Origin of the sequence: Kribbella sp. VKM Ac-2571 (assembly GCF_004362255.1) — a bacterium.
GTDB classification, from domain to species: domain Bacteria; phylum Actinomycetota; class Actinomycetes; order Propionibacteriales; family Kribbellaceae; genus Kribbella; species Kribbella pratensis.
Window position 1 is genome coordinate 228,855 of the sequence record NZ_SNWS01000011.1, and the last position, 56,978, is coordinate 285,832.

The 56,978-nt window shown below is 67.7% G+C and carries 54 protein-coding genes, 3 tRNA genes and 1 riboswitch (1 of these 58 only partly in view); of the genes, 33 read left to right on the top strand and 24 right to left on the bottom strand.

The window, feature by feature from the left end; all coding sequences use genetic code 11:
• The 7 genes in view from EV651_RS24620 to EV651_RS24650 are tightly spaced (at most 2 nt apart) and all read left to right on the top strand, a layout consistent with a single transcriptional unit that may run on beyond the window.
• Positions 1–418 carry the 3' end of a carbohydrate ABC transporter permease gene (locus EV651_RS24620; RefSeq protein ID WP_166658755.1) on the top strand. Its footprint begins 551 nt before the window's first position, so the window shows 418 of its 969 coding nt (coding positions 552–969); its start codon lies off the left edge, out of view; the stop codon is at positions 416–418.
• Positions 418–1,248, top strand: a complete 831-nt coding sequence (locus EV651_RS24625; protein WP_133787603.1) for a carbohydrate ABC transporter permease — start codon at positions 418–420, stop codon at positions 1,246–1,248. Before EV651_RS24620 ends, EV651_RS24625 begins: the two co-directional genes overlap by 1 nt.
• A 2-nt stretch (positions 1,249–1,250) precedes the next feature.
• Positions 1,251–2,210: an ROK family protein gene (locus EV651_RS24630; RefSeq protein WP_238157165.1), complete on the top strand. Its 960-nt coding sequence runs from the start codon at positions 1,251–1,253 to the stop codon at positions 2,208–2,210.
• The gene (locus tag EV651_RS24635) at positions 2,207–2,809 is read left to right on the top strand and encodes an SIS domain-containing protein (RefSeq protein ID WP_238157166.1); all 603 of its coding nucleotides are present in this window, start codon (positions 2,207–2,209) and stop codon (positions 2,807–2,809) included. The genes EV651_RS24630 and EV651_RS24635 overlap by 4 nt, the downstream gene beginning before the upstream one ends.
• Entirely contained in the window at positions 2,806–5,274 is a 2,469-nt protein-coding gene (locus EV651_RS24640) for an alpha-mannosidase (protein ID WP_133787604.1), read from the top strand. The genes EV651_RS24635 and EV651_RS24640 overlap by 4 nt, the downstream gene beginning before the upstream one ends.
• Before the next feature lies 1 nt (position 5,275).
• A complete protein-coding gene (locus tag EV651_RS24645) occupies positions 5,276–7,711 on the top strand; it encodes a glycoside hydrolase family 2 protein (RefSeq protein WP_133787605.1) in 2,436 nt (811 codons plus the stop codon).
• Positions 7,702–9,576, top strand: a complete 1,875-nt coding sequence (locus EV651_RS24650) for a hypothetical protein (protein WP_133787606.1) — start codon at positions 7,702–7,704, stop codon at positions 9,574–9,576. The genes EV651_RS24645 and EV651_RS24650 overlap by 10 nt, the downstream gene beginning before the upstream one ends.
• Here EV651_RS24650 and EV651_RS24655 read toward each other — a convergent pair whose 3' ends face one another.
• From EV651_RS24655 to EV651_RS24670, 4 genes are read right to left on the bottom strand one after another with little or no spacing between them, the layout of a single operon-like run.
• Entirely contained in the window at positions 9,577–10,248 is a 672-nt protein-coding gene (locus EV651_RS24655) for a DUF6308 family protein (protein WP_133787607.1), read from the bottom strand.
• Complete coding sequence (locus tag EV651_RS24660; protein ID WP_133787608.1) at positions 10,248–11,174, bottom strand: hypothetical protein; 927 nt, start codon at positions 11,172–11,174, stop codon at positions 10,248–10,250. Before EV651_RS24660 ends, EV651_RS24655 begins: the two co-directional genes overlap by 1 nt.
• 40 nt (positions 11,175–11,214) lie before the next feature.
• A complete protein-coding gene (locus EV651_RS24665) occupies positions 11,215–12,063 on the bottom strand; it encodes a hypothetical protein (protein WP_133787609.1) in 849 nt (282 codons plus the stop codon).
• Complete coding sequence (locus EV651_RS24670; protein ID WP_166658756.1) at positions 12,060–13,391, bottom strand: L-fuculokinase; 1,332 nt, start codon at positions 13,389–13,391, stop codon at positions 12,060–12,062. Before EV651_RS24670 ends, EV651_RS24665 begins: the two co-directional genes overlap by 4 nt.
• Positions 13,392–13,449: 58 nt before the next feature.
• Between EV651_RS24670 and EV651_RS24675 the strand changes: the two genes are divergently transcribed.
• Positions 13,450–14,178, top strand: a complete 729-nt coding sequence (locus EV651_RS24675; protein ID WP_133787611.1) for a polyprenol monophosphomannose synthase — start codon at positions 13,450–13,452, stop codon at positions 14,176–14,178.
• Here EV651_RS24675 and EV651_RS24680 read toward each other — a convergent pair.
• The 3 genes from EV651_RS24680 to EV651_RS24690 all read right to left on the bottom strand — a co-directional run bounded on the left by EV651_RS24680 (position 14,175) and on the right by EV651_RS24690 (position 16,339).
• Positions 14,175–14,861 (bottom strand): hypothetical protein, encoded by a 687-nt coding sequence (locus EV651_RS24680; RefSeq protein ID WP_133787612.1) that lies wholly within the window; start codon positions 14,859–14,861, stop codon positions 14,175–14,177. The genes EV651_RS24675 and EV651_RS24680 overlap by 4 nt on opposite strands.
• Positions 14,861–15,892 carry a hypothetical protein gene (locus EV651_RS24685; protein ID WP_166658757.1) on the bottom strand — a complete coding sequence of 344 codons (1,032 nt, stop codon included), beginning with the start codon at positions 15,890–15,892 and terminating at the stop codon, positions 14,861–14,863. Before EV651_RS24685 ends, EV651_RS24680 begins: the two co-directional genes overlap by 1 nt.
• Before the next feature lie 96 nt (positions 15,893–15,988).
• Positions 15,989–16,339: a metallopeptidase family protein gene (locus tag EV651_RS24690; RefSeq protein ID WP_202870493.1), complete on the bottom strand. Its 351-nt coding sequence runs from the start codon at positions 16,337–16,339 to the stop codon at positions 15,989–15,991.
• Positions 16,340–16,423: 84 nt separating this feature from the next.
• On the opposite strand from EV651_RS24690, the gene EV651_RS24695 reads away from it, so the two are divergent.
• The 4 genes from EV651_RS24695 (at position 16,424) to EV651_RS24710 (ending at position 17,664) form a co-directional block, all read left to right on the top strand.
• Positions 16,424–16,496: transfer RNA gene (locus EV651_RS24695), tRNA-Glu, on the top strand.
• A gap of 59 nt (positions 16,497–16,555) precedes the next feature.
• A tRNA-Asp gene (locus tag EV651_RS24700) sits at positions 16,556–16,632 on the top strand.
• 46 nt (positions 16,633–16,678) lie between these two features.
• Positions 16,679–16,754: transfer RNA gene (locus tag EV651_RS24705), tRNA-Phe, on the top strand.
• A 418-nt stretch (positions 16,755–17,172) separates the two neighbouring features.
• Positions 17,173–17,664: a hypothetical protein gene (locus EV651_RS24710; protein WP_133787614.1), complete on the top strand. Its 492-nt coding sequence runs from the start codon at positions 17,173–17,175 to the stop codon at positions 17,662–17,664.
• 203 nt (positions 17,665–17,867) lie between these two features.
• Here the strand turns inward: EV651_RS24710 and EV651_RS24715 are convergent, their stop codons facing one another.
• Positions 17,868–18,818, bottom strand: coding sequence for a DUF3455 domain-containing protein (locus tag EV651_RS24715; protein ID WP_133787615.1), 951 nt, complete (start codon positions 18,816–18,818; stop codon positions 17,868–17,870).
• A 655-nt stretch (positions 18,819–19,473) separates the two neighbouring features.
• Here EV651_RS24715 and EV651_RS24720 point away from each other — a divergent pair.
• From EV651_RS24720 to EV651_RS24735, 4 genes are all read left to right on the top strand, one after another.
• Positions 19,474–21,060, top strand: a complete 1,587-nt coding sequence (locus tag EV651_RS24720) for a M28 family peptidase (protein ID WP_166658758.1) — start codon at positions 19,474–19,476, stop codon at positions 21,058–21,060.
• A 166-nt stretch (positions 21,061–21,226) separates the two neighbouring features.
• Positions 21,227–22,207, top strand: a complete 981-nt coding sequence (locus EV651_RS24725; RefSeq protein WP_133787617.1) for a VOC family protein — start codon at positions 21,227–21,229, stop codon at positions 22,205–22,207.
• A gap of 80 nt (positions 22,208–22,287) precedes the next feature.
• Complete coding sequence (locus tag EV651_RS24730) at positions 22,288–22,719, top strand: hypothetical protein (RefSeq protein WP_133787618.1); 432 nt, start codon at positions 22,288–22,290, stop codon at positions 22,717–22,719.
• Between the two features lie 361 nt (positions 22,720–23,080).
• Positions 23,081–23,479 (top strand): hypothetical protein, encoded by a 399-nt coding sequence (locus EV651_RS24735; RefSeq protein WP_133787619.1) that lies wholly within the window; start codon positions 23,081–23,083, stop codon positions 23,477–23,479.
• A gap of 26 nt (positions 23,480–23,505) precedes the next feature.
• Here the strand turns inward: EV651_RS24735 and EV651_RS24740 are convergent, their stop codons facing one another.
• From EV651_RS24740 to EV651_RS41515, 3 genes are all read right to left on the bottom strand, one after another.
• Complete coding sequence (locus EV651_RS24740; protein WP_166658759.1) at positions 23,506–23,988, bottom strand: DinB family protein; 483 nt, start codon at positions 23,986–23,988, stop codon at positions 23,506–23,508.
• Between the two features lie 65 nt (positions 23,989–24,053).
• Positions 24,054–24,692, bottom strand: a complete 639-nt coding sequence (locus EV651_RS24745) for a hypothetical protein (protein WP_133787621.1) — start codon at positions 24,690–24,692, stop codon at positions 24,054–24,056.
• Positions 24,693–25,073: 381 nt separating this feature from the next.
• Positions 25,074–25,244: a hypothetical protein gene (locus EV651_RS41515; RefSeq protein ID WP_166658760.1), complete on the bottom strand. Its 171-nt coding sequence runs from the start codon at positions 25,242–25,244 to the stop codon at positions 25,074–25,076.
• A 296-nt stretch (positions 25,245–25,540) separates the two neighbouring features.
• On the opposite strand from EV651_RS41515, the gene EV651_RS24750 reads away from it, so the two are divergent.
• Complete coding sequence (locus EV651_RS24750; protein WP_133787622.1) at positions 25,541–26,671, top strand: XRE family transcriptional regulator; 1,131 nt, start codon at positions 25,541–25,543, stop codon at positions 26,669–26,671.
• Positions 26,668–27,870: a hypothetical protein gene (locus EV651_RS24755; protein WP_133787623.1), complete on the top strand. Its 1,203-nt coding sequence runs from the start codon at positions 26,668–26,670 to the stop codon at positions 27,868–27,870. Before EV651_RS24750 ends, EV651_RS24755 begins: the two co-directional genes overlap by 4 nt.
• On the opposite strand, the gene EV651_RS24760 is transcribed toward EV651_RS24755, so the two are convergent.
• From EV651_RS24760 to EV651_RS24770, 3 genes are all read right to left on the bottom strand, one after another.
• Complete coding sequence (locus EV651_RS24760; protein ID WP_133787624.1) at positions 27,820–28,293, bottom strand: GNAT family N-acetyltransferase; 474 nt, start codon at positions 28,291–28,293, stop codon at positions 27,820–27,822. The genes EV651_RS24755 and EV651_RS24760 overlap by 51 nt on opposite strands.
• Before the next feature lie 107 nt (positions 28,294–28,400).
• On the bottom strand, positions 28,401–29,453 hold the full coding sequence (locus EV651_RS24765) for a serine hydrolase (RefSeq protein ID WP_133787625.1): 1,053 nt from the start codon (positions 29,451–29,453) through the stop codon (positions 28,401–28,403).
• 159 nt (positions 29,454–29,612) lie between these two features.
• Positions 29,613–31,037 carry an MFS transporter gene (locus tag EV651_RS24770; protein WP_133787626.1) on the bottom strand — a complete coding sequence of 475 codons (1,425 nt, stop codon included), beginning with the start codon at positions 31,035–31,037 and terminating at the stop codon, positions 29,613–29,615.
• Positions 31,038–31,135: 98 nt separating this feature from the next.
• Between EV651_RS24770 and EV651_RS24775 the strand changes: the two genes are divergently transcribed.
• Positions 31,136–31,801 carry a TetR/AcrR family transcriptional regulator gene (locus EV651_RS24775; RefSeq protein ID WP_133787627.1) on the top strand — a complete coding sequence of 222 codons (666 nt, stop codon included), beginning with the start codon at positions 31,136–31,138 and terminating at the stop codon, positions 31,799–31,801.
• A gap of 575 nt (positions 31,802–32,376) precedes the next feature.
• Positions 32,377–32,562: a YegP family protein gene (locus EV651_RS24780; protein ID WP_133787628.1), complete on the top strand. Its 186-nt coding sequence runs from the start codon at positions 32,377–32,379 to the stop codon at positions 32,560–32,562.
• Positions 32,563–32,664: 102 nt separating this feature from the next.
• Here the strand turns inward: EV651_RS24780 and EV651_RS24785 are convergent, their stop codons facing one another.
• Positions 32,665–33,027 carry a YciI family protein gene (locus EV651_RS24785; RefSeq protein WP_133787629.1) on the bottom strand — a complete coding sequence of 121 codons (363 nt, stop codon included), beginning with the start codon at positions 33,025–33,027 and terminating at the stop codon, positions 32,665–32,667.
• A 96-nt stretch (positions 33,028–33,123) separates the two neighbouring features.
• Between EV651_RS24785 and EV651_RS24790 the strand changes: the two genes are divergently transcribed.
• Complete coding sequence (locus EV651_RS24790; protein ID WP_133787630.1) at positions 33,124–34,086, top strand: threo-3-hydroxy-L-aspartate ammonia-lyase; 963 nt, start codon at positions 33,124–33,126, stop codon at positions 34,084–34,086.
• A 271-nt stretch (positions 34,087–34,357) separates the two neighbouring features.
• A riboswitch (cyclic di-AMP (ydaO/yuaA leader) is annotated at positions 34,358–34,549 on the top strand.
• Entirely contained in the window at positions 34,549–35,409 is an 861-nt protein-coding gene (locus tag EV651_RS24795; RefSeq protein WP_133787631.1) for a C40 family peptidase, read from the top strand. Its footprint overlaps the riboswitch before it by 1 nt.
• A 153-nt stretch (positions 35,410–35,562) precedes the next feature.
• Here the strand turns inward: EV651_RS24795 and EV651_RS24800 are convergent, their stop codons facing one another.
• Positions 35,563–36,219, bottom strand: coding sequence for a response regulator transcription factor (locus EV651_RS24800; RefSeq protein ID WP_131345671.1), 657 nt, complete (start codon positions 36,217–36,219; stop codon positions 35,563–35,565).
• The gene (locus EV651_RS24805) at positions 36,216–37,436 is read right to left on the bottom strand and encodes a sensor histidine kinase (RefSeq protein WP_133787632.1); all 1,221 of its coding nucleotides are present in this window, start codon (positions 37,434–37,436) and stop codon (positions 36,216–36,218) included. Before EV651_RS24805 ends, EV651_RS24800 begins: the two co-directional genes overlap by 4 nt.
• Positions 37,437–37,578: 142 nt before the next feature.
• Here EV651_RS24805 and EV651_RS24810 point away from each other — a divergent pair, with 142 nt between their 5' ends.
• The 3 genes from EV651_RS24810 (at position 37,579) to EV651_RS24820 (ending at position 39,690) form a co-directional block, all read left to right on the top strand.
• Positions 37,579–38,466: an ABC transporter ATP-binding protein gene (locus tag EV651_RS24810; RefSeq protein ID WP_133787633.1), complete on the top strand. Its 888-nt coding sequence runs from the start codon at positions 37,579–37,581 to the stop codon at positions 38,464–38,466.
• Between the two features lie 27 nt (positions 38,467–38,493).
• Positions 38,494–39,300: an ABC transporter permease gene (locus EV651_RS24815; protein ID WP_133787634.1), complete on the top strand. Its 807-nt coding sequence runs from the start codon at positions 38,494–38,496 to the stop codon at positions 39,298–39,300.
• 204 nt (positions 39,301–39,504) lie between these two features.
• Positions 39,505–39,690: a DUF3073 domain-containing protein gene (locus EV651_RS24820; RefSeq protein ID WP_130387089.1), complete on the top strand. Its 186-nt coding sequence runs from the start codon at positions 39,505–39,507 to the stop codon at positions 39,688–39,690.
• A 206-nt stretch (positions 39,691–39,896) separates the two neighbouring features.
• On the opposite strand, the gene purM is transcribed toward EV651_RS24820, so the two are convergent.
• Together purM and purF are read right to left on the bottom strand one after the other, a co-directional pair.
• Positions 39,897–40,970 carry a phosphoribosylformylglycinamidine cyclo-ligase gene (gene purM, locus EV651_RS24825; protein WP_133787635.1) on the bottom strand — a complete coding sequence of 358 codons (1,074 nt, stop codon included), beginning with the start codon at positions 40,968–40,970 and terminating at the stop codon, positions 39,897–39,899.
• A gap of 21 nt (positions 40,971–40,991) precedes the next feature.
• Positions 40,992–42,554, bottom strand: a complete 1,563-nt coding sequence (purF, locus tag EV651_RS24830) for an amidophosphoribosyltransferase (protein WP_133787636.1) — start codon at positions 42,552–42,554, stop codon at positions 40,992–40,994.
• Between the two features lie 261 nt (positions 42,555–42,815).
• Here purF and EV651_RS24835 point away from each other — a divergent pair, with 261 nt between their 5' ends.
• A complete protein-coding gene (locus tag EV651_RS24835) occupies positions 42,816–43,799 on the top strand; it encodes a LuxR C-terminal-related transcriptional regulator (RefSeq protein WP_238157167.1) in 984 nt (327 codons plus the stop codon).
• Between the two features lie 300 nt (positions 43,800–44,099).
• Here the strand turns inward: EV651_RS24835 and EV651_RS24840 are convergent, their stop codons facing one another.
• From EV651_RS24840 to EV651_RS24855, 4 genes are all read right to left on the bottom strand, one after another.
• A complete protein-coding gene (locus EV651_RS24840) occupies positions 44,100–45,470 on the bottom strand; it encodes an NAD(P)(+) transhydrogenase (Re/Si-specific) subunit beta (RefSeq protein ID WP_133787637.1) in 1,371 nt (456 codons plus the stop codon).
• Positions 45,467–45,772, bottom strand: coding sequence for an NAD(P) transhydrogenase subunit alpha (locus EV651_RS24845; RefSeq protein ID WP_133787638.1), 306 nt, complete (start codon positions 45,770–45,772; stop codon positions 45,467–45,469). The genes EV651_RS24840 and EV651_RS24845 overlap by 4 nt, the downstream gene beginning before the upstream one ends.
• A 115-nt stretch (positions 45,773–45,887) precedes the next feature.
• Positions 45,888–47,009 carry an NAD(P) transhydrogenase subunit alpha gene (locus tag EV651_RS24850; RefSeq protein ID WP_133787639.1) on the bottom strand — a complete coding sequence of 374 codons (1,122 nt, stop codon included), beginning with the start codon at positions 47,007–47,009 and terminating at the stop codon, positions 45,888–45,890.
• 43 nt (positions 47,010–47,052) lie between these two features.
• The gene (locus EV651_RS24855; RefSeq protein ID WP_133787640.1) at positions 47,053–48,387 is read right to left on the bottom strand and encodes a dipeptidase; all 1,335 of its coding nucleotides are present in this window, start codon (positions 48,385–48,387) and stop codon (positions 47,053–47,055) included.
• Between the two features lie 119 nt (positions 48,388–48,506).
• Here EV651_RS24855 and EV651_RS24860 point away from each other — a divergent pair, with 119 nt between their 5' ends.
• Positions 48,507–49,442 carry a hypothetical protein gene (locus EV651_RS24860; RefSeq protein ID WP_133787641.1) on the top strand — a complete coding sequence of 312 codons (936 nt, stop codon included), beginning with the start codon at positions 48,507–48,509 and terminating at the stop codon, positions 49,440–49,442.
• Here the strand turns inward: EV651_RS24860 and EV651_RS24865 are convergent.
• The gene (locus EV651_RS24865; protein ID WP_133787642.1) at positions 49,439–50,857 is read right to left on the bottom strand and encodes a serine/threonine-protein kinase; all 1,419 of its coding nucleotides are present in this window, start codon (positions 50,855–50,857) and stop codon (positions 49,439–49,441) included. The genes EV651_RS24860 and EV651_RS24865 overlap by 4 nt on opposite strands.
• Before the next feature lie 165 nt (positions 50,858–51,022).
• Here EV651_RS24865 and EV651_RS24870 point away from each other — a divergent pair, with 165 nt between their 5' ends.
• The 6 genes from EV651_RS24870 to EV651_RS24895 are packed head-to-tail and all read left to right on the top strand — an operon-like array spanning position 51,023 to position 56,823.
• Complete coding sequence (locus tag EV651_RS24870; RefSeq protein WP_133787643.1) at positions 51,023–52,195, top strand: hypothetical protein; 1,173 nt, start codon at positions 51,023–51,025, stop codon at positions 52,193–52,195.
• A 55-nt stretch (positions 52,196–52,250) separates the two neighbouring features.
• Entirely contained in the window at positions 52,251–52,988 is a 738-nt protein-coding gene (locus tag EV651_RS24875) for a metallophosphoesterase (protein WP_133787644.1), read from the top strand.
• Positions 52,989–53,005: 17 nt separating this feature from the next.
• Positions 53,006–54,136, top strand: coding sequence for a histidine kinase (locus EV651_RS24880; protein ID WP_133787645.1), 1,131 nt, complete (start codon positions 53,006–53,008; stop codon positions 54,134–54,136).
• A gap of 10 nt (positions 54,137–54,146) precedes the next feature.
• Positions 54,147–54,890 carry a LytTR family DNA-binding domain-containing protein gene (locus tag EV651_RS24885; RefSeq protein WP_133787646.1) on the top strand — a complete coding sequence of 248 codons (744 nt, stop codon included), beginning with the start codon at positions 54,147–54,149 and terminating at the stop codon, positions 54,888–54,890.
• Positions 54,891–54,901: 11 nt separating this feature from the next.
• Positions 54,902–55,282 (top strand): hypothetical protein, encoded by a 381-nt coding sequence (locus tag EV651_RS24890; RefSeq protein WP_133787647.1) that lies wholly within the window; start codon positions 54,902–54,904, stop codon positions 55,280–55,282.
• Between the two features lie 2 nt (positions 55,283–55,284).
• Positions 55,285–56,823, top strand: a complete 1,539-nt coding sequence (locus EV651_RS24895; RefSeq protein ID WP_133787648.1) for a cation acetate symporter — start codon at positions 55,285–55,287, stop codon at positions 56,821–56,823.
• The last annotated feature ends 155 nt before the right edge of the window (positions 56,824–56,978 follow it).

Here is a 56,978-nt window from a genome sequence, read left to right on the forward strand (position 1 = left end):
CGTCAGCCTGTGGACCGTCGGCGGCACCGTCATCATCTACCTGGCCGCCCTGAACGGCGTACCCAAGCAGCTGTACGAAGCAGCCGAGCTGGACGGCGCCGGTCCGGTGACGCGGTTCTTCAAGATCACCGTGCCGATGATCTCCGGGGCGTTGTTCTTCACGGTGATCACGCACACGATCGCGGCCATGCAGATGTTCGACCAGGCCTACACGATGTTCTACGGGCCGCAGCAGAAGGCGACGGCCTCCGACGAGTCGCTGGTGTACATGGTCTACCTGTTCCAGAACGCCTTCCAGTTCTTCAAGATGGGCTTCGCCTCGGCGATGGCCTGGCTGCTGTTCGTGATCATCCTGCTGATCACGTTCGTCCAGGTCCGGATCGGCAACCGCTACGTGTACTACCACGGGGAGCGCTGATGACCGTCCCTTGGCGGCGGCTGCCGTTCTTCCTGTTCCTGACGCTGGCGACGATCGCGTTCGTGTATCCGCTGGTGTGGCTGGTGTCCGCGTCGCTGAAGCCGCGGTCGCAGGTGTTCGACAACCGGCTGATCCCCGAGATCTTCCAGCCGTCGAACTACGTGCGGGTCTGGGACGCCGCGCCGGTGCTGCGCTGGCTGACGAACTCGTTGACCGTCGGGTTCATGGCGGCCGCGGCGGTGACGCTGTCGAGCGCCCTGGTCGCCTTCGGCTTCGCGTACTTCCGGTTCCGCGGGCGGAACATCCTGTTCGGCATCCTGTTGTCGACGATGATGCTGCCCGGCGCGGTGACGATGATCCCGGTCTATCTGATCTGGAACAAGCTGGGCATGATCGACACCCAGATCCCGCTCTGGGCGCAGAATCTGTTCGGCTCGGCGTTCTACGTCTTCCTGCTCCGGCAGTTCTTCCTCGGTATTCCCCGCGAGCTCTTCGAGGCCGCCCGGGTCGACGGCTGCAGCTACTTCGCGATGTTCCGGCGGATCGCGTTCCCGCTGTGCAAGCCGGCCCTGGTGATCGTGTTCGTCTTCGAGTTCAAGGCGAGCTGGTCCGACCTGATGAAACCCCTGATCTACCTGCAGACCACGGAGTACTTCACGATGCCGCGCGGCCTGAAGCAGATCATCGACGCCTTCGCCCTCTCGGGTCACTACGAGTGGGAGATCGCGGTGGCCGCCAGCGTGATCGCCGTGGTTCCGATGATCATCCTGTTCGCCTTCGGGCAGCGCTACATCCTCGACGGCGTGGCGACGACCGCGCAGAAAGGCTGAGTGTGACCCAGCTGCAGCCCGTCCTCGCCCTCGACGTCGGCGGCACCAAACTCGCCGCCGGCGTCGTCGCCCGCGACGGCACCGTGCGGTCGTTCTGCCGGATCGAGACCGCGGTGGACGAGGGTCCCACCGCGGTCGTCAAGCGCCTGCTCGACCTCGGCGAGCAAGCGCTGGCCGAGGCAGGACTACCCGTCGGCTCCACGCCCGTTGCCGCGGTCGGAGTCGGCTGCGGGGGCCCGCTCGACCCGTCGACCGGGGTGATCCTCGGGCCGCCAGGTTTGCCGGGCTGGGACTCGGTGCCACTCGGCCAATTGGTCGCCGACCGCTTCGAACTACCGACGTACGTCGAGAACGACGCCACCGCTGCCGCACTCGGCGAGTACCGCTGGGGCGGCTGGGGGGTGGAGAGCCTGGTCTACCTGACCGTGTCGACCGGCTTCGGCGGCGGTATCGTTGCTTCTGGCAAGCTGTTCCACGGCGCCGCCCGGCAGGGCGGCGAGCTGGGTCACGTGGTCATCGACTGGCAGGGCAGGCAATGCGGTTGCGGCGCCCGCGGCTGCGCCGAGGCCTACGTCTCCGGTACGTCGATCGCCCGCAGAGCTACCGAAGCAGTCGCCGGTTCGGACTCGACACTCGCCGGGCTGACCATCACCGCTAAGGATGTCGCGGCGCACGCCCGCGCGGGCGATCCGATCGCGCGGGCCGTCTGGGACGAGACGACCGCGATGCTGGGAAGGATGGTCGCCGTCCTCGTCAACGTCTGCGAACCGGAGCTCGTCGTACTCGGCGGCGGCGTGACCCGGGCCGGTGCGCAGCTGCTCGATCCAGTGCGGAACGCCGCGCTGCGGCAGGCGATGCCGCCGGCGGCGCGGGCGTGCGACGTCGTACTCAGTCGGCACGGTGACGCGGTCGGTGTGCTCGGCGCTGCGGCGATCGCGTACGAGCGATTGGGGGACGCGTGACGACCAGACTCGAGGGGCTGCTCGACGGGCAGCTCGATCGACACTCGGAAGTGGCCGCGGCGATGCGGGCCCAACTACCACAGGTGCAAGCCGTCGCGGACGAGCTGATCCGGCGGCTGGCTGCCGGCGGAGTGCTCTACACCTTCGGCAACGGCGGGTCCGCGGCTGATGCCCAGCACCTGGCCGGCGAGCTGATCGGTCGCTACCTGCGCGAACGCCGTCCGCTGCCCGCGGTCGCCTTGATCGGTGACGCCGCGGTCGTCAGTTGCATCGCCAACGACTACTCGTACCAGGACGTGTTCGCCCGGCAGGTCACCGCGCTGGTCCGGCCGCAGGACATGGTGGTCGGGTTCAGCACCTCGGGCACTTCGCCTACGGTCGTCAAGGGACTCGCGGCCGCCCGAGCGAACGGTGCGTGCACGGTGGCGTTCACCTCGGTCCGCGGCCAGGAGCTCGCGGACTCGGCCGACCTGGCAGTCGTCGTACCGGCGGAGGAGACGGCCCGGATCCAGGAGATGCACGTCCTCGCCCTGCACCTGGTCAGCGAACTCGTCGACCGCTGGGCCTTTGACACCCCCGACAACAGGAAGGCTCTATGACCAAGCGTGGTCCCCTGCACATGATCGGTAACGCGCACATCGACGCGGTGTGGCTCTGGCAGTGGCAGGAGGGATATCAGGAGGTGCGGGCGACGTTCCGGTCGGCGCTCGACCGGATGGAGGAGTATCCGGACTACGTCTTCACCGCGGACTCGGTCGCGTACTTCAGCTGGATCGCCGAGCACGACCCGGAGCTCTTCGAGCGGATCCGCAAGCGGGTCGCGGAGGGCCGCTTCGAGATCGTCGGCGGCTGGTGGGTGGAGCCCGACTGCAACCTGCCCGGCGGGGAGGCGTTCGTCCGGCACGCGCTGTACTCGCAGCACTGGCTCGCCGAGCACCTCGGCGTGATCGCGACCGTCGGCTGCAACGTCGACCCGTTCGGTCACAACGCGAACCTTCCGCAGTTGCTCAGCAAGGCGCGGCTGGACTCGTACGCGTTCCTCCGGCCGCAGACGCACGAGCGCGAGCTGCCCGGCCAGAAGTTCTGGTGGGAGGCCGCGGATGGTTCGCGCGTGCTGGCGTACCGGATCCCCCACGAGTACTGCTCGCCCCGCGGCGAGATCACCGGGCACGTCACGAAGGCGCTGCAGCAGTTGCCGGTGACAACCGAACCGCTGATGGTGTTCTACGGCGTCGGCAACCACGGCGGCGGTCCGACGATCGAGAACATCGAATCGATCAAGCAGCTCGCCGAGCGGGACCTGTACCCGGAGATGTTCCCGTCGACGATGCGCCGGTTCTTCGACGAGGCGCGGACGTTCGACGGGATCCCGGTGCATCCGACCGAGCTGCAGCCGCACGCGATCGGCTGCTACGCCGCGCACTCCGGCGTGAAGCGCCAGAACCGGTTGGCCGAGCAGGCGCTGCTCGCGGCCGAGAAGTGGACCACGATCGCGTCGACGGTCAGCGGGATGCCGGACGCGACCGCGGAGCTCGGGCACGCCTGGAAGCAGGTGATCTTCAACCAGTTCCACGACATCGCGGCCGGCACCGCGATCGAGCCGGCGTACGACGACGCGCGCGACCAACTCGGTGAGGCGAAGTCGATCGCGGCCCGGCTGGCGAACCGCTCCATCCAGTCGATCGCGCGGCAGATCGACATCCCGGCGGAGGCGATGATGGTGCCGGTGGCGGTGTTCAACCCGCACGCCTGGCCGGTGACCGCGACGGTCGAGCTCGAGCTCGGCTATCCCGCCCCGATGCGCGGGGCGATCGAGCTCCGCGAGGGCCTCGACGGCCGGATCCTCGACCTCCAGGAGGTCCGATCGGCCGCGACCGCGGGCGGCCGCCGGCGGGTCGCCTTCACGGCGAACGTCCCGCCGCTGGGTTATCAGCTGTTCACGATGCGGACCGCCGACGAGCCGTCGTACCACCTCGGTGCGCCCACCGGCGACGGACTGGTGCTCGACAACGGCACAGTCCACGCGGAGGTCGATCCGAAGACCGGCTGGCTGAAGTCGCTCGCGACAGCAGGCGGGCCGAACTTGCTGGCGTCCGGCGTCGCGCATGCCCAGGTGATCGACGACGACACGGACACCTGGAGCCACGGAGTACGGTCGCTGTGGAAGACCGTCGACTCCTTCAAGGTGCAGCGGGTACGGCGGCTCGCGGACGGCCCGGTGCGGCAGCTGATCAGGGTGGAATCGACGTACGGCCGGTCGCAGCTGGTCGAGGAGTTCGTGCTGGACGCGGGGTCGGATGCCGTCGAGGTACGGGTCACGGTGGACTGGCGCGAACAGCTGAAGTCTCTGAAACTGTGCTTCCCGTTCGCGTTGCAAGACTCGGTGGCGACGCACGAGATCCCCTACGGGCACCTGGAACGCGAGCAGAATCGCGAGGAGGTGCCGTCGCACGCCTGGGTCGACGTCTCCGGTCCGAGCGGCGGCGTCGCGGTGCTCAACGACGGGAAGTACTCGTTCGCCGTCGACGGCACGACAGCCGGGCGTTCCGTGCTGGCGATGACGGCGGTGCGCTCGCCTGTCTATGCCTGGCACGACCCGTGGCAGCTGGACGAGGACGGTGTGTACGAGTACCTCGATCAGGACATCCAGCGGTTCACCTACCGCCTGCTGCCGCACGGCGGCGACTGGCGCGCGGCGGCCGTGGTCCGTCGTGCGGCCGAGCTCAACCAGCCGGTCACCGCACTGATCGAGTGCTTCCACCCCGGCCCGCTGCCGCCCTCGCAGTCGTATGTGACCGTGACCGGCGCCGACAACGTCGTCGTCTCGGTCCTCAAACGCGCCGAGGACCACGGCGGGGCCACCATCCTCCGCGCGTACGAGACCGCGGGACGAGACGCGGAGGTGACGATCGACCTGCCCTTCCTCGGCCGTACTTTCGACACCGCTTTCACGCCGCACGAGGTCAAGACGCTGCACATCCCTGCCGACGGCGACGTCAGCCCCACCGAGGTCGACCTGCTCGAGTGGGACCCTGCCGCACCGCCGCCGCTGACGACCGAGTGAGATGCGCGCACCTCTCGACAGGGAGCCCTGGAGGGTCCGGGGCTTCCTCGGCGACGAGTGGCGGCATCACCGTGTCTGGGGCCCGTTGCGTGAACCCGACGCGTGGTTGCCGGCGACGGTACCGGGCAGCGTCGTCGACGATCTGTGGCGTGCGAACGCCGTACCCGATCCGTATGTCGGTCTGAACACGCGGGCGATCGAGTGGGTGTCCGACCGGCATTGGGCCTACCGGCACGAGTTCCGGTTGGACCCGCCGCCACCGGGACAGCAGGCGTTCCTGTGTCTGGACGGCGTCGACCACAGCGCCGTCGTGTACCTCGACGGCATAGAGCTGGGCCGGGTGGACGGGATGTTCGTCGCCACCCGATTCGACGTCACCGAGTTGATGCGGACGTCGGCGGAGCACACGCTGGTCGTCGTCGTGGAGCCGGCGCCGATGAGCGAGCCGCAGGTGGGTCACACGGCCAAGGTCCGGGTGCACAAGTCCCGGATGACGTACGGCTGGGACTTCTGCCCGCGGCTCGTCCACCAAGGCATCTGGCGGTCGGTGTACGTCGAGCTGATCGGAGCCGCCCGCATCACGGATCTCACCGTGACCACGGACCGTGTCCTGGTCGGGGCCTCAGGCAACGATCATGTGGAGTTGACGCTGACGGATGCCGACGGTGTCGTGGTCGCGAGTGGCAACCGGGTGCTCGAGGTGCGGGATCCTCGACCTTGGTGGCCGAACGGGAGCGGTACGCCGTACCTCTACCACCTGACCGCGACCGCGTATGCCGATGGCGTGGTGAGCGACCGGCGGGAGTACGAGATCGGGTTCCGAACGTTGCGGTTCTTCCAGGCCGAGGGCGCCTCCGCGGACGCGGCGCCGTACGGGATCGAGGTGAACGGGCGGCGGATCTTCGCCAAGGGCTGGAACTGGGTGCCACTCGATCTCAGCTACGGCGTACCGCGACCTGACCGGCTCAGGCATCTGCTGGATCTCGCCGTTGACGCCGGGGTGAACCTGCTGCGGGTCTGGGGTGGCGGGTTGATCGAGACGCCGGATTTCTACGCCGAATGCGACCGGAGAGGCCTGCTCGTGTGGCAGGAGTTCTCCCAGTCGAGCTCCGGGATCTCGTCGACGCCCGCCGACGACGAGGACTTCGTCGCGATGATGCGCTCGCAGGCGGAAGCGATCGTGCCGCGCCTGCGGCACCACCCGTCACTCGCGATGTGGGGCGGCGGCAACGAACTGCAGGCCGGCGAAGGCCAACCGCTCTCCGATGCGCCGGTCCTGGACGCGTTGGGAGATGTCGTACGACGACTCGATCCGGAGGGACTGTGGTTGGCGACCTCGCCAACCGGTCCCGCGTTCCTCAACCGGCTCGACCTGATCCGGCAGGCGCCGGGCGACCAGCACGATGTCCACGGGCCCTGGGAACACCAAGGACTGCGCGACCACTACGCCTTGTACGACGCGGGGACGGCACAACTGCTGAGCGAGTTCGGAGTCGAGGGGATGACGATGCCGCGATCGATCGCCCAGGTAGTGCCCGAGCCGGATCGACGGCTGCCGACCCGGGGACGGCCCGTCTGGGACCATCTGGGGCGCTGGTGGAACAACGAGGACCTGGTCCAGGAGTCGTTCGGTCACCGCATCCGGGACCTGGACACGCTCGGCCTGGCGAGTCAGTTCCTGCAACGCGACGGGCTCCAGTACGCCACGGAAGCCCACCGCCGCCGCTGGCCGCGCTGCGTCGGCACTCTCCCGTGGCAGTTCAACGAGCCCTATCCCAACGCCTGGTGCACCTCAGCCGTCACCCACGCCGGCGAGCCGAAGCCCGCGTACTTCGGGGTGGCCGCCGCTTATCGTCCTGTCCTGGTCGGCGTCGTCTGCACGCGCCAATCCTGGGCCGGCCATGCCGAGCTTCGGCTGCCCTTGTGGTTCCTGTCTGAGGATCCGCTCCCACCGGCTACCGTCACTGCCCGTCTCCTCACCTTCGGCGGTACGGAGCTCACAACCCTGACGTGCAAAGACGTCGCGGCGGATGCTTTCGCGGGTGAACTGCGTGCCGTCACACCCGCTGAACCGTTCGTCGTGGACCTGGAGCTGATCGCCGGTGACGTCCGGGCGGAACGGCGGTATGTGCTGACTGGCACCGACTTTGCGGACCTGCTCGATCATCGGATCGAAGTGGACGCCGAACTGCGCCGTGACCAGTTGCGTGTGCGGCACCTGTCGGGTCCGGTGGCGCCGTTCGTGCGCGTCCGCGATGCGCGTCCGGTGCAGGGCGACGCCGGCGGATGGCTGCGGGTGTCGGACAGCGGTTTCGTCCTGTTGCCCGGGGAGGAACGCACGATCGACCTCCGCTGGCACGGCGCCGGCGGCGAACGGGTGATCGCGATCGACGGGCTCGGACTACATCCCAGAGAGAGGCTGATCCGGTGCACCTGAACGTAGTGCTCGAAACAGTCGACGGCTCACCGATCGATTCGCCTGACTGGCGCGTCGAGCTTGAGGTCACACCGGTCGGTGCCGACGAGCGCGCCGTACAGCTGCGGGTGCAGTACGACGGAGCTGCCCCGGCCGATGCCCGTGTGCGTCTCGAGGTCGCCGCGCCGGACGCGCCGTATTGGCTGATCCCCGGCTTGTTCTACGGCGCCAACCGGGATCCTGCCTGTGCCCGGCTCTACCCGCGCTATGCGCCCGGTGAGCTGGATGCGGAGAACCTGATTGCGGACCGCTGGGCGTTCCGGGCGGATCGCGCCGCGACACCAGTCGTGTTCGCCTGGGGCGAGGAGGGCGGTGTGGCCCTGTCCGTCGGCGCCACCACGTCGCTCGGTCTCAGCGGACTCGGCCTGGGCGCTGGACCGGACCGGCCCGCGACCATCTGGGCCTCGCTCCCGTATCGCGAGGAGCCGTTCAGCTACGTCGGCGAACCACGGGGCGTCGAACCGCTCGCGGACTGCCATCGCTGGGAGCAGGGCGAATGCCACGAGATTCAGGCCAGCTTGTGGACATTGCCGGCGGACCGGCACAGCTATGCGCCAGTGCTCCAGGTACTGCGTGATCGTGAGCGCGCGGCCCATCCGCCGGTCACGCCCTGGGTCGACATCGCCGACGCTGCAGAGCTGACGGCGTACGGCCTCTGGCGCTGGCACTACCGGGAGAATCCCGCCGTACTGATCGAGACCGCTCTGTTCGACCGTGAGCTCGCGGGTGACCTGGGCGATCGCGGCGACCGGCTCGCGATGCACGTGGCGTGGGTGAGCGGGATCCCGTACGCGCACGCCCTGCTGCGCCACGGCCGACGTGCCGGCAACCCGTCGTACGTCGAGGCCGGTACGGCGGTGATCGACCACATCACGGCGAACCTGACACCGGCCGGGACGTTCTTCGGCACGTGGTACGCCGAGAAGGGCTGGAAGCAGTCGTGGACGCCGGTGCCCGGTGGGCTGCACGCGCGAACGCTGGCCGAGGCGACGCTCTTCACACTGCGGGCGATCGCCGCTGAGCCGGTCGAGCACCCGGTGTGGCGTACGGCGGCGCTCAGCAACCTGGAGTTCGCGCTGGCCGCACAAGATGCCGAGGGCAACTTCGGGAGCATGTACCACCTGGAGACCGGTGAAGTCCTGTCGCGGCTCGGAGCGGCCGGCCTAACGTGGGTCGGAGCGATGGCAGAGGCGTACGAACTCTTCGGCGACGAACGCTTTCGCGAGGCAGCGCGCCGCGGCGGGCGGTACTACGCCTCCTTCGTCCGCGACGAGACATTGTGCGGAGCCCCGGAGGACGTGGACCTCGCACCGACCTCCGAGGACGGATACGCCGCGTTGTTCGCGTACGTCGGCCTGCACCGGATCGATCCGTCCTCCGAATGGCTTGCTCTGGCCCGGCACGGCGCGGACTGGATGCTGACGTTCCGCTACAGCTACGACGTGCGGTTCGATCCCGAGACGATCCTCGGGGCGTACGGCTTCCGCAGCCGGGGCGCGGACCAGGCGAGCCCGTCCAACCAGCACCTGCACAACTACGGTCTGATCTGCACCGCCGAACTGGCCACGCTCTCAGCCCTCACCGGCGACGACAGCTACGCCACTTCCGCCGCCGAACACCTCAGATTCGCCCGCCAGTTCATCGCCCGCCACGACGGCGATTTCAACGCCCGCCGCGGGATGGTCACCGAACGCTACTACCAAACCGAATGCTTCGGCCCACCCGGAGCCCTCCTGACCCTCTCCCACTCCTGGTGCATCGGCGTCCTCCTCCTAGCCACAGAAGACGCCCTGACCCACCCCGAGCTAACCACCCTCACCTGGTAATCAGTCCGCGCACCGTCCCTTGGATTTCCACGCCAGAATGTCCAGCAACCGCACGTGACTGAGTGCCGCAGGCACCTCCGCCTCCAACTGCTGGAGAGACGAACGCTGATTCTGGATGTCGTCCCGGATAGCGACGGTCAGCTCGGTCATGTACTTCACCCAGGTACGGACCTTTGCCTCACGAACGGGTCCGCCCGCCCCGACGTAGCATTTGCGCACCCACGTGTCATGCAGCACCAAAGTCTGCGGCGCCTTACGATGCAGCACCTTCGACAACACCGTGGCCCGGACACCATGCGGCCTCGGGTCCGTATCCAAGACGCCGTACAGCGCCTGCATCGACTCTGCGATCTCGGAGTCATTGAGTTCCGCCAACGGCCGGCGAGGATCGATCGTCGCTAGCCCTGCCTCAAGCTCGTCACGAATCCGTCCCAACGCGTAGAACGTCCGGATGGAGACGCTCACATTCAGAAGGACAGGAGCAAGCAGGTCCGCGTCGGTCAGTCGCCGCGGGTTGTTGGTGTCTTGCTCGTACTGGTCGTAGGCCGGGTAGGCGTACGGATCTGCTGCCGTCTCGTTTCGCGCGGCGTCGGTGTACTCGCGGACCCAATCCCGAGCTGTCTGCAAGCCGATGGTCACCTTGCCGACCTGGATCGTGTGGGCGGCGGTCATCAGAGGTCGTCCCGTAGCTTGGCGAGGGCGAGGTACAGGAGGTGTTGTGCTGTTCGCAGAGTAGCGTTGTCAGAGACGTGGCAGGCGACGCCGTACTTCTGATGTGTTGCCGGGGTTGCGCCCGCGAGGCCGCCAGCCGGGAGGTCGTTGTGCGTCAACCGGAACGAGACCTTGCCGCTCCAATGGACGTACGCGACCGCTGGCGTCGGCTCCTCGATCTGCGCGTCATGAATGCGGAAGTAGGCACCGACCGGCTGAGCAGAATCACGTGTACTACCGAGAACCGGCACGGCCATCTCCCGCTCGGCAGATCGCGCGAGCTCGATCAACAGGTCCTGCTTGTCTCCCGCCCGTTCGCGGATGACCTGCTCGAGATCCACCCCGACGACCACCGGCGCTTCGTCAGCGTCCACGTCATCTGCTGGCTCCGATGGCGCGCCGCGGAACTCCGCCCATCGGCCGAGTTGCCGGTCCCATACGTCGATCCCCGCGTCGACGTACCGCTGCCAGCCCATCCGTTGCTTGCCGCCGAGACTCGCGTGTTCCTCGATCGTGACCACACACGCGACGCCATGAGTATCGAGAAAGTCCGTCAGCTCATCGCTCGGCCAATCACGCCGCGACAGCAGCTTGTCGATGATCCACTTGCGCGGCCAGACGTGTTCGTGATTGATCTTGGCATCGTCCGCGGCGAGCACACCGCGCGTCACGTAGCGGATGTTGTACTTCGGGTACGGCTTCGCGCCCGGCGCCTCGGTCCACTTCCACAAGGCGATCGACAGCAGCTCCCGCTGATGACGCCGCTGGACGTCCCTCAACTCCAGGAGTTGCCGTACGAGGTGCAGCGAACTCGCTCGCAGCGCCTGTACTCCGCTGCCCTCCACGTACGGCGTGCTGAAATCGATGAGCCGATTTGTCGCCGGCATTGCTCTCCCCTCCGTGCGCGTTGCCCAGCTCCGCCGGCTGTCAGCTGCTCACCTTCTGCCATGGGCGGGCGTGTTGGTGGACGATATCGGCGATCAGCGACAGGCGCGCGCGGCACGTGGTTGCCAGGACAGTTGACGGGTCGTCGGTTTCGAGGGCGGGGGTCCAGAGGGCTCGGCCGGCGAGGGTGCCGGAGGCGCCGCCTCGGCAGGCGAGTTCTACTGCTCGGGGGAAGTCGTCACGGGCTACGCCGTTGGACAGAACCACCCACGGGACGGGCAGCGTCTCGCTGAGTTGCCGGCAGGTGGCGATGATTCCGGCGGCGTCGCCGATGCCGCGGCTCGGGACCTGGGCCTTGTAGAGGTCGGGGCGGACGGGGCCCAGGGCCTCGGCGGCGTCCAGGATCGCCTTGTCCAGATCGAAATCTGGCTCATCGTCCGCGGGTTGCACGACGGGCTCCAGGACGGAGAGGAGGCCGGCGGCAACGCAGCGGCGTACGAACTCCTCGGCCATCTCTCGTCGCCGATCCTGTTGGTTGTCGCGCTTCCAGATCACCAGGAGTTTGAGGGCGACCGCTCCGGCCGCGCGGGCGGCCTGCGGGTCGACGGTCTCGTCCAGGTGGGTGTCGGTGACCGGTCCGCCGCGCTCCTGGGTCAGTGCGTCGGCCGCGAGGATCCATCCGGGCCGAGAAGGAGCGTCGTACCCCTTGTCGATCAGGAAACCGGACGCCAGTGGGGCGAGGTGCTCGGCGACGGCTGCTTTGAAGGCGCGCAGGTCTTCGGGCGCGTCGGGTCGGCCGTGGTCGGCCAGCATCGTGCGCAGGCTCTCGCGTTGGTCCATGGCGACCATCGCGAAGGTGCCGTCGGGGTACGCCAGTGCGTCGAGGCTCATGAGACCACCTTATGGAATCGATGCCAGAATGCGCCATCCCACGTCTCAGCATCCTGTGGACGAACCTCGATCCGCCTTGCCTGCAAGGGTTCCGCCGGCACACCGCTCACCACCTCGGCGGCCATCGACGCAGCACCCTGCGCAGCGGTGGCCGAGCTCTCCAGTACGGCGAACGACCGCCCACCGGACGCCAGCGCCTTCCGCGTCATCCACCCGCCCAGCCGCACCGGACCGCCGAACGCAACCGTGTGCTGCCAGTCGATCCCGAGCAGCCGCGTCTGCTCCTCCGCCATCCATCGCGCATGGAAGCTCAACGCGTCCACGAGCGCCCGCATCTCCTCGGCCGGATCGCTCGCCGGCCGCGTCACGTCGTACGTCGACTCATCGGACGGCGCCGGCGCCTGACGGCCTTGGGGATAAGGAGCGATCAACTGATCGCTAGGCACGCCTACGGGTTCGAGTACTGCGTTCAGCCAGGTGTAGTCGCGGTCGAGCGAGGCGAGACGCTGCTGCACCAGACCGCCCGCGGCGCCGTTCCCGGACACAGCACAGCCGTGCTGCCCGTCGACGTACCAGCTCATGCTGATGCCCTGCTGCCGCAGTACGTCGCTCAACACCAGTCCGGAGCTCGGTGTGATGATCGCCTCCGCCGTACCGAGCGAGTCCGCGACCTGACCCGGCTCTCGTACCCCTGCCGCCCACGCACCGACCAGATGGTCATGCCCACACAGGACGACCGGCACACCGGAGGGGGTGGTGCCGGCGACGGTCATAGGCTCGACCACAGCAGGCAAGCGGTCCAGACCGCCGTACTCGAGCAGGTCCGCGTCCCACTGGCGACGCCGCAGATCCAGTACGCCGAGACGTTGCGCATGAGTCAGATGCATCGCGTAGGAACCAGTCAGCGCAGCCAGCGCCAGATCGGGCACACCGACCCAGAGACGAGTCCGTGCGAGCAGAGCAGGCTGTGTCTCTCGTAGCCACCGCCAGGTCACCACGGGGAGCTTCGCGCTCAGCCGGAGACCGGTCCGTGCGTACAGTTCCGCCGGATCGAACTGCCGCGCCTGCTCCACACCGGGCTGATCACGCCAGGTGATCAGCTTCGTCAGCGGCCGGAACTCTCGATCGAGCGGTACGCCGGTCTCGGCCATCGCGGTGATACCGATAGCATCGACGCGCTGTCCCTCCGACAGCTCCGCGACCAACCGCCGTACGGCGTGCTGCAAGGCTTCCGCGTCGTCCGGCGTACGGACCGACCGCACCGAGCCGTCGGGAACTCGGCACACCTTCAGGTTCGTCGTACCGATATCGACACCAAGCGCTATCACCTGCACGACCCTAAACCGGAGATGCGATAGCTTTCGGTGTCTCCGACGAAGGAAAGTCATGGGTGAGCTAGCCAAGATCGTGGTCGTCGTACCGACCTACAACGAGCGGGAGAACCTGCCCGTGCTGGCCGGGCTGCTGTCCGACCTGAACCTGCCCGGCCTGGAGCTTCTCGTCGTCGACGACAACTCCCCCGACGGTACGGGCGACGTCGCCGACGAACTGGCGAAGGAGTCGCCGGACAAGGTCGGCGTACTGCACCGGACCGTGAAGGACGGACTCGGCCGCGCGTACGTCGCCGGGATCACCCGCGCGCTCGACGAAGGCGCCGACATCGTCATCCAGATGGACGCCGACCTGTCGCACCCCGCCTCGGTCATCCCGACCATGGTCGAGACGCTGCGGACCACGGACGCCGGCGTGGTGATCGGCTCCCGGTACGTCCCGGGCGGCTCGGCCGCGGCCGAGTGGGGCTGGCACCGGCGGGCGCTGTCCGCGTTCGCGAACTTCTACGTGAACGCGATCCTGCGGCTGCACGTGAAGGACGCCACGGCCGGGTTCAAGGCCTGGAAGGCCGACACCCTGCGCTGGATCGACGTGTCGTCGATCGAGAGCAACGGGTACTCGTTCCAGGTTGAGATGAACTACCGCACGGTCAAGCGCGGCCTGAAGATCGCCGAGGTCCCGATCCACTTCGAGGAACGCACCGAAGGCGTCTCCAAGATGTCGCTGAAGGTCCAACTCGAATCGGCCCTGATGCCCTGGAAGCTGTTGTTCGGCCGCTCCTAGATCGACCGGGCCGCCGACGCAATCATCCGCTGGACCTGGGGACGCACCGTCCCCAGGTCCTGTGCGTACGCCACCCAGCAGATGCTGATACTGATGTCGTTGGTCTGGGGCGCACCACGCAGCCGGACACACTCGCCCGTCACCGAGTACGTCACGTCGTACTCACGACGACGGCCGGTGAAGCCGATCGAGGCCGCCTCGACGATGTTGCGATTCGGCGCCGGCACCGCGCGGGCCCGTGCGGTCCGAACGCCGTAGATCGACTGATCCCCAGCGAACCCCTCCGCGTCCGGCACCAGCAGCGGCAGCGACGACACCGGCCGCGCCGACAGGACGAACGCCGCGTACGCACCTCGGTCCCAGGACGACAACTCGACAGTGTTGGTGAACACATGCTCGGTCGTCCAGCCCCGCACGACCTCGATGAACACGTCGTGGCCGAGTGGCGTGCCGCGGTCGACGTCGGGCTCCAGGCGCGGATTGCGGGACGGCGTCACCGTCGGCACTGGCTGCGGCGTCGGCTGCCCGGTTGGTTCGGGTATTGATTCGTGTGCTGCCGCTTGGACCGGTTCCGGCTCTTGTACCAGCCGGCCGCCGACCATGAAGACGCCGACCGTCAGAACGGCGAGACCGGCCGTCAGGAGGGCGACCGTACGACCGCTCGCCGGGTTCTGCTGCGACATCAGATCGAACGGGCGACAGAGGCGAGCATCCCGATCGCGTCTCGGAACGCCCTGTCCGCGACGTCCGGGCGAGCCTGGACACACACCGACACCGTGACGTTGTGGATCGACTCGACGCCGGTCATCGTCGTGCACCGAGCGGTCACCGAAACCGACGCGCCGTTCTGCCGGATCCGTCCCGTGTACGACATCTGAGCCTGGCTCTGGATGTTCGAATTGGCCGGGCCGAGAGACTTGACCGGACCCTTCACCACCCCCGCCAACTTGTCCAGGGCGACCAGGTCCCGCACGATGATCGGGACGGCTTTGGCGGCCGGATAGCCCACTGGGTTGACCACCATCGTGAGCAGCGATCCCTTGCTCGCAGGCCCGAGTGTGACTGTGTACTTCGACGTGTAGAGCTTCCGCCATCCACTGGCAGGCTTGATGTACACATCGTCGTACACCGCGATGCCCTGGTCGATGTCCTTCAGCGTCCGGCGGCGTTCGGGGGGCGTGGGGTTGGTGGTGTACGACGGGGCCGGGGTGGACGGCGTGACTGACGGCGGCTCGGTGGACGGGCTGACGGTCGGGGACGAGACCCCGTCGGTGAACGTGGCCGTCGGGATGGGGGCGCCGGCGTCGGCCGCGTCGCCGCCAGGGCTGGTCAGGAGGACGACAGCACCGCCGATCAGGGCGATCACTACCGCGGCGGCGGCGATCAGTAGCCAGGGGCCCTTCGGGCGCTTGCCGGGCGGCTGGAGGCTGCCTAGGTGCGGTCCCTGGGGCGGCTGACCGCCGTACACGGGCGCCTGGTTGCCGTACTGGAGTGGCTGGTTGCCGTACTGGGGTGGCTGGTTGCCGTACTGGGGTGGCTGGTCGTACTGCGGTGCTGGGCCCTGGTGCGGTTGCTGGCCGTACTGCGGTAGCAGAGCGGTGTGCTGCGGCGGGGCGCCGTACGGCTGAGACGGCGTACCGGGCGGTGGCGGTGCGCCGTACGGTCCGGTCGGGCGGTGGTCGGGGTTCCAGGCAGGCGGTTGCTGATCGCTCACGGCGAGAGCCTCACTAGATCGTTCAAAAGGTTGGGCGATCCGGTCCCCGAAACCGGCCGCCAGAGGCTACCTCACGCAGCCGCGATCGGCCTAGGGTCAGCCGTAGCCGAGTTCGTGCAGCCGGGCGTCGTCGATGCCGAAGTGGTGCGCGATCTCGTGCACCACCGTGATATTCACCTCATCGACGACGTCGTCGACGTTCTCGCAGATCGCGAGCGTCGGGTTGCGGTAGATCGTGATCCGGTCCGGCAGTACGCCGCCGTAGTCGTGCCCGCGCTCGGTCAGCGGGATGCCCTCGTAGATCCCGAGCAGGTCCGGATCGCTCGCCGGCGGCTCGTCCTCGACGAACACCGCCACGTTGTCGATCAGCCCCGCCAGCTCCTCCGGCACCTCGTCCAGCGCCTGCGCCACGAGCCCCTCGAAGTCGCCCCGACTCATCTCGATCACCCCGCCAGTATCTCGTTTTGGAAGCTGGCGCGGTCTCCTCTATGCTTACGGCTGTCCCTGGAGCTTCGGCTCCCGCGGGTCCGAGTCCCCATCGTCTAGTGGCCTAGGACGCTGCCCTTTCAAGGCGGTAACGCGGGTTCGAATCCCGTTGGGGATACGGTCGAAAGACCGGTGCAAGAAGTACCTCGAAGATGCTGTAAGATCATCGAGTCATTTGGCCCAGTGGCGCAGTTGGTTAGCGTGCCGCCCTGTCACGGCGGAGGTCGCGGGTTCGAGTCCCGTCTGGGTCGCCAGGAGAAGGCGGCGGTGTCCACAACACCGCCGCCGAACTTTCTCCCCGGTCAGGTAGCTCAGCTGGTAGAGCGTCCGCCTGAAAAGCGGAAGGTCGGCGGTTCGAGACCGCCCCTGACCACCACCACCCTCTCCGCTTAACCGGAGAGGGATTTTTTCTTTCCCACGCACGCTCCGCCCACCCTCCGGCTCATCGCCGGCAAGGTTGCGAGGCACCGCTCGCGGTTGCGCGCTCAAGCGCGCGATGTGTGACTTCGTCGTTACCTCCTCTCAGCCCGTGCAGCGCACGTGCATGGTCGATCAGGAAGCGAATCCGGTGTCCCTTGGTGGGAATGTCCTCGGGACACACTCGGAGCAGCGATCGCGGCTGCCTTGACGTGGTCACCAGCACGTAACCCACGCCAGGCACACGCCTGGCGTAGGAACGTCCGGCACGACGATCGCGGTGGACCTTCTGCCCTGGATCACTGGTTCAGACCTCAAGCGTCCTGTAGCGTGCGCCGGGTTCTGCTCCGCCTGCAGCTTCTACGAACGAGGATTCCGTGAACCTTGACTTCGGCCTTGAGCCGCTCTTCTCCTGGTACGTCGTACTGCTGTGTCTCAGCGGCGTCGTGATGGTCGCGCTGGCCGCGTCCAAGACGGGCGACCGGTCGGCTGGTTCGCGTGCTCTCAGCGCGGTGGCCGGCCTCGGCTTCCTCGGCTACGGGATCTACCTCGGCTTCATCTTCGACGGCGGCAGCTACATGATGTTTTTCCAGGCGTTCATCCTGCCTGTACTGCTGGTCGTCAACTTCGTCCGTGCCCTGTTGAAGAACGACCAGACAGAGCTGCAGCCGCAGCCGTACCCGGGAGTCCCCATGCAGCCGCAAGCGGGCGCTCCTGCGCAGCCGCAGCCGTACCAGGGTGGTTCCATGGAGCCGCACCAGCCGTACGCGGACGGCCCCACCCAGCAGTACCCGGCCCAGCAGTACCCGGCCCAGCCGCAGCCGTATCCTGTCGACCCGACCCAGCCGCGCCCGACGCAGCCGAGCTGAACCCGCCTCGGCCGTTTGCGCTGCGGGGCGAGTGACACGCTGGCCCTCTCCGACCGCGCAGATTCCTACCCGGAAACGGCGACACTGATCGCCAGCAGTATTGGAAGACGATGGCCTCGACCCTCCGAGAGGGGTCGAGGCCATCATTTCGATCGAACAAGCGTCAGATGTGGGGACGTGGCGACTCCGTCAGATCGCAGTGGCTAGCCGTTGATGAACACGTAGTCGGCCTGGTACGGGATGTTGACGAGTGGAGTGGTTTGCGGGTCGCAGGTGCCGGTCGGGGCGACGCCGCCGACTGTGTTGAGGCGAAGCACCTCGACGGCGTTCGACAGTAGTCCGGAGGACTTGCCGATCTGGGTGGCGTCGAGGTCCAGTTCGGCGATGTTGCCTGTTCCGTTGGCGTTCTTGGTGACGACCTTGCCGGTGACAGCACTGCCGTCGGCTGCTTGCCATTGCGGCGGGCCGGCGGCCGGCTGAACGAAGGTGTGGTGGATGCCGCCGGTGAGGCGCGCCTCGACGTTGTTCTGGGTGAACGCGAACGAGCCGTCGGATTGCACTGTGCAGGCGTAGATCTGGCTACCCAGGACGACCGACTCCTGCACTGCAGCCACTCCGGTCGTGCTGACCGCGTGACTCAGCCGGTGTAGCTGGGCACGTACGGCGCCGTTCGGGAACTCGTTGGTGCGTAGGTCGGTGTAGAAGCCGCTCGGGTCGGAGCTCAACGCGGCAAGCACGGTCGGGTCGGTGACCGTGACGCTGCCGGAGGCGAAGCTACCCGACGGACGGCTCGTGGTGAACAGAGGCACGACGACGGGGCCGTTCACTCCTCGACCGGCGGTATGGATGGCTGCCTCGGTCGGGGTCGCGATGCCGCGCCATGACACCGAGAAGCTGAGCGTGTTGCCCTGAATGCCGATGAGTTCCAGTGCCTGCCCGTCCGGATCGCCGGCCGTCACCTCGTTGCGGCCCTCCAGGCTCGCGATCAGGACGGCGGGGGCCGCGGTCGGGTCGCCGGGAACGGTGACGCCTGCCGGCAGTGTCGCCTGGCTGTTCGCCGACGCCGCGCTGATGGCGAGCGTGGCGGACGTGGCAGTCGCGACGAGAGCGACGCCGATGCCGCGGGCCAGGCGGCGTTTTGTGCTGCTATACATGACGATTGTCCTTCCGGATCTGTGGCCGACGCTTGTGCACGGCCCACGTCAGGTAGTACGGCGATCTGCCAACTGGCGCCCAACGGGAACCCGCGACAAACCTCACAGCCACCTAGGTGAACCGAAGCGATGCCGCCTACGTGTCGCGCCGAGGATCTGATGGTGAAGGATGAGCCCTTCATGCCGGAACGACGATGGTGGCGTTGCGACGGCAGCTGGTTGGGGGCCGGTTCTGGTGATTGGGCTTCCGGCGGGGACTCGGGTGGATCGTTGGCCTCGGCGTCGGGTGTTGCTGGCCACTGACTTGGTGTCTGCGTGGCCTTGGCCGCGGTTCCGATCGCGGCGTAGGTCGGCGTACTCAGCATCCGCGCCTTGCGCGATTTCCCCGGCGTACGCGGGATCACCGGTAGTGGTCGCGACGCACCACTGGGTAGTTGTGGTTCACCACTGTCCATTTGGCGGCATTGGGCGTATCAACGGCAATAGCGCCGCATCGGGGGTTCAACGGCAAACCATCGCAAGGCTCGTCGACAACGACGCCGGCGGGATTCGCTGTCAGCAAGGGGGAATCACGATGGGCTCACGACACGGACGACGTCGAGGATGGACGCTCGCGATGGGCTCTGTGGCCGCGGTGACCTTCGCTACCGTGGCCATGTCACCAGTAGCTTCGAGCGCTACCGCCACAAGTCCGAGCGCCGATGCCACCCCGGCGGCCTGCGCGAACCGGGTCAACAACACCCCGCAGAAACTCGTCGACTGCGTCAACAAGGACGATCTCTGGGCCCACATGGTCAAGTTCCAGCAGATCGCGGACGCCAATCCGGGCGCGGACGGCCACCCCTCCCGCAATTCGGGGGAGCCCGGCTACAAGGCCTCCGCCGATTATGTGGCCGGCGTGATGAGAGCAGCGGGCTACAACGTGACGTTGCAGGAGTACAAGTTCCACTACTTCAGCTTCGTCGGGACCCCGGTCATGCGGGAGGACTCGCCGACACTCCAGTCGTTCGGGCTCGGCACGGAGTTCAACCCCGGGCCGGTCGTCGGCTCGACGACCGCGAAGGTCCAACCCGTGGCCGGCATTGTCGTGCCCGCGACGCCCACACCCAGCTCGGCCAGCGGCTGCGCAACCGTCGACTTCGCCGGGTTCGTGCCCGGCAACATCGCCCTGATCCAGCGGGGCACGTGCACCTTCGCCCAGAAGGTCGCGAACGCTGAAGCCGCCGGTGCTTCGGCGGCCGTCATCTTCAACGAGGGCAACCCAGGACGTACCGGCCTGTTCACGGGAGGCCTGTCCGGTGACGAGCACATTCCCGTGCTCTTCACGACGTACGCCGTTGGCACCCAACTCCTGACGCAGTACGTCCCGGGCTCGGGACCGGTCCTGACCGTCGACGTCCAGGCCATCGACGACCCGAACCGCTCGGACTGGAATGTCATCGCCGACTCCAGAGGCGGTGACCCGAACAACATCCTCGTCATCGACGCGCATCTGGACGCCATCTACGGAGCCGGGATGCTCGACAACGCGTCCGGCTCGGCCACGATCCTTGACATCGCCCAGCAGTTGAAGAGCACCACCACTCGCAACAAGCTGCGCTTCATCTGGTTCGGTGGCGAAGAGGTCGGTCTGCTCGGCTCGGAGTACTACGTCAGCACCCTCCCGGCCGACCAACTCGCGAAGATCAAGTTCGACCTGGACGCCGACGTGACGGCGACACCGAACTACGTGGCGGGCGTCCTCGACCCGAAGGACGGCGTCACATTGTTCGGTCGCGACCCTGGTACGCCGATGCCGTCGAGCATCTGGGCTCCCTCGGCAATCGGGCGCGACTACGGGATCCAGTACCTCAACTCGATCGGGCAGAACCACATCCTGTTCTCCTCCGACGGCACGGACGCCTTCATGTTCCAGCAGGCCGGGATCCCGGCGAGCGGTGTCCTCACCGGTCAGGACTGCTGCAAGCTCGCGTCGGACGTCGCCCTGTTCGGCGGCTACGAGGGCAACTTCGAGGGCAACATTCCCAGCACCGACGGAGGCTGCGTGGACAACCCGTTCCGCTGGTGCGACAACCTCAGCAACAACGACCCCGAGGTGCTGACCTGGATGTCCAAGACGTTCGCCAACATGGTCGGACACATGGCCTACGACACCCAGGTGTTCGACTCCACCAAGCCCGGCACCGGCCACATCACCAAGGGCGGCCTGAAGCTCGCTCCCAAGCCCGCAATCACCAGCTGACCAATCTCAGACCGGGCGCCGTCTCCGACCGGAGACGGCGCCCATTACTGCAGCCCTGAGTAAGCACTCACTGGCATCCTCACCATTCAATCCCGGAATCGTGGTGCCCGGCCGGAGGCAATGTCTTTAGTTGATGGGGTGGATCGGCTGGTGTGAGACTGCGGAGATGCCTCGGGATCTCGTCGAAGTTGCCTGTTGCTGGGTCGATGCGTTGGAACAGGGGGACGTACCGGCGGCCAACGCGGTCAGCGGTCTTGTCGGGTGGGATCCGGGTCCGTGGATCGCCGAGGCGTGGCGGCCAGATGTGGAGGAGCTCGCGGGGTCGGGCCGGACTGTGAGCAGTGCGCGGCAGGTCAACGACCGCATGGTCCGCGTCGTCCTGGTCGGCGAGCGTGGACAGGCGTTCGTGAGCGTGGTGCTCGACGAGGACGCCAAGGTCGTCGGTACGTCGGTCGGCTCCGACGAGCATGACGGACGATTCTGGGTCGTCGTGGGCTGCCCCGAGGAGCGGGAGGACGAACTGCGGGCGTTCTACACGATGCTCACCCATGGACGGATCGGGACAGGCGAGGGCCGGATGCGCCCTCCCCGCTGGCGCGATCCGGCACATCCGACGCAGATCCATCTCGACGTGCTCGTCGCCGATCTGGAGGCCGCCGAGCGCGCGGCGCTGGAGCACGGGGCGACGAAGCTGGAGGAGTTCCCGGGCTGGCGGGTGTACGCCGACCCTGTGGGCCATCCGTTCTGCCTCTATCCCGGTCTCACCGAATCCACGGATCGATTCGGCACGCTCGTCCGCGTGGTGATCGACTGTGCCGATCCAATACCGCTGGCCCGGTTCTGGGGCGGCGTGCTGGACATGCGCCGTACGGTCGAAAACTCACCCGACCGGGTCGTGATCGCCCGCGACGACGACCGGTTGCCGATGATCGCCTTGCAGCGCGTCCCCGACTACCATCCACCGCGCTGGCCCGACCCCGACTTCCCGCCACAGATGCACTTCGACATCGGCTTCGACGACCGGGCCGAGAAGGAACGCCTCGCCCTCGCGCTCGGAGGGACCCTGCTACCACCGCAGGGCGGCAGCTGTCCCGTGTACGCCGACCCCGCCGGCCACCCGTTCTGTCTGTGCTACAAGGGCGAATGAGCCGACCCATCGCCGGAGCGATGTGTGTAGGCTGACCGGCGCTTGCAGCATGATCGATCACGGTTCTGGGGGGACAGGGAATGCCGACGTACGAGTGGACCGCGGCGAACGATGGATACCGGTCGCCTCGGAGCCCGTGGCGGAGGGTTCAGATCGTCATCGGCTTGGGTGTGCTGGCGTGCCTGTGCGTCTTCGCCGTGCGCTACATGACAGGTGCGCCAGGAGACGGTACGCCGGTCCTCGACACGACGAGCTACAAGACCAACGTCGATTGCCAGGTCAACACAGTCGGATCGCAGGGCACAGTAACGATCAACGGCACGATCACCGGCGATGCGCCGAGCTACACGGTGACCGTCGACGTCCTCGACGCAGCCTCTCAGCAGAGGATCGGCGGACAGACCTTCGAGGTCCGCGATACAACCACCTTCGGAGGAACCACTCCGGCGCAGGCTCCCATCGGACCAGCCGGCATCGAATGCAAGATCACCAAGGTCGGCCCAGCGCACTGACCGCAACGCGCGAGCATCCGGCGGATGGCGCAACCCGGCAAGGCGCCTACACTTGCCCCGCGGGCTGGTAGGCCGCGGACTGGCCCCGGCAAACTTGCCGACGATAACCTGGCGAGCTAAAGTTGCCGGCATCAACCACCCGTCCCCTCGTGGGACGGGTTTTTTTGTGCCAGTCGTGACCCGCTGCTCGGTACGCGCGGGTTGTTTGAGTTGCGCCTATCCGGCTGGACCTCACGCATCCGGAGTGATTGGCTGAGGTATGGCTCGGCTGCCGCTAGTGCTTACTGGGGGGCCTGCGGTGGGGAAGAGTGTGACGGGGCGGGCTCTTGCGGAAGGGCGACCGCGGTGTGCGTTTGTTGATGTGGATGATGTGCGGCAGTTGGTTGTCGCGGGTGGTGGTGCGCCTTGGGAGGGTGCGGAAGGGCGGGATCAGCAAAGGCTCGGCGTGATGAACGCCTGCAGTCTGGCTCGCAATTTCGTGGCCGTGGGCATCGAGGTCGTCGTCGCCGACGTACTCACGCCGGAGACCTGCGCCTTGTACAGACAAGAGCTGCCGGGGTGCCTGATTGTGCATCTGACAGTCAGCTTTCCGGAGGCGCTGCGGCGTGCGGCGTCCCGCAAAGTCTGGCTGACTGACGATGAATTCCGGATGCTCCACGAGGCTGACGTCGCGAACCCACCGGCCGCTGACCACCGTATCCAGGTAGACGGACTCGACTTGCAGGACCAAATCCATACGGTGGCACGAGTCTGGGAGTAGACCGATATCGCCGTACGGCGGATGCCTCAGTGGCCCGTTGTTCCGTCGAGGGATTCTCGGATGATGTCGGCGTGGCCGTTGTGGCGGGCGGTTTCCTGGATCATGTGGACCAGGATCGCCCGCAGGTTGGCCTCGGCGCCCGACGGCGTCGTGACCACGTCGTCGAGTTCGCCGGCGGCGACGACGGCCCGGGCCCGTTCGCAGGTCCGTAGGTACTGTCCGACCACGACGTCGGCCGTCTCATCGGGACCGACGCGGAAGTCCGCATCCGGGTCACCGTCGGTCGGGAAGAGGTCTGACTCGGCCAACCCTGCATAGATCTTGACGAACCAGCCGTGCTCCGTTTCGGCCAGGTGTTTCACCAACCCCAGCAGACTGAGTCCAGATGGTGTCATCGGCCGGCGTAGTGGCTCGGCTTCGAGCCCTTCCAGCTTGCGGAGCAGGGTGGCGCGGTGGAAGTCGAGCTGCTGCGTCAGCGCGTCGCGCTCGTCAGCCAGACGATTCGGCACAGTCCGCTCCACGGGCGACATAAACACCATGCGCCGACAATACGACCGACGTACGAGGCGCTGGGCTACTTGAGGGAGAGTCTGGCTCCTGTGGAGGAGCTGATTATCGCTCGGTCTCCGAGCGGGGCGGTGAGGGTCACGGTGGCTGGGGTGCTCACGCCCACATCCACGCAGCCGCCCTTCAGTGGGCTGTGGCTTCCGCCGATGATCACCATGTCGTCGAACTCGACGACATGGGCTGTCAGGTTCGGGTCGCACTTCCCGTGGTGGAGGTTGAAGGTCAGCGAGTTGCCGTCGACCTTCGTGAGTCTGCCGACGGGGAGAAGGTTGCGGTCCAGCTCGGCGAGGCCCGGCAGCGGGGCGGGGTCGACCAAAGGCTTGAGCACCTCTACGGAGATTGCCAAGGCGACGATAGGTCTCGACAGACCCTTTGCGGTGAAAGACCACGCCGGCGCCGTCGCGCGGCCCGCGCTCGTGTCCACGTCAACTGTCTTCAAGGAGCCGCCGGTGATCGTGAGTTTGCACTGCGATACCGGCACCGCCATGTGTCCGCAGTTGTCGTAGGTGTCTCCGATCGCTTCGGTCAGCGCACGCCGAGGATCGAGTACGTTCGTAGAGACACTCGGTCCGTCGCCGAAATCGATGCGGGTCGTGCCGCCAGATCCGAGTTTCACGCCCGGCGCGATGGTCACGTGCCCGGCCATCCAGGCAACCTTCTGCTCGGTCGTGTCGAAGCCCAGACCGGGAGTTCGGGACGAGTACAGGAAGATTCCTTCCGGAGGCTTCGGGATCCCTGCGGCTCGGACGACTGCTGCGACAGCGTGCGCCCGGTCGAGAAACGCCGGAGTCCCAGGACCTGACGGGATCTGCCCCGGAACCGCGGCATGAGCCGGCTGAGAGGTGGGCGCCGCGCTGGTTGCAGCAGAGTTCCCACATGCCGACAGAGTCAGGGCGCTGAGCACAACTAGACAGCTGATGGGCCTCATACCCACAGGACGCGGCAGGCCCAGCAAATCGTTGCGGCCGTCAGGGGCGGAGAGGGCCGAGCAATAGGCGGCGGCTTACGAGGACAGCTAGCAGTAGCGCTATCGGGCCTGCGTGTACATCCAGATCACCGTGGCCAGGCCGGCAGCCATCAGGAACCACAGGACGATCGCGGCGCGTACGTCGGACCGCTTGCGGACCACTGCGCGGTCTGAGGTGCGTGAGAGCAACGCAGGCACCAGATAGCGCCTGGTACTACGAGGTACGAACACCCCGTCCGGATCCTCGGAATTTCTCCTGTCTCCGCGCGTCGCGTGGTTTCAGTTGGCTTCAGGTCGACTTCAGTATTACGGTAGATCCACGGTGTAACTGCGGTCAATCGCCAGTTTGTCAGGAGCAATGGCGATCCGAGCCGCATAGAGAGCCCCCATTCCGAGGACAGCAGGACGGCTGGGCAACCCCCGGCGGTGCGCGGTACAGCAGGGCTCGGTGAAGTCGGGTAGAGCTGGGTGTAGGATCGGCCGATCCGCCGCACCCGCAAGTTGGTCGACCATTTACGGGAGTGAGAGTGGCCCCTTCTTCAGAGGCCGTACGACTCGCCAGGCGACTTCGGGACCTACGGGAATCCGGGCGACTGACTCAGAAGGAACTGTCGAGTGCGCTGAGCACCGGCGAGACCCGCGTCGCGGTGGCAACGATCAGCTCCTGGGAGTCGCAGTCCAACCCGAAGCTGCCCCCGGAGGAGCGGCTGCGCTCGTATGCGCTGCTCTTCGCGATGTCCGAAGTACCCGAACGGCTGCCGCGCGAGCAAGACCTGAGCGGAGCCGAGCGGGAGCGCTTCAACGCACTTCACCGTGAGCTGGGCACGCTCCGGGAGGACGTACGCCACCAGCAGACCGGCTCCCCGTCCTCCAGCAACTCGTACACCTTCGACTTCGAATCCGGGCGGATCACGCTCATCTGCCCGGAGGTCCCGGAGCTGGGACGCTCTCCGCTAGCGGACGAGAAGAACCCGAACCACACCAAGCTCTACAAGTACGCCGACCTCGACGCGCTGATCGAGATGTGGGGTCATGTGCGCGCCTCCAACCCCGAACTCCGGGTCCGGCACCGCCTGCCGACGGAGGTGAGCGCGGATCACCTGTCCGGCCATCTGATCCTGATCGGCGGTATCGCCTGGAACCGGGTCACCAGCCGGCTGCTGCGGGTTCTCGACAACCTGCCGATCCGGCAGATGTCGGTGCCGGATCTGGCCGACGGCGAGATCTTCCGCTCCCGCGACGGCCAGGAGTACCGGCCGATCTGGGAGGAAAGCAAGGAGCCCGTCCCCGAGGACGAGGCACCGTCGCAAGAGGAGCTCGAGGCCGAGCAGGCCCAGGACGCGTGGCGCGACGAAGTCCCCCGGGAGCTCGTCGAGGACGTCGCCCTGTTCGCGCGGCTGCCCAACCCGTTCAACCACAGCCGCACCATCACGATCTGCAATGGGGTCTACAGCCGCGGGGTGCTCGGCGCGGTGCGGATGCTCACCGACGACGCTGTCCGCGACCGCAACGAGGCCTACCTGGCCGACAGATTTCCAGGCGGTGTCTTCGGCCTGCTGATGCGAGTTCCGGTCGTCAACGGCGAAGCCGTCACCCCCGACCTCGAAATCGCGGACAACCGCCTTTTCGAATGGTCCCCCGAAGGGGACGACGAATGAGCCGTCAGATCAGGCATGGCCAGTCCCACGCGGGGCTTCTCCGCGACGGCTCCGCTCCGGTAGCAGCCTCTGCGAACACCCGGCTGGACGCGATCGTGGTCCCGGCCGCGCGCCCGTCCTTCGCGTTGCAGGAGGTCATCAGCCTGTCCGCCGCGTTGTCCGTGCCGCTCGTCGTCCTGTGCAGCCGGCAGGCGCAGGTCGCGCAGGTGGCACGCCGGGTGGAGAAGACCTTGGGCGCGCAGGCGCTCGTCGTCGAGGTGCCCGAGAACTACCGGCCCCCGTGCGATGCTCCGCTGACGTCGGGCGCGGACTTCCAGACGGCCTCGGCCAACCGATCCAGTGATCTGAGCGCGAAGCGCAACATCGGTCTGCTGCTAGGCCGGATGTGCGGATGGAACAAGATTCTGTTCGTCGACGACGACATCAGGGGTTTCAGCCCACGCGACGTACGCCGTCTTGCCGGGTATCTCGACCGGCATCCGGTCGCGTCGATGGTCAGCCGGTACTTCCCCGACAACTCGGTGGTCTGCCACGCGCGGCGGCTCGCGGGCTTCAAGCAGGACGTGTTCGTCAGCGGCGCCACCCTCGGCGTGAACCTGCGGCATCCGGACCTGTCGTTCTTCGCCGACGTCTACAACGAGGACTGGTTCTTCTTCGCCCGGCATGCGGCGGAGCGGTCGTTGATGAAGATCGGCGAGGTCAGCCAGCTGGAGTACCGGCCGTTCGCCGATCCGCAGCGAGCGGCCCGCGAGGAGTTCGGCGACCTGCTGGCCGAGGGACTGTACGCGGCCTTCGAGCGCCGGTCGGGCTCGAGCTTCGAGCAGCAACTGGCGATCGCGACCCGAACGAGCTACTGGCAGGACTTCAAGGACATCCGGCTCAAGACGATCACCGAGACGATCGAGGCGCTTCCGCGTGTCCAGCTGTGGGTCAGCGAGGCCGACTACAGCGGCGCGAAGAAGTCGCTGCAGATCGCCAAGGAGCAAGCGGAGGGCATCTCGCCCGACCTGTGCGCGGACTTCATCGTGAACTGGCAGGAGGACGAGCGTCGGTGGCAGAAGATGCTCGGTCATTTCCCGCAGGTCAGGAGAGAACGGGACGCACTGGCCGAGCTCCAGCTGCCGACCTGGATCTCCTGTGGCTACGGACTACCCACCGAATCGGAGACGAATCTCGCGCCGGCCGGAGCCGTCTGCTAGTAGCTGACGTTCTCCGGTCGCGTAGAAGCCCAGTCGCTCGTACACCTGGCGTGCGATCGTATTCGTGTCCAGGACCCAGACGCGCCACTCGGTGACGTCGGGTTCGACCGCCGCCAGGTGCCCGAGGACCGCTCGCAGTACGCCGTTGCGGCGGTATCTCGGGTCCACCCAGACGGACTCGATGTGGCGTTCGTGCGGCGGCCGGGCGGCGACGCGGACGGAGCTGGCCAGGCCGATGACCCGGGACTCGTCCCGGGCCACGGCCCACCGCATACGGGTGAAACGTTCGCGCCAGCCGTCCTCACCGACGGTCACCTCGTCCTCGTAGTCGGCGATGTACGCCGACGGAGAATCCTTCAGGGCCCGGAGACGGACGTCCCGGGCGATCGGCCAGTCGTCGGCACCGAGTATGGCGAGTTCCAAGGTCCCGGACCCCTTCGGGAGATGGCATCAAGGCATCCATACCAGTGTCGCCGTTTCTCTCGGTCACCAAACCGGCGAGCCGACAATGTCACATCCGGCAACCGGTTTCAGTGACAGACCGCCTGGTCCACGAAGGCGTCCACGGATTTGTCCGGGTTGTCCGGCAGGTGCGGAGTCACGGCGACGGTGACCTGCCGCCTGGTGTCCTCCGTGGAGAACGAGTACGCCTGGTACGCCAGCGCGTCGCCGTCGTTTCCGTACACCCGGACCTTGCAGCTGGTGTCATACCAGGCCAGCCCGAGGCCGTACGTCCCTTCTGGGAGACCAGGCTTCTTCATTGCCTCGAGCAGCCGGGCCGGGAGCAGTTGCCCGCCGAGCAGGGCCGCGAAGAAGCGGTTCAGGTCGCGCGTCGTGGAGATCATGTCGCCACTGGCTCCGAACAGCGTCGGGTTCATCTCGGTGAAGTCGAGTTGGGCGCCGTCCTTCGGGATGTAGCCGTGCGCGTGCGGTCCCTTGATGTACGGCGACGTACCGGGAAGCGACGTACCGTGCAGCCCGAGCGGGCGGATCAGGCGGCGCTCGATCTCCTCGGCGTACGTCCGGCCGGTCGCCTTCTCGATGATCTCGCCGATCAGCAGATAATTGGTGTTGGAGTAGTCGTACTGCGAGCCCGGGTTGTCGAACACCGGCGGATTCGCGAGGGCCCGCTCGATCTGCTCGGATGCGGTCCACGTGCGATAGCGCAGCGCATAGAACTCCGCGCTCGGTGGCATCGGCAACGTTTCCTTGAAGTCGTACAAACCGCTGGTGTGGTTGAGCAAATGGCGCACTGTGATGTTCGCGCCGTTCGGCACGACACCCGGCAACCAGCGTTCTACCGAGTCCTCGAGCCGAATCCGCTTTTCGGCAACGAGTTGCAGTACGACGGTGGCGACAAAGGTCTTCGTGATACTCCCGATCCGGAATCGCCCCGCCACCGGGACCTTCCGTGAACTGCCGAGTTCCGCAACCCCACTGCTCCCCCGCCAAACCGCTCCGCCGTCCCGCACTTCAGCGACGGCCCCGATGGCCACCACGTCGTCGAGCCCTTTCTGCAACGGCGGAGCCACCGCCCCAGACGTCAATCCAACAACCGCCGCCGTCACCAATGCCACCAGCATGCCGATCTCCCTCTTGTGTGTCCGCTGGCCTCAACCCTCCCGGCAGCGGACCACACAGACATCGGGGATCGCCCTGGGATTCACCCGGTCAGACGACTGGTCAACGCCTGCAATTGCTCAGTGACAGCCCTGGAACGGCTGGACGTTGCTGCAGGCAACTTATGCCGCGGCGGTGGCCTCGGCGAGCTGCTCCGGTGTGGGCTGGAGCTGCGGTGTGGCGAAGGTCAGCAGGACGTTGGCGACAGCGAATGCAGCAGCTGCGAGCAGGCCGCGCTCGTACCCGGACTGGAGCGCCTGAAGCTGACTCGCGCCGTGCGTGAGCTCGTTGGTGGTGTGGGTGATGGAGAGCGTCGTGACGATCGCCAGCCCCAGCGCCCCGCCCACCTGATACATCGCGTTGACGACACCCGACGCCGCACCGGCCTCAGCGGGACGGACCTCGGAGACCGCGTTGATCTGACCGGGTACGCCGACGCCGATGATGCCGAATCCGAAGACGATCAAACCGGGGAGCAACTGCGAGCTGTAGCTACCGGTCGCGTCCGCCTGCGACAGCAGAAGCAGTCCGATCACGCTGAGCACCGCACCCGCGAGCTGAACCGTCCGCGTCCCGAACCGCTGCACCAGTTGCGACGCGAGCACCGCGCCGACGATCGCAGCACCGCCCATCGGCAGGAAGTGGATGCCGGCATCCAGCGCACTGTCTCCGCGCACCTGCTGCAGGTAGATGGCCGTCAGGAAGAACATCGACAGGAACCCGGCGCCGTTCAACGCGAGCGACGCGCCGGACACGCTCAACGCGCGCGAGCGGAACAACCGCATCGGGACGAGCGGAGCGGCCGACCGGGTTTCGACCAGGACGAAAGCCGCCAGCAGGAGAACGCCTGCGGTCAGTACGCCGACGACCTCGAACGATCCCCATCCGGACGGTTCCGACCGCACCACGCCGTACACGACTGCCATCAAGCCGGTCGTGGCGAGCACCGCCCCGAGCGTGTCGAAGGTACGGCGACCCGTCGCGTGCCGTGCGTCGGGGACGAACACCGGGATCAACGCGACCAGTGCGAGCACGATCGGCACGTTCACGAAGAACACCCACTGCCAACTCAGCGAGTCGACGAGCACGCCGCCCGCGACGACACCGAGCGTCCCGCCGAGGCCGGCCAGACCGCCCCAGACGCCCATCGCGATGTTGCGTTCCCGCCCGTGCGCGAAGGTCGTGGTCAGGATCGCCAGCGCGGCCGGCGAGAGCAGGGCGCCGCCGAGGCCCTGGACGGCCCGCGCCCCGATCAGGAACTCGGGTGAGTTGGACAGCCCCGCGATCAGCGACGTGAGACCGAACAGCAGCAGGCCGCCGGTGAACACCCGGCGCGGCCCGAGCAGGTCGGCCATCCGCCCGCCGAGCAGCAGGAAGCCGCCGAAGAGCAACGTGTACGCGTTGATCACCCATTGGAGGGAGTCGGCGGAGAAGTTCAGGTCCGCCTGGATGTGGGGCAGCGCGACGTTCACGATCGTCACGTCCAGCACCACGATGAACTGCGCGAGAGCCAACACCGCCAGGGTGGCCCAAGGACTGCGTCGCATCGCCGTACCTCATTCGGTCATCAGACTTTGTCTACACCGTATGTATACGGCGTAAGCTTACGGAGTAGACAGTAGGTCTACGGTGTAGACTTGTCAACGTGATCACCAAAGAGACCTCGCGCCGCCTCGATCCGGAGAAGGTCGTCGACACGGCGCTGACCATCGCCGACGACGAGGGGCCGGCCGCTGTCTCGTTCCGGAAGCTGGCCGCGCAGCACGCCGTGACACCCATGGCGCTGTACCGGCACTTCAAGGACAAGGACGACCTGCTGGCGGCGCTGGGCGATCGCTTGCTCGCGGACGTCGTACTCCCGGAGCCGACCGAGGAGCCGTGGGACGTGCAGCTCGAGGCGCTGCTGGGCGCGTTTCTCACCGCGCTGCGCGCACACCCACGACTGGCGGACCTGACGCTGTCCCGCATCCTGGTCGCCGAGCCCGGACTCGCGCTGGCGGAGCGGGCACTGGGGCTGCTGATCGAGGGTGGGTTCTCCGTCGACGACGCGGCCGAGGTCGGCCGGCAGTCGATCTGCTCACTGATCGCGCTGGTCACCACCGACCCGATCGTCCGCGAGGTGAGCGACCCGGAGGCCCGCGAGGCGTCGCTGCGGCGGAAACGCGCCTCCCTCGGCGCCCTGTCGCCCGAGCGCTACCCGCTGATCACGTCCGCAGCGAGCGCGCTGATCTGCCCGTCGTCCCGGGACCGTTACTACGACCTCGGCCTCGAACTCGTCATCGCCGGCATCCGCGGCGTCACGAGAAGCTAGGTCCTGTCTGGTGATCCAGCGCCGTAGCGAGGAGGTGCTCGGTGCGGTGCATCGGCGTGCGGGGGCGAAGGTCTCGATGCGGAGCATCGTGGCCTTTGCACCCGTGCGGCGAGGTGCCGTGCCGAGTGCCCCGCAGTAGGCGATGGATCACCAGACAGGGCCTAGGGCGTGTCTGGTGATCCAGCGCCGTAGCGAGGAGGTGCTCGGTGCGGTGCATCGGCGTGCGGGGGCGAAGGTCTCGATGCGGAGCACTGTGGCCTTTGCACCCGTGCGGCGAGGTGCCGTGCCGAGTGCCCCGCAGTAGGCGATGGATCACCAGACAGGGCCTAGGGCGTGTCTGGTGATCCAGCGCCGTAGCGAGGAGGTGCTCGGTGCGGTGCATCGGCGTGCGGGGGCGAAGGTCTCGATGCGGAGCATCGTGGCCTTTGCACCCGTGCGGCGAGGTGCCGTGCCGAGTGCCCCGCAGTAGGCGATGGATCACCAGACAGGGCCTAGGGCGTGTAAGCGCGGCGTAAGGGGCCTGAGAGGACTACGCTCCGAGACGGAGCGATACCACTCTCTATGGAGGTACACCGATGGCGGGGAAGTTCGAGCTGTACAAGGACAAGTCCGGCGAGTTCCGGTTTCGTCTGAAGGCCGGCAACGGCGAGGTGATCGCGACCAGCAGCGAGAGCTACTCGACCAAGGCCGCGGCCGAGAACGGCATCGAGTCGATCAAGAAGAACGCGGCCGACGCGAAGGTCGACGACCAGACCAACTGAGACCCCTGCACAACTCTGCAAGACCCTGTAGAACCCAGTAAAACCCAGTAAAACAAGGAGGGTTTCTCCACGATCCCGTGGAGAAACCCTCCTTCGTCGTTCTCAGAGGCCGTCGGCGAACTCGACCCCGCGAACCTCGACACCGAGGCCCTCGATGCTCGCGTCCGGGATCATCGCGGCCAGCTCGCAGGCGCGTTCCCGGGAGGCCACGTCGACCAGGTAGTAGCCGCCGAGGAACTCCTTCGACTCCACGAACGGCCCGTCGGTGACGGCCGGGAGCCCGTCGCGGACCTTGACCACCGCGGAGTCGGCCGGCTGCTGCAGCGCGACCGTGCTGTGGAACTCACCCGACGCCTTGATGGTGTCGATGAACTTCTGGTGCCCGCTGCCGATGGCCTGCTGCTCCTCCTCGGTCAGCGCGGCGAGCACGTCGGGGTTGATGTTCAGGACCAGTAGGTACTTCACGATGTCTCCTTCGCACGCGGCCCCCGTGGGTGGGCGCCTCTCATCCATCAGTACGGAGCGGGCGGTCGTCCCTTGACATGCCCTAGCTTTCATTCCATGACCGAGCTGAGTTTCACAGACATCCGGGCCGCCGCCGATCGCCTCGCCGGAGTCGCACACCGTACGCCGGTCCTCACGTCGCGGACGCTCGACGAGCGCGTCGGGGCGCAGGTGTTTCTGAAGGCGGAGAATTTCCAGCGGATCGGCGCCTTCAAGTTCCGCGGGGCGTACAACGCGATCAGCCGCCTCACCCCGGAGCAGCTCACAGCAGGCGTCGCGGCGTACTCGTCGGGCAACCACGCGCAGGCCGTCGCGCTGGCGGCACGTCTCGCCGGGACCTCGGCGGTGATCCTGATGCCCGAGGACGCTCCGCCGACGAAACTGGCTGCGACCCGTGGGTACGGCGCCGAGGTGGTGACGTACGACCGGTACACGCAGGACCGGACCGCGCTGGCTCAGGAGTTGGCCACCGAGCGCGGGCGGACGTTGATTCCGCCGTACGACCACCACGACGTGATGGCCGGGCAGGGGACGGTGGCGCTCGAGCTGATCGAGGAGGTCGGGCACCTCGGCGCGCTGCTCGTCCCGGTCGGCGGCGGCGGGCTGATGGCCGGCTGCGCGACCGCGGCGGCGATGATGTCGCCCGGGATCCGGATGATCGGCGTCGAGCCGGCCGCGGGTGACGACCACGCCCGATCGCTGGCGGCGGGTGAGCGGGTGGAGATCGCCATACCGCGGACGATCGCGGACGGGCAGGCGATCTCGACGCCGGGCGAGCTCACGTTCGCGGTGAACCAGCGGCTGGTGGAGTCGTTCGAGCTGGTCAGCGACGCGGAGATCCTGGACGCCATGGCGTTCGCGTTCGAGCGGCTGAAGATCGTGCTGGAGCCGAGCGGGGCGAGTGCGCTGGCCGCACTGCTGGCCGGACGGATCCACGGGCTGCCGGAGCGCGTCGGAGTGGTGCTGTCAGGCGGGAACGTGGGGCTGGAGCGCTTCCACGCGCTGCTCGGAAATAGCTGAAGTCGCAAGCACTTTAGGGTGCCCTGACCACCCTCTGTGCCCGTTGTCACAGAAAGCCACAATGAAATGTGACCGAGGTCACATCGAACCTCTCACTGGCCGCCTCAGCCCCGCTCAGATGCGCTCAGGACACCAGGTGTTCACCCCGACTTATTGACCCGTCAGCGGGCCGCTCAGGGCCATTTGGGAGCGACTTTGTCGATCTGAGGGTTTGCGTCGTGATCGTTCTGTTATACAGTCGTCGGCGGTTCGGTAAACAACACGAACTGCACACGGGTCAACGCCGAGCCCTGCCAGGGCCCATGTGCTCCCCTCGAACTACATGGCAGGGGTGGGGGACCCAGGAAGTTGGGTCTCGACCGTGAGTGGCCGAGACCCTGGGGTGAAGTCCGCGGGAGCGGACCGGGCTATGAATCCCAGCCCGAACCCGACAGCTAACTTCACAGGCGTCGGGAGACAACCATGCCCGTCACTGCCCGACGGACGCCGCTTGTGCGCGCCGTCAGCCAGACCGCTGAGTCCAGTACGAACCGGCCTACCGGCCGGACTCTGGCAAAGCACCGTAGGACCACCACGCGTCCGGGGACTCCCCGGGCTGCCGCCGCCGTTCTGACGGTCGGCCTCGCGGTGGGCGGTGGAGCTGCGCTCACCGTCACCACCACTCCTGCTGCTTCCGCGGCGACCACCTCCGCCACCGCGACGACGACGCCGCGTGGGTACTGGAGCGTCCCGAGCAGGCCGCTGCTCCGGTTCCGCGACAGCGGCCCGACCGTGAAGTACGTCCAGAGGGCCCTGCACTTGGGTCCGGACGGCTACTTCGGCCCCAGCACCGTCCGCGTGCTGAAGAAGTTCCAGACCTCCTGGGGTCTGAAGGCCACCGGCTACATGGACAAGAAGACCTGGGGCCGGCTGACCTGGGCCGCCAAGCACAAGGTGCTCTACGGCAAGTACGGCGCCAGCAGCGGCACCACCACGTTCCGCGCCAAGGTGCTCCGGGAGGCGGCCAAGCTCAAGGGCACGCCGTACCGCTACGGCGGCACGACGCCCCGCGGCTTCGACTGCTCCGGCTACACCGGCTACGTGTACAAGAAGGCCGGCAAGAAGCTGCCGCGTACGTCGCGCGCGCAGTACAGCGCGACCAAGCACATCAGCCGCAAGGCCGCCAAGCCGGGCGACCTCGTGTTCTTCCGCAACGGTGGCGGCGGTGTGTACCACGTCGGCATCTACGCCGGCGGAAACATGCTGTGGCACTCCTCGAGGCCGGGTCGCCCGGTCGCGAAGGCGAAGATCTGGACCAGCAGCGTGGCCTTCGGCCGCGTCTGAGTCCTGACCGGCCGGCGCCCTTCCCCCCATTGGGCGCCACCGGTCGTCAGCGTCCTATCCCCCCAGGCACGCTGACTTGCGAAACCGGCCCGAACCGTCGCCCCCACCCCTCCGACGGATCGGGCCGGTTTCTTTTGCCGTCTTCGTGCCGGCTCAGTCGTCGAGGAGCCCGGCTTCGTAAGCCAGGATCGCGACCTGGACGCGGTTGGTCGCGTCGAGCTTCACCAGGGCGCGGGATACGTGCGCCTTCACGGTGGCCTCGCTCATGAAGAGCTTCCGGCCGATGTCGGCGTTCTGCAGGCCGCGGCCGACCGCGACCAGCACCTCCCGCTCGCGCTCGGTCAGCTTGTTGATCCGCTCCTGCGCGGCCCGCTTCCGGTCGGCGCGTGGGTCGCCGGCGAAGTGCCCGATCAGCCGCCGCGTCACCGCCGGCGACAACATCGCGTCCCCGGCCGCCACCACCTTGATCGCCTGCACCAGCTCACGCGGCGGCGTGTCCTTGAGCAGGAACCCGCTGGCCCCGGCCTGCAACGCCCGGAACACGTAGTCGTCGAGGTCGAACGTCGTCAGTACGACGATCTTCGGCGGATCAGGCAGCGCCTGCACCTCCCGCGTCGCGGCGAGCCCGTCCAGCCGCGGCATCCGGATGTCCATCAGGACCACGTCCGGCCGGTGCTCCTTCACCATCCTCGCCGCGTCCGCGCCGTCCTCGGCCTCGGCGACGACCTCGAGCTCGTCGTCGGACTCGAGGATCATCTTCAGCCCGGCCCGCACCAGCGCCTCGTCGTCCACGATCAGCAGCCGGGTCATCGCTCTCCTTCTTCCGTAGGCACCACAGCGTCTGCGCGCAACTTATCGACCTGGTCCGAGACCTGCTCGCGGTCGTCAGCCCAGGGCAGCCAGGCTTCCACCCGCCAGCCGCCTTCCGTCGTCGGTCCGGTCCAGAGCCGGCCGCCGACCAACTGCACCCGCTCCCGCAAACCGACCAGGCCGGCACCGGCGCCAGGCAGCAGTGAACCAGCAGCGACCGGCCTGACGTTCGTCACCCTGACCGTCACGCCCGCACCCCGTGCGCCATGGACCTGTACGTCGGTCGCGGCGCTGCGCGCATGTTTGTGCACATTGGTCAGCGACTCCTGCACCAGGCGGTAGACGGTCCGCCCGACGGACACCGGTACGTCGTCCGGCAGCGAGACGTCGTACCCCACAGCGACTCCGGCGTCTCGCGAGGCCATGATGAGCCGCTCGAGGTCCGAGGCCTTCGGGACGGGCGTCAGGTCAGCGCCGTCCACGCTGATGTCGGACCGCAGTACGCCGAGGACCTCGCGGAGATCCTCCATCGCCTGCCGGGCGGTCTCGCGGATCAACCGGGCCGAGCCCTCGACCTTGTCGGGACCGACCGACGGGTTCACCTCGAGACCGCCGGCGTGCAGCGCGATCAGCGAGACCTTGTGGGCGAGGACGTCGTGCATCTCCTGCGCGATCCGGGCGCGCTCGCCCAGGCGGGCCTGCTCGCTGCGCAGTTCGCGTTCGGCCTCGGCCCGCTCGGCGCGGTCCCGCAGCGACGCCATCAGGTCGCGGCGCGCGCCGACGTACGCGCCGACGGCGATCCAGGTCCCGACCAGGAACGGTCCGGTGAAGAGCGACACCCAGATCTGGTTCTGGCTGCCCCAGCTGTTCAGGACGTAGGCGGCGTACGCGGCCAGGCCGAGGATCACGAGTGCGATGTCGCGGCGGCGGATCGCCAGCGTCAGCAGGGCCAGACCCATCGGGACGAAGATCGACGCGGTCAGCATCGCGAGCACGGCGATCGCGGTGACGGTCACCGGGAACCGCCGGCGCCAGAGCAGTGCGACCGAGGCGACGATGCCGGCGCCGAGCACGTACCAGTCCTTGGGGCTCCAACCGCCCGCGCCGGAGGCGGCCTGCAGGACGATGGTGAGCAGGCTGAAGCCGACGTACAGGAAGTCGCGCAGGCGCGGGGCATGCCTGACCCACCAGGCGTACCACCGGCGCAACCGTCGCATTTCGTCACTGTAGTTCGACGGCCGACGCGATCACGTCCCTCTTCCGGGTGGGTTCCGGGGCCGATCCGACGACTTTCGTAGGGGGTGACGACAGCCGCTCGTCCGATGTGCGACCGGGGTCGGGGACGGTTGACTCGATGTCATGATCACCGTCGAGAACCTGACCAAGCGCTACGGCAGCACCACGGCTGTCCAGGACGTGTCGTTCACCGTTCAGCCCGGCAGCATCACCGGCTTCCTCGGCCCGAACGGCGCCGGCAAGTCCACGACGCTGCGGATGCTCACCGGGCTGACGCCGCCGTCCTCCGGCACCGCCACCATCACCGGCAAGCGGTACGCCGACCTGCCGAACCCGGGCCGTGTCGTCGGGGTCATGCTGGACGCCGCCGCGCAGCACCCGGGCCGCACCGGCCGCGAGACGCTGCTGCTGAACGCGAGCCTGCTCGGCGTGCCGAAGACCCGCGCCGACGAGATGCTCGAGGCGGTCGGACTCGGCCACGCCGCGAAGCGCCGTGTCGGTCAGTACTCGCTCGGTATGCGGCAGCGGCTCGGTATCGCCAGCGCGCTGCTCGGCGACCCCGCCGTACTGATCCTCGACGAGCCTGCGAACGGGATGGACCCGGAAGGCATCCGCTGGATGCGCGGACTGCTGCAGGACTTCGCGTCCCGCGGCGGCACGGTGATCCTGTCCAGCCACCTGCTGGGCGAGGTGCAGGCGACCGTCGACCGGCTGGTCGTCATCGGCGGCGGCCGTATCGTCGCCAACGGTTCGCTGGAGGAGCTGCTGGCGGGTTCCGGCACCCTCGTCCGCGGACTCGACCCGATCGGCCTGAACGAGGCCCTGACCGCCGCCGGACTGAACCTCGAGCCGCTGCACGACGGCGCGCTGCGCGTCGACGCCACCGCCGAACAGGTCGGGCGCGCCGCCGCCGCTGCCGGTCAGATCCTTCTCGAACTCCGCCAGAGCGACGGTGCCGGCCTGGAGGACCTGTTCTTCCAGCTGACCACGCCCGCCGCTGCAGCCGCCTGATCACCCCGAACTTCTCTGGAGACTTCTATGACCACCGTGACCGACGTCGCGCCTGCGACAAACGCCAAGCACCGCAGCGAGGTGGCGACCAGTCTGCCGCCCGCGCGCGGTCAGTCCTTCCTGAAGCTCGTCACCATCGAGCTCCGTAAGTCCCTCAACACCCGCAGCGGCCGGGTCCTGATCGCCGCGATCCTGCTGCTCGCGCTCGCCGCGCTGGCCTGGCAGTTCACGCACCTGCCGAAGGGCGACGCCGGCTTCGACGGGTTCCTCGGCGCCGCGTCCACTGGCGTGATGCTGCTGCTGCCGGTGATCGGCGTGATGGCGATGACGTCGGAGTGGACCCAGCGGACCGCGCTGACCACGTTCACGCTGTCGCCGCGCCGCGTCCGAGTCCAGCTGGCCAAGTTCGTCTCCGCTGTCGTGCTGAGCGTGGTCGTGATGACCGCGGTCGTCGGCCTGGCGCTCGCGAGTACGGCGCTGGCAGGTGCGGTCACGGACCACGCGGCGTCGTACCCCGATCTCGGCGGGCAGCTCGCCGGGGCCTACCTGACCGTCGCGCTGAACGTCGTGATGGGCGCCGCCTTCGGTGCGGTCATCCCGCAGACCGCGGTCGCGATCCTGGCGTTCTTCATCGCGCCGACCGCGTGGTCGCTGGCCGGGCCGGCACTGTTCAAGGACAACGCGAACTGGCTCGACGTGTTCGGCGCGCTCGGCCGGATCGCGGAGCGCGATCTGCACGGGATGGTGCCCGAGACGCTGGTCGCGGTGGGGGTCTGGATCGTTCTTCCGACCATCGTCGGACTGTGGGCAAGCTCACGTCGCGAGGTCAAGTAGCGGGGCTGAACGCGGCGGGGTGGGCCGGTTTGAGGGGACGGCCCACCTCGCCGATGCTGTGACCGGACCTCTCCGGGGTCCGGGCCAGGGGGCGGTGCGTGTGTCGATCCGCCGCTCCGGGTATCCTTGAACCACGATTACTGACGACTGATCCGTGGGCGCCACGCAGCGTACCCGGTTGACTTGTGCGAGGGGGTCGACGCTATGGGGCGCGGCCGTGCAAAGGCCAAGCAGACGAAGGTCGCACGCGACCTGAAGTACCGCACCTGGGACACCGACTTGGACCAGCTCAAGCGAGAGCTGTCCGGTGACCAGGGTGGCGACCGTTCTGCGAACGGCGAGAACGACGGCGACGGAGACGACGCCGACGACTACCACCCCCGTCGGTAAGCCACACCAGCGTGGTTGAACTGCTCAGCGCCCTTCGGGGTGCCTGAGCAGTTCACCGTGCGCCCGACGATTTTTCACACAGCACCGCCTGTGGCGGATCGGCGATTCCAGCAGCCCGAGGCGTCGGACGGCTCGATAGCGACCCGCTCGCAGGCGGCGGCTGTGCACCGGCCTACTTGGCGGCCCGGCCCACTCGGCGCCCCGGCCTACTTGGCGTAGGTGCCTTCGAGGGTGACGGTGCCGCCAGGTGTCGCGCTGACTTCGCCGCAGATCCAGGCGGGGACGTCACGGGCGGCCAGCGCCTGAACGGCGGCGTCAGCGGCCGACCGGTCGAGTACTGCGACCATGCCGGCGCCCATGTTCAGCGTCTTCTCGAGCTCGGGCAATGCCACGTCGCCGAGTAGCCCGACGAGCCCGAAGATCGGTGCCGGCGCCCACGTCGAGCGGTCGATCCGCACGGACAGCTTGTCCGGGATCACCCGCGCCAGGTTCGCGGCGAAGCCGCCACCGGTGATGTGCGACATCGCGTGCAGCGGCTTGTCGTCACCGCCGTTCAGCTCCTGGATCAACTCCAGGCAGTGCTTGGCGTACACCCGCGTCGGCGTCAGCAGGACCTCACCGAGCGTCGTACCCAGCTCGGGCACGACCCGGTCCAGCTCCCACCTCGCGCGGTCGAAGAACACGTGCCGCACCAGGCTGTACCCGTTGGAGTGCAGTCCCGACGACGCCATCGCCAGTACGACGTCCCCTTCGCGCACCCGTTCCGCGCCGAGCACCTCATCGGCCTCGACCACACCGGTCGCCGCGCCCGCAACGTCGTACTCGTCCGGCTTCAGCAGCCCCGGGTGCTCCGCGGTTTCTCCGCCGACGAGCGCCGTACCGGCCTCGACACAAGCCTCCGCGATGCCCTTCACGATCTGCGCGATCGTCTCCGGCACCACCTTGCCGGTGCAGATGTAGTCGGTCATGAACAACGGCTCCGCGCCGCACACGACCAGGTCGTCGACGACCATCCCGACCAGGTCGAACCCGATCGTGTCGTGCTTGCCGAGCTTCTGCGCGATCGCGACCTTGGTCCCGATCCCGTCCGTCGACGTCGCCAGCAGCGGCCGCCGGTACGACGTCAGCGCGGTCGCGTCGAACAACCCGGCGAACCCGCCGAGCCCGCCGACCACCTCGGGACGGGTCGCCTTCGCCACCCACTCCTTCATCAGCTCGACGGCCCGGTCCCCGGCCTCGATGTCGACCCCGGCAGCGGCGTAACTCGCGCCTTGACTCACTTCTGTTCTCCCTATGGGGTGTTACGGGCGGCTGAGCGCGTCCGCGGCGCCGGCTCCGCCGGAGACCGTGGCCAGGCCGTCGACGTCGGTGGCCACCGGCAGCTCGAGCAGGTGCTTGCCGAGGTGCTCCGGGTCCGGCAGCGCGACCGGGTAGACCCCGTCGAAGCAGGCCCGGCAGAGTCGCTCCTTCGGCACCGTGGTGGCTTCGACCAGGACGTCCAGGCTGATGTAACCGAGCGAGTCGGCGCCGAGCGAGCGGCAGATCTCCTCGGTGTTCAGGCCGTTCGCGATCAGCTCGGCGCGGCTGGCGAAGTCGATACCGTAGAAGCACGGCCATTTCACCGGCGGCGCGGTGATCCGGACGTGGATCTCCTTCGCGCCGGCCTCACGGAGCATCCGGATGACGGCGCGCTGGGTGTTGCCGCGGACGATCGTGTCGTCGACGACGACGAGGCGCTTGCCCTCGATCACCTCACGCAGCGGGTTCAGCTTCAGGCGGATACCGAGCTGACGGATCGTCTGGCTCGGCTGGATGAAGGTGCGGCCGACGTACGCGTTCTTGACCAGGCCTGCGCCGTACGGGATGCCCGACTCTTCGGCGTACCCGATCGCGCCCGGTACGCCGGACTCCGGGGTGGCGATGACGAGGTCGGCGTCGGCGGGGTGCTCGCGGGCCAGCCGGCGGCCGATCTCGACCCGGGTGGAATGGATCCGCTGGCCGGAGATCTGGGTGTCCGGGCGCGCCAGGTAGACGAACTCGAACAGGCAGCCCTTCGGGTCCGGCTCGGCGAACTTGGTCGAGCGGAGCCCCTCGGCGTCGATCGCGACGATCTCACCGGGCTCGACCTCGCGGATGAAGCTCGCGCCGACGATGTCCAGGGCCGCGGTCTCGCTGGCGATCACCCAGCCGCGCTCCAGCCGGCCGAGCACCAGCGGGCGGATGCCCTGCGGGTCGCGGGCGCCGTACAGCGTGTTCTCGTCCATGAAGACCAGGCTGAACGCGCCCTTGACCTTCGGGAGGATCTTCGCGGCCGCCTGCTCGATGGTCAGGTCCGGGTACCCGGCGAGCATCGAGGTGAGGATGTCGGTGTCGCTCGACGCGCCGTGCTTCGCGTTCGCCTTCGCGTGGTCGACGTCGGCATCCAGACCGAGATCGAGATCACCTTCGCCGTTCAGGCTGGCGGCGAGCTCGCTCGTATTGGTCAGGTTGCCGTTGTGACCGAGCGCGATCGATCCGGTCGCGGTGGACCGGAACGTCGGCTGCGCGTTGGCCCAGACACTGGACCCGGTCGTCGAGTACCGGCAGTGGCCGATCGCGATGTGCCCGCGGAGCGAGGCGAGAGTCGCCTCGTCGAACGCCTGGCTGACCAGCCCCATGTCCTTGTATACGAGAATCTGACTCCCGTTACTGACCGCGATCCCCGCCGACTCCTGCCCCCGGTGCTGCAAGGCATAGAGCCCGAAGTAGGTGAGTTTGGCAACCTCTTCCCCCGGCGCCCAGACCCCGAAGACGCCACAAGCGTCCTGCGGACCCAGATCCTGCGGGTCGAGTTCATGAGTAAGCCGACCATCGCCACGAGCCACCCCAGCAGTCTACGGGACGCCCCGCGCACCCAAGACCAGCGTCTACCAGCAGGTCATCTCGACAGTGCAGCTCGGCTCGGCACCTGCGGCTACAGCAGGGATCGTTGACGCCGTCCCAAGAAGTAGCAGGGAACCGGCTACAATCAGCAACTTCTTGATCACGAGTTGTCCTTTCGACAGAATCCGGAACCATAACGGAGTGCTCTTTGTCGACGCGCTCTGTATATGGTCGGTTCCGACAAGTTCGGGAGGAGAAGAAACGTGCTGGAGCCGCTGGGGCTGGACGAAGCCACCTTCGCGGTCTATCACGCCCTTCTCAGCCACCCAGACAGTACGCCGGAGCAGATTGCCGCGCTACTAAATCGCACTGTCGCGGAAGTTCACGAACTGATGGACAAGCTGCGTGCGCTGGAACTGCTGGTCCCGACGTGGACACAGCCGGACGGCGAACACGCCGTGCATCCTCGCGTCGGCCTGACCGGGCTGGCCGAGCGCCGCCGCACGGAGCTGAACAAGATGCTCGGCGAACTCAAAGAGGCCGAGGCCTCCGCCGACGTGGTGGCCGAGCAGTACAACGAGCTCCTGACCGCGCGCAGCAGCGGCGACGTCGAGGTGCTCAAGGGACGCGCGAACGCCTCCCGCCGCATCGAGGAACTGGCGTTGAAGAGCCGGGAGACCTTCTGGGGATTCGTGCCGGCGCACATCGACGACACAATCAAACCGGCCGAGCGTTCGCCCGACTTCGACCATCTCGAGCGAGGGCTCAAGATGCGCACGATCTATCTCCAGAGCATGACGCAATCGAAGTACGCATTGGACTACGCCGCCAAGATGCACCGGCTCGGCGGCGAGGTGCGGGCCACGCCGACCCTTCCGATGCGGCTGCTGATCTTCGACCGTGAGATCGCGGTCATGCCCATGGACCCGGAGAACCCGACCGCCGGCGCCCTCATCCACCGCAGTCCGGGAGTCGTCTCGTTGGCGCTTGCCCTGTTCGACTCGTACTGGGCACGGGCGACGGAGCTCTTCGCTCCTGAGGACCGCGACGACGACGCTCCTCTCACCCCGCACGAGGCCGAGGTCCTCCGTCTCCTCGCCGGCGGCGCCAAGGACGAGCAGGTAGCCCGCCTCCTAGGCATCTCGCTGCGCACCGCCCGCCGCATCACCGCCAACCTCTCCGAACGCCTAGACGCCGCCAGCCGCTTCGAACTCGGCGTAGCCGCCGCAAAGCGCGGCTGGGTCTGACGTTGTTCGACTCCTCAAGGATGCGAACTCGCCAACCAGGGAATGCAATTCGAATTGCACCGTCCGTTCCGTTTGGTTTGATCATCTCCGACAGCGAGTCCGCGGTGATGGGGAACGCACCTGAGCTATTGGGACCGAGAGTTCGAGCCGTTCGTGGAGGAACAGCGTGTCCGGAGCGGTGGGATCAGTGCTCAGGAGGCTGCGTTTCTTCGGCTGTTGGTGCGGTCCGGGCGGCAAAACAGGTCGGCCGTCGGCGCTCCGCTTCAGCGGGTGCCGACGGCCGTTGTGTTTGGGCCGGGTCTAGACCGTTTTGAGGGCGGCTAGGAGTTTGGTGAGGGAGTCTCTGGCGTCGCCGAACAACAGGGTGGTTCGGGGGTCGTAGAGGAGTTCGTTCTCGATGCCTGCGAAGCCGGGGCGCATGGAGCGTTTGAGGAAGATGACTCGCTGGGCCTCGTCGGCGTTCAGGATCGGCATGCCGTAGATGGGGGCCGACGGGGTGTTGCGGGCGGCCGGGTTGACCACGTCGTTGGCGCCGACGACCAGGACGACGTCCGTGGTCTTGAAGTCGCCGTTGATGTCGTCCATCTCGCGCAGCTGCTCGTAAGGCACCTGGGCCTCGGCGAGCAGCACGTTCATGTGGCCGGGCATGCGGCCGGCGACGGGGTGGATGGCGTAGTCGACCTTGACCCCGCGGCTCTGCAGTTCCTCGACGAGGTCGCGGAGCGTGTGCTGCGCCTGCGCGACGGCGAGACCGTACCCGGGCACGATGATGACCTTGTTCGCGTACCCGAGCAGGATCGCGACGTCCTCCGGCCCGCCCGAGATCACCGGCCGGTCGGACGCCGTACCCGCACCCAACGTCGATCCGCCGCGCACGGCGCCGAAGAGGATGTTGAACACGGACCGCCCCATCGCGTCCGCCATCAGCTTGGTCAGCAACGTACCGGCCGCGCCGACGAGCGTGCCCGCGACCAGCAGCACCGTGTTCCCGAGGACGTAACCGCCCGCGGCGACCGTCAGACCGGTGAAGGCGTTGAGCAACGAGATCACGATCGGTACGTCGGCGCCGCCGACCGGCAGCACCAGCATCACGCCGATCGCGAGACCGATGAGGCAGAGCAGTACGCCGACCCACACCCGCGGATCCGACACGAGCCAGACCGCGAGCGCGATACCGCCCAGCAGCGAGGCGACGAAGAGCACGGGCAGACCCGGGAACGTCACCGGACGGGTCGTCATCAGCTCCTGCAGCTTGGCGAACGTCACCACCGAGCCGGAGAAGCTGATCGCGCCGACCAGGATCGTGAACGCCGTGGCGATCGCCGCGACGGTCGCGTGGGAGGGTACGTCGCCGAGCTCGAGCAGGGCGACCAGCGCGGCCGCTCCGCCGCCGACGCCGTTGAACAAGGCAACGAGTTGCGGCATCTGGGTCATCTGCACCCGCCGCGACCCGATCACACCGCCGACGGTGCCGATCGCGAGCGCGATCAGGATCGGCGCCAGGTGGTCGGGCTTGTACGCCGCGAACGTGATGATCACCGCGAGGACGGCTCCGGCGGCGCCGATCAGGTTGCCGGTGCGCGCGCTGCGCGGCGACGACAGTGCCTTCAGCGCGACGATGAAGCAGACCGCGGAGACCAGATACCCGATCTGGGCCCAGGTGGGGATCACTTGTGCAGCTCCTTCTTGCGAGCCCCCGGGCCTTTGAACATCTCCAGCATCCGGTCGGTGACCACGAACCCGCCGACCATGTTCACGGTCGCCAGTACGACGGCCAGCAGCCCGACGATCACCACGATCGTGGACTCGGCGGCGCCGGTGACGATGATGGCGCCGACCAGGATGACGCCGTGAATGGCGTTCGCCCCCGACATCAGCGGGGTGTGCAGCGTCGAGGAGACCTTGCTGATCACCTCGACCCCGACGAACGCCGCGAGTACGAAGATCGTCAGCAACGCGATGGATTCGGTCACGGGGCCTCCCGGTCTGGACTGAGGAGCGTAGGGAGCGAAGCGACTGGAGCGACGAGGGAAGACCGGGAGTAAAAGCCCCGTGACCCGCCGCGCCGGAGGCGTGGCATCAGTACCGTCATGCCTGGCCCTTCAAGAGCTCTCGGGTGGGCTCGTGGAGTACGGCGCCGTCGTGGGTGACGCAGCAGCCGCGGACGATCTCGTCGTCGAAGTCGGGATCGAAGGCGGCGTTGCGGGTCATCAGCCGGATCAGGTTCGCGATGTTCTGGCCGTAGAGCCGCGAGGCGGGGCCGGCCATCTGCGACGGCACGTTCGCCCCGCCCCAGACCAGTGCGTCGCCGATCGTCAACTCGGTCCCGGCGACCGAGCCTTCGACGTTGCCGCCCTGCTCCGACGCCAGGTCCACCACAACCGAACCAGGCTTCATCTGCTCGACCATCGACCGCGTCACCAGCATCGGCGCGGTCCGGCCCGGTACGGCGGCCGTCGTGATGAGGGCGTCCGCGGCGGCGACGTACGGCGTGAGCAGTTCACGCTGGAGTTGCGCGCGTTCGGGCGTCATCTCGCGGGCATATCCACCGGGCCCGTCGAGCGTGCCGAGTTCGAGCTCGATCGGTACGGCGCCCATCGACGCGATCTCCTCCGCGGCGGCAGTACGTACGTCGTACGCCTTGACCACTGCTCCGAGGCGTTTCGCGGTGGCGATCGCCTGCAGACCGGCCACGCCGGCGCCGAGGACGAGGACCTGGGCCGGCGGGACGGTGCCGGCCGCGGTCATGTTCAGCGGGAAGAATCGCGGCAGCCGTTCGGCGGCGACGATCGCGGCCCGGTACCCGGCGACGAGTGCCTGTGACGACAGGGCATCCATCGACTGGGCCCGGGAGATCCGCGGGATCAGCTCCATCGCGAACGCGGTCAGCTTGGCCCGGGTTGCGGTCCGGACCACGTCTGGCGGGTTCGTCGGCAGGAACGACATCAACGCCGTACCGGCGTGCAACCGCTGCAGACGCTCACGTTCGAGCGGCTGCACCGAGGCGACGATGGTGGCCGCGTGATCAGCGCCCCAGGCCACTTCGGCGCCGGCGTCGCGGTACTGGTCGTCCGAGAACAGCGCGCGTTCACCGGCGGCCGGCTCGACCGCGACCTCGTATCCGAGCTCGATCAGTTTCGCGACTTGTTCCGGCACCAGCGAGACCCGGCGCTCCGCCGGTCTGGTCTCCCGTACGACTGCGATCTTCACTCGCCGAAACCTATGCCAAACACTGGGTCGCCGAAAAGCCCGATCACGCTTGGTCTGCCAGGTTCTTGAGCAACAGTGCCTCGGCGAGGCAGACCTTGGTGAACTCCGCGAGGTGCAGACCCTCGTCGATGCCGTGGGCGCGGGTGTCCGGATCCTCCACGCCGGTGACCAGGATCGAGGCGTTCGGGAAAGTCTGCTGGAACTCCGCGATGAACGGGATCGACCCGCCCATACCCATGTCGATCGGCTCGACACCCCACGCAGTCTTGAAGGCCGCGCGGGCCGCTTCGTACCCGGCGCCACGGGCGTTCACACTGCACGGCTGACCGTTCTGCCCCTCGGTGACGGTGACCTGCGCACCCCACGGCGCGTGGTTCTCGAGGTGCGTCTTCAGGGCCGCGCTCGCCTTGATCGCGTCGTCGCCCGGCGCGACCCGCAGGCTGACCTTGGCCCGCGCGACCGGCACCAGCGTGTTGCTCGCCTCGGCCACGGACGGCGCGTCGATCCCCAGTACGGCGATCGCGGGCCGGGTCCACAACCGGTCGACCAGCGAACCCGAGCCGGTCAGCCGAACGGAGTCCAGCACGCTCGACTCGGCCCGCAGCCGGTCCTCCGGGTACTCCACATCGGCCGCCCGGGACGCGTGCAGCCCGTCTACCGCGACGTCGCCCTTGTCGTCGTGCAGGGTCGCGAGCAGCCGGCACAACGTCGACAGCGCGTCCGGGATCGGCCCTCCGAACAGGCCGGAGTGGACCGCGTGATCCAGTGTCCGAACCTCGACGTACGCCTCGACCAGACCGCGCAGCGACACCGTCAGCGCGGGCCGACCGACATCCCAGTTGCCCGAGTCCGCGATCACGATCGCGTCGGCGGCGAGCTCGTCGGAGTACTCGTCGAGCAGCTGCAGCAGGGTCGGCGAACCGATCTCCTCCTCGCCCTCGACGAACACCGTCACGCCCACCGGCAGATCGTTGCCGAAGGCCCGTACGGCGGCCAGGTGCGCGGCGATCCCGGCCTTGTCGTCGGCGGCGCCCCGCCCGTACAGCCGGTCGCCCCGCTCGGTCGGCACGAACGGGTCCGACGTCCACTGCTCGACCGGCCCGGTCGGCTGGACGTCGTGGTGCGCGTAGAGCAGGACCGTCGGCTTGCCGGCCGGCGCGGCCTTCTTGGCGATGACCGCGGGCGCGCCCTCACCGGCCCGCACGATCTTCACCGTGAAGCCTTCGGCCTCGAACAACGCCGCGGTCGCCTCCGCGGACCGCTGGACGTCGGCCGCACGGGCCGGTTCGTAGCTGACCGACGGGATCCGGATGAGGTCCTCGAGGTCGGCACGGACGCTGGGCAGAACGCGGTCGATCGCCGCTGACAGATCGCTCATGCGACAACCGTACGGCGTCCGTTCGCCGAGCTGACGCCCGGTGAACCCTCGCGCGTTACTCATTGCCGATCTAATCTGAAAATCTCGTAGGTTTTCTTCCACAACCGAAGAGGTCCATCATGGTCAAGCGCCCCCTTGCCATCGTTCTCACCGTCGTCGCGGCGTCGCTGACGGCCGCCACACCCGCGCACGCCGCGATCAGTTGCGACACCTCGACCAGCGGCGGTTCGACGTTCTACGACGGGCCGTCGGCGTCCTACAAGTACGACGCCCGGTTCAGCAACAGCGCGAGCATCCCCAACCTCAGCACGTACACCCCGCAAGGCGCCGGCACCTGGTACAACTGGGACGGCTCCGGCAAGAACCTGATCCTGATCGCGGCGTACCGCGAGGGCGCCGACTCGCAGATCTACGGCATCGACCCGTCCACCGGCTCGACCGTCGGCGTAGTCGCGATCGCCGAGTCCCACGTCGGCGGTATCACCGTGAGCAAGGGCTGGGCATTCGTGTCCGGCCAGGGCAGCAGCATCCGTAAGTACCGGTTGACAGAGTTGCGCGACGCGTTGAAGGCCGCCGGTACGCCGTACCTCGGACAGGTCGGTACGGCGCGGGACGTCGCCGGATCGTCGTTCATCGGGAGCTACGGGGACTCGCTGTTCTCCGGGACGTTCAACGAGACCGGCCGCGGGACCATGTACGAGTACAAGATCGCGGACGACGGCACGCTGACTACCTTGGCCGGCGCCTGGGAGGTGCCGACGAAGACGCAGGGGCTGACGATCACCGCCAACCACTTCATCTACAGCACGTCGTTCGGGCGTGGGAACCGCAGCAACATCTACGTCGTGAAGCGCGGCCAGAAGGATCTCGACGCGGCGGCGCTGAGTTGCTTCCGCGCCCCGAGCATGACTGAGGGCATCACGGAGTACAACGGCACCGCATATCTCGTCTACGAGTCGGGGTCGTACTTGTACGCGTCGGATCCCGCGACGTTGAATGTCATCCCCCGCATGCACAAGGCAACCATCTCGTCGCTGACGTCCCTGGTTCCTTAGGAGGAGTACTTCGCCGAGTCCACTATTGCTTGACGCGTCTTCGGGTTGTCGTCGCGAACCTGGACCCAGAGGAGAGTCGTGTCGTTCACCTTCTTGTACTGCTCCAGCACGGTTGGCACGTTATTGCAGCTGTACCTGAAGGTGACGACCCTGCGGTCCTGCGAAGTCTCCGGAGTGGCTCCGGTGCAGCCAGGCGGAGCGGAGGCGCTCGTCGGGAGTTGGGTGGCGTTCACCACTCCTACGTAGACGCCTTCGGTGTTCGGGTCGGTCTGCCACTTGGAGGTGTTGGTGCTGACCACGAGGGACTTCCCGTCGTCGACCGCCTTCTGGTGCCAGTTTCGTGGGACCTCTACCGAGAGAGGCTTGCTCTTCACCTTCACTGGCCGGGTCATGACGTACTGGTAGCCGCCGTACCCGCCGCCTGCTGCCAGGAGCAGCGCGGCGAGTGTGGTGAGGACGGCGGCGCGACGCCGGCGTTTGGGCGGTGTCGCGACGGTGGACTCGTTGGAGCTGGCCAGTGCGGTCGCTTGGTCGACTGGAGCGGTCGCCGCACTCGGTGTGGGCATTTCGGCAGCCGGCACGAGCCCCGCCGGGATCTTGCCTGTGGAGTGCGCCTCGCGTAATGCGTTGAGGAAGCTGTCGAGGTCCGGCCAGCGCTTGTCCCGGTCCGGCTCGAGAGCACGCCGTACGACGACATCGATCGCATCCGGCACGTCTTCGCGCAGTGTGGTCATCGAGGGCGGCGGTGATTCGATCTGCATCACCGCACCGAGGCTGGCCACACCGTGCGGCGCCTGACCGGTGAAGGCGGCGTACGCGACCGCGCCGAGCGAGTACAGGTCGGCGCGGTGGTCCAGCCGTTCGCCCATCACCTGTTCAGGAGCGACGTACGCCGGGGTGCCGCCGGGCATCGTGATCCGCGAGACCTCGGCGAGCGACTTGCCCAGCCCGAGGTCGGACAGCATGGCGCGGTCGCCGTTCGGATCGGTGCGGAACAGGACGTTGGCCGGCTTCACGTCGCGGTGCAGGACGCCGCGGGCGTGCAGGTGCTTCAGGCCGCGGCCGACCTGCGTGATGATCCGGACCGCCTCGCCGAACTCGAGCGGGCCGGCCTTGATCCGGTCCGCGAGCGTGCCGCCGTCGGCGTAGGTGAGGACCATGAACGGGCGGCCGTCGTCGGCCTCGCCGATGTCGTGCACGCCGACGACGTACAGCGAGTCGACCTTGCGCAGGAACCGGCCCTCGGCCAGGAACCGGCGCCGGACGTCCTCGTCCTCGACCCAGTTCTCGGACAGGATCTTGACCGCGACCTCGGCGTCCAGCTGCTCGTCGCGCGCCAGCCAAACGGTCGCGAAACCCCCGGCACCCACCCGGCGGACCAGGGAGTACCGGCCGATCCGCGGTGGCTGGTCCATGGCGTAATTATGCTCGATCCGTTCTGCGACCGGTTCGCTGGAGCGAACAAAGCGGTATTTTCCGGCGTCACATCTCCGACAGCGGGATGCTGATCCCCGCCCGGCCGTGGTCCGCCGCACGGTCCGTAACCGTGACCTGACCATGACTTGTTGAGGAGATCGCCGATGCGAATGCAGAACGGCCGCCTGGTCGCCCTCGTCGCAGCTGTCGCCGTCGCCGCCGTCACGGGCGGCGGAGCCCTCGCATGGCGCCAGGGCCCGCAGGCCAACGCGGACGCCGACGCCGCTCCGCTGTCCAGCTCCCCGTCGCCGGTGACCAGCACTCCGACCCAGAGCACCACCACGGCCAAACCGGCGCCGACGTCCAGCAAGCCGTCGACGGCGACGACGAGCACTCCATCCGGGCCGATCAAGACCAAGATCGACCTGAAGAAGCTCACCGACGGCCGAGGCCCCCAGATCGCCTACCTGGCCGGCCGCACGATCCGCGGCGGAGCCGGCAACGACGTCAAGATCCCCGGCACCACCGACATCCAGGCCGTCGCGCGCCTGGGCTCGTCCTCGCTCGCGGTTGTCACCAAGGGTTTCGGCAACGAGATGCTGACCCTCGACAGCGACGGCAACGTGACCCGCCGGACGCCGGACGTCACCCAGATCGTCACCACAGACGACGGCAGCGCTGCGGCGTACGCCGGCACGAAGCTGAAGGAGACCGGCGAGGAAACCCCCGGCGCGACGATCTACGCCGAGCGGGCCCAGGCGCAGGAGGTCCAGAAGATCACCGTTCCGGACATCTGGAACACCACACTGGAGGCGTACGTCGACGGCAAGGTCTACTTCGACGCCTCCACCACGCAGGACGGGACGTCCGCGCTGTACGAATGGACGCCCGGCGAGTCGAAGCCCACCCTGCTCAAGAGCATCCCGAAGGCTCTGGCGGTGTCTGGGGCAGGTACGGCGGGTTCGCTGACCACACTGGCCGACCAGAGCAGCTGCAGCAGCCTCCTCACCGTACCGACCGGCACACGCCTCTGGCGCACCTGCGACTACCTGATCACCGGCTTCACCCCTAACGGTGCCACGGTGATCGCCGGGTCGAAGTACCAGGACGGATACGGTGATGGCATCGCGGCCGTCCTGGACGCGAAGAACGGCAACCTGCTGCACGAGTGGTCCGGACTCTTCCGGCAGGCGATCCCCGAGGACGACCAGCACATCCTGCTGCTTGCCGATACCGGTGAGGAGACACCGGCGTCGATTGTCCGCTGCACCATCTCAACCGGCGCCTGCGAACGGGCGACCCCACTCGCCAAAGGACAGCTGCTCATCGGTAGCTGATCTGCTTTGAGCAGATTGCCCTGTGTTTGCTGGGGTTCTGGAGCAGACTGCGGACATGACCACGGTTGCTGTTCTCGCTGACATTCATGGCGTGTTGCCTGCTCTGGAGGCTGTGCTGGATGAGCCGGATGTGCAGGCGGCCGACCGGATCGTGCTGGCGGGGGACATCGCCAGTGGGCCGCAGCCGGTCGAGACGCTGGATGTGTTGAGGGCGCTGGGCGACCGCGTGGTGTGGGTGCGCGGTAACGCGGACCGGGAACTTGTGGAGATGGCTCGGGGGACGTACGACGCCGAGCCGCCGGATGCGGTGAGTCCTTGGGCTGCGGAGCAGCTGCGGCCGGATCAGGTTGACCTGCTGGCCGGGCTGCCAACGACCGTGACGATCGGGGACGTGCTGTTCTGTCACGCCACTCCGCGCGACGACGAGGAGATGGTGCTGGTGGACAGCCCGATCTCCCGGTGGGCGCAGGTGTTCGCGGGGCTGCCGGACGAGGTCAGGACGGTCGTCTGCGGGCACACGCACATGCCGTTCGCGCGGCAGGTCGACCGGCGGCTGGTGGTGAACGCGGGCAGTGTCGGGATGCCGTACGGCGCTCCTGGTCCGAGCTGGGCGCTCCTGACCGAGGACGGCGTACAGCTGCGGCGTGCACCGCTTGACGCGGCCAAAGCCGCAGCCAGGATCGAGCGCGAGTCGACGTACCCGGGCCGTGCGGAGTGGGTCGCGGAGTACCTGCTGCACACCTACTCCGACACGGAGGCGCTGGAGGCGTTCAGGCCGCGCGCGGAGGGCTGACCGGCTACCGTCAGGGTGTGTTCGCGCGGCGGCGGAAGCATTTCGGGACTCCGGCCGACAAGGCGACGTATGCAACCCTGCATACCGCCTCGTTGGCCAGCCCGCATTTGCGCGAGGGCCTGACCCCCGCCGCGGCCGGAAAGGCCAGCCGCCACTTGAGGGACCTCCTGGGTACGGCAGCCATCGCGATCTGCGACTCCTCCGGCGTACTGGCGTGGGACGGCGTCGGCGGACCGTACGAGAGCAACCACCGCCGCGACGCCAAGGACCTCGCCGCACTGACACTCCGCTCCGGCCGTACGGCGGTACTCGGCGCGCATGATGTGGCGTGCGGCGACCCGCAATGCCCGATCCGTACGGCGGTCGTCGCGCCGATCGTCATCGAGGAGCGCGTGGTCGCCGTACTGGTGGCGTACAGCAACAACACCTCGGCAGCACTCGTGAGAGCGACTGAGGAGGTCGCCAGGTGGGTCTCTGGCCAGGTAGAGCTCGCCGAGCTCAACAAGGAACGCACCCGGGCCATGGAGGCCGAGCTGCGCGCACTACGCGCCCAGATCAGCCCGCACTTCATTTACAACGCTCTGGCGGCCATAGCGTCGTTCGTACGCACCGACCCAGAGCGGGCGCGTGAGCTGCTCCTGGAGTTCGCAGACTTCTCCCGCTACGCCCTGCGGCGTGGGGGCGAGTTCACGACGCTGGCAGACGAGCTGCGCAATGTGGAGCGCTACCTGGTGCTGGAGCAGGCCCGCTTCGGCGACAGGCTCAAGGTGTCGCTGCAGATCGCTCCTGAGGTGCTGCCGGTGGTCATCCCGTTCCTGGTCGTCCAGCCCCTGGTGGAGAACGCCGTACGCCACGGCCTTGAGGGTACGACGGGAGTCGGCCACATCACGATCCGCGCGCGCGACCAGATCAACGAGGCGGAGATCAGCGTCGAGGACGACGGGGCCGGCAGCGACCCGGAGGTGATCCGAGCGGCCCTGTCCGGCGGGTCAGGCAGTGACTCGGTCGGCCTCGGCAATGTCGACGCCCGGCTGCGGCAGGTGTACGGCGACACGTACGGCCTGGTCGTGGAAACCGCCGTGGAGGCCGGAACCAAGGTGACGTTCCGTATCCCCAAATACTCCTCAGGAGTGCATGCATCGCCGTAGTGTTCGTTTCATGGCCGACTCTCCCCTGCGCGCGCTGGTTGCGGACGACGAGGAGCCCGCGCTGGCCGAACTGGTGTACTTGCTGAGCCAGGACTCCCGGATCGGCGAGATCCGGACGGCTTCCAACGGACCGGACGCGCTGAAGATCCTGCAGGCCAGCGACCTGGACGTGGTGTTCTGCGACATCAAGATGCCCGGGCTGGACGGCATCGACCTGGCCAAGGTGCTGTCCAAGTTCGCCAGCCGCCCGCAGATCGTCTTCGTCACGGCGTACGACGAGCACGCGGTGGCGGCGTTCGAGCTGGAGGCCACCGACTACGTGATGAAACCGGTGCGCCCGGAACGCCTGTCCCAGGCGATCCAGCGCGTCGTCACCCACGGAGCAGCGCCCGCGCTGCCCTCACCGGAGGAGACCGACGACGAGGTGATCCCGGTGGAGCTGGCCGGTGTCACCAGGTTCGTGCAGCGCTCCACGGTCCGGTACGTCGAAGCACAGGGCGACTACGCCCGCCTGCACACCGGCCAGAACTCGCATCTGGTTCGCATCCCGCTCAGCACGCTGGAAGAGCGCTGGCGGGACGCAGGCTTCACCCGGATTCACCGAAGCACCCTGGTCGCTCTGCAGCACGTGGACGAGATGCGGGTCGACAGCGGCCGTTGCGCGGTCCGGGTCGGGGACGACTGGCTCCCGGTCAGCCGCCGGCACACACGCGAGCTCCGCGACCTCCTGGTCCGTTCGACCTCGCTGAGATGACCTGAGCTGACATGAGTACACCGGAAGGACCACGCAGGGTCCGCGTCACCAGCCCGCGGACGAGCGCGGCCCGGCGTCCGATCATGCCCACCGGTACGCGCGAGATCGACGAGCAGACCCGCCTCGGCCAGGTCTACATGCAGTCGCTGATCCAGTCCCAGCTACGACTCACTCTGGCCGTCATCGGCAGCGTGGTGCTCGTGCTCGGCAGCTTCCCGCTGCTGTTCTGGCTGGTCCCGCCAACCCGCACGCTGTCCGTACTGGGCCTCCCCCTGCCCTGGGTGATCCTGGGCATCCTGGTGTACCCGGTCGTCTACGTCGCCGCTCGCATCTACGTCCGGAACGCCGAGCGAATCGAAGCAGAGTTCACCGAGTTCGTGGGGCGGCAGTAGCGATGTCTCCGGCGCTCAGCCTGACCGCGATCGGATTGGTGGTCGTGGCAACGATCGGGATCGGATTGTTCGGCCTGCGGATCTCGCGGACCACCAGCGACTTCTACGTCGCCAGCCGCGCGGTCAGCCCACGCTGGAACGCGTCGGCGATCAGCGGCGAGTACCTGTCCGCGGCGTCGTTCCTCGGCGTCGCCGGGCTCGTGCTGGTGAACGGCGCCGACATGCTGTGGTTCTCGGTCGGCTACACCGTCGGCTACCTGATGCTGCTGGTCCTGGTCGCCGCTCCGCTGCGCCGGTCCGGTGCGTACACGCTGCCCGACTTCGCCGAGACCCGCTTCGAGTCCCCCGTCGTACGTCGGATCTGCGCCGGGCTCGTGGTCGGCATCGGGACGCTCTACCTCCTGCCGCAACTGCACGGCGCCGGTCTCGCGGTCCAGACCGTCACGGGCGCGCCGCCGGAGGTGGGCGCGATGATCGTCGCGGTGATCGTGGTGATCAACGTGGCCGCGGGTGGGATGCGGTCGATCACGTTCGTCCAGGCCTTCCAGTACTGGCTCAAGCTGACCGCTCTCGCGACGCCGATCTTCGTCATCCTGCTCGTCTGGCACCAGCCCGTCGGAGTGCTCGACTCGTTGCACGGAGCAGCCGCCGAATGGGCCGAGCCGCTGTCCCGCGCGGGCGGTCGCGACCACCCGCTGTACGCGACCTATTCGTTGCTCCTGGCCCTTTGTTTCGGGACGATGGGGCTCCCGCACGTCCTGGTCCGCTTCTACACGAACCCCGACGGCCGCGCGGCCCGGCGTACAACTGTCGTCGTACTGGCGCTGCTCGGGCTGTTCTACCTCTTCCCACCGATGTACGCCGTACTCGGGCGGACGTTCGCGCCAGACCTGGTGAGCACGGGCGGGGACACCGTCGTACTCGAGCTGCCCGGCCGGGTTTTCCCTGGTACCACAGGGGATCTGCTCGGTGCGTTGGTCGCGGCGGGGGCGTTCGCGGCGTTCCTGTCGACGTCGTCGGGACTGACCGTCGCGATCGCCGGCGTGATCGACCAGGACCTGTTGCGGAGCCGATTGCACCGGTGGACCGGTGGTGACTACGTCGCGGTGAACAGCTTCCGGATCGCGGCGCTGATCGCGATGATCGTGCCGTACCTGGCGTTCACGGTGACCGGCGCGCTGAGCCTGGCGGACACCGTGGGACTCGCGTTCGCGTTGGCCGCGTCGACGTTCTGCCCCCTGCTGGTGCTGGGGATCTGGTGGCGGCGGATGTCGACGACCGGCGCCGCGGCCGGCCTGGTCGTCGGCGGGATCGCGGCCAGCGCGGCCGCGCTCGTGAACGTGTCCGGCGCGCCGCAAGGCGGTTGGCCGCGGGCGCTCGTCGGGCAGCCGGCCGCGTGGACGATGCCGCTCGCGTTCCTAACCGTCATCGTGGTCTCCAAGCTCACCCCGGACCGTATCCCGGCCGGCACGGCCCGCAGCATGGTCCGGCTCCACACCCCCGAGGCCGTCGATGTCGACCGGGGCCTGCCGTCCCGGTGACCGTTCGTCCCGGGATTCCTACCGTTCACCGCAGCTGAGTGATCCACCGAGCGACTGGTGTGGTCCGCTGAGCGACCGATGCGCGCCGGTGCTGTCGGGAGCACCGTGACCCAGGCCACAGTTGCCACGCCGGCTCCATACCGCCCGGCTTTATC

Coding starts and splice junctions, on each gene's coding strand:
- EV651_RS24625 (WP_133787603.1), top strand. CDS start 418: ATGACCGTCCCTTGGCGGCGGCTGCCGTTCTTCCTGTTCCTGACGCTG.
- EV651_RS24640 (WP_133787604.1), top strand. CDS start 2,806: ATGACCAAGCGTGGTCCCCTGCACATGATCGGTAACGCGCACATCGAC.
- EV651_RS24645 (WP_133787605.1), top strand. CDS start 5,276: ATGCGCGCACCTCTCGACAGGGAGCCCTGGAGGGTCCGGGGCTTCCTC.
- EV651_RS24655 (WP_133787607.1), bottom strand. CDS start 10,248: ATGACCGCCGCCCACACGATCCAGGTCGGCAAGGTGACCATCGGCTTG.
- EV651_RS24660 (WP_133787608.1), bottom strand. CDS start 11,174: ATGCCGGCGACAAATCGGCTCATCGATTTCAGCACGCCGTACGTGGAG.
- EV651_RS24665 (WP_133787609.1), bottom strand. CDS start 12,063: ATGAGCCTCGACGCACTGGCGTACCCCGACGGCACCTTCGCGATGGTC.
- EV651_RS24675 (WP_133787611.1), top strand. CDS start 13,450: ATGGGTGAGCTAGCCAAGATCGTGGTCGTCGTACCGACCTACAACGAG.
- EV651_RS24680 (WP_133787612.1), bottom strand. CDS start 14,861: ATGTCGCAGCAGAACCCGGCGAGCGGTCGTACGGTCGCCCTCCTGACG.
- EV651_RS24715 (WP_133787615.1), bottom strand. CDS start 18,818: ATGTATAGCAGCACAAAACGCCGCCTGGCCCGCGGCATCGGCGTCGCT.
- EV651_RS24720 (WP_166658758.1), top strand. CDS start 19,474: ATGTCACCAGTAGCTTCGAGCGCTACCGCCACAAGTCCGAGCGCCGAT.
- EV651_RS24725 (WP_133787617.1), top strand. CDS start 21,227: ATGCCTCGGGATCTCGTCGAAGTTGCCTGTTGCTGGGTCGATGCGTTG.
- EV651_RS24730 (WP_133787618.1), top strand. CDS start 22,288: ATGCCGACGTACGAGTGGACCGCGGCGAACGATGGATACCGGTCGCCT.
- EV651_RS24745 (WP_133787621.1), bottom strand. CDS start 24,692: ATGGCCGGGCACGTGACCATCGCGCCGGGCGTGAAACTCGGATCTGGC.
- EV651_RS24755 (WP_133787623.1), top strand. CDS start 26,668: ATGAGCCGTCAGATCAGGCATGGCCAGTCCCACGCGGGGCTTCTCCGC.
- EV651_RS24765 (WP_133787625.1), bottom strand. CDS start 29,453: ATGCTGGTGGCATTGGTGACGGCGGCGGTTGTTGGATTGACGTCTGGG.
- EV651_RS24770 (WP_133787626.1), bottom strand. CDS start 31,037: ATGCGACGCAGTCCTTGGGCCACCCTGGCGGTGTTGGCTCTCGCGCAG.
- EV651_RS24780 (WP_133787628.1), top strand. CDS start 32,377: ATGGCGGGGAAGTTCGAGCTGTACAAGGACAAGTCCGGCGAGTTCCGG.
- EV651_RS24790 (WP_133787630.1), top strand. CDS start 33,124: ATGACCGAGCTGAGTTTCACAGACATCCGGGCCGCCGCCGATCGCCTC.
- EV651_RS24795 (WP_133787631.1), top strand. CDS start 34,549: ATGCCCGTCACTGCCCGACGGACGCCGCTTGTGCGCGCCGTCAGCCAG.
- EV651_RS24800 (WP_131345671.1), bottom strand. CDS start 36,219: ATGACCCGGCTGCTGATCGTGGACGACGAGGCGCTGGTGCGGGCCGGG.
- EV651_RS24805 (WP_133787632.1), bottom strand. CDS start 37,436: ATGCGACGGTTGCGCCGGTGGTACGCCTGGTGGGTCAGGCATGCCCCG.
- EV651_RS24810 (WP_133787633.1), top strand. CDS start 37,579: ATGATCACCGTCGAGAACCTGACCAAGCGCTACGGCAGCACCACGGCT.
- EV651_RS24815 (WP_133787634.1), top strand. CDS start 38,494: ATGACCACCGTGACCGACGTCGCGCCTGCGACAAACGCCAAGCACCGC.
- EV651_RS24820 (WP_130387089.1), top strand. CDS start 39,505: ATGGGGCGCGGCCGTGCAAAGGCCAAGCAGACGAAGGTCGCACGCGAC.
- EV651_RS24855 (WP_133787640.1), bottom strand. CDS start 48,387: ATGAGCGATCTGTCAGCGGCGATCGACCGCGTTCTGCCCAGCGTCCGT.
- EV651_RS24860 (WP_133787641.1), top strand. CDS start 48,507: ATGGTCAAGCGCCCCCTTGCCATCGTTCTCACCGTCGTCGCGGCGTCG.
- EV651_RS24865 (WP_133787642.1), bottom strand. CDS start 50,857: ATGGACCAGCCACCGCGGATCGGCCGGTACTCCCTGGTCCGCCGGGTG.
- EV651_RS24870 (WP_133787643.1), top strand. CDS start 51,023: ATGCGAATGCAGAACGGCCGCCTGGTCGCCCTCGTCGCAGCTGTCGCC.
- EV651_RS24875 (WP_133787644.1), top strand. CDS start 52,251: ATGACCACGGTTGCTGTTCTCGCTGACATTCATGGCGTGTTGCCTGCT.
- EV651_RS24885 (WP_133787646.1), top strand. CDS start 54,147: ATGGCCGACTCTCCCCTGCGCGCGCTGGTTGCGGACGACGAGGAGCCC.
- EV651_RS24890 (WP_133787647.1), top strand. CDS start 54,902: ATGAGTACACCGGAAGGACCACGCAGGGTCCGCGTCACCAGCCCGCGG.
- EV651_RS24895 (WP_133787648.1), top strand. CDS start 55,285: ATGTCTCCGGCGCTCAGCCTGACCGCGATCGGATTGGTGGTCGTGGCA.